At 57.6% G+C, this 46,098-nt stretch carries 44 protein-coding genes and 1 rRNA gene; 10 read left to right on the top strand and 35 right to left on the bottom strand.

All coding sequences use genetic code 11. The features are described from left to right. The 5 genes from ACK5JN_RS01205 to pepQ form a co-directional block, all read right to left on the bottom strand. Nucleotides 1-201: ribosomal RNA gene (locus ACK5JN_RS01205) — 16S ribosomal RNA — on the bottom strand; the annotation flags it as partial. A gap of 386 nt (nucleotides 202-587) precedes the next feature. Beyond that, nucleotides 588-1,121: a menaquinone-dependent protoporphyrinogen IX dehydrogenase gene (gene hemG / locus ACK5JN_RS01210; protein WP_416868475.1), complete on the bottom strand. Its 534-nt coding sequence runs from the start codon at nucleotides 1,119-1,121 to the stop codon at nucleotides 588-590. A gap of 12 nt (nucleotides 1,122-1,133) precedes the next feature. Beyond that, a complete protein-coding gene (gene trkH / locus ACK5JN_RS01215) occupies nucleotides 1,134-2,585 on the bottom strand; it encodes a Trk system potassium transporter TrkH (protein ID WP_416868476.1) in 1,452 nt (483 codons plus the stop codon). Nucleotides 2,586-2,627: 42 nt separating this feature from the next. After that, nucleotides 2,628-3,242 (bottom strand): IMPACT family protein, encoded by a 615-nt coding sequence (locus tag ACK5JN_RS01220; protein WP_416868477.1) that lies wholly within the window; start codon nucleotides 3,240-3,242, stop codon nucleotides 2,628-2,630. Beyond that, a complete protein-coding gene (gene pepQ / locus ACK5JN_RS01225; RefSeq protein WP_416868478.1) occupies nucleotides 3,242-4,573 on the bottom strand; it encodes a Xaa-Pro dipeptidase in 1,332 nt (443 codons plus the stop codon). The genes ACK5JN_RS01220 and pepQ overlap by 1 nt, the downstream gene beginning before the upstream one ends. 191 nt (nucleotides 4,574-4,764) lie before the next feature. On the opposite strand from pepQ, the gene fadB reads away from it, so the two are divergent. Then, nucleotides 4,765-6,954: a fatty acid oxidation complex subunit alpha FadB gene (fadB, locus tag ACK5JN_RS01230; protein ID WP_416868479.1), complete on the top strand. Its 2,190-nt coding sequence runs from the start codon at nucleotides 4,765-4,767 to the stop codon at nucleotides 6,952-6,954. Between the two features lie 9 nt (nucleotides 6,955-6,963). Next, nucleotides 6,964-8,127 (top strand): acetyl-CoA C-acyltransferase FadA, encoded by a 1,164-nt coding sequence (gene fadA / locus ACK5JN_RS01235; protein WP_416868480.1) that lies wholly within the window; start codon nucleotides 6,964-6,966, stop codon nucleotides 8,125-8,127. Between the two features lie 174 nt (nucleotides 8,128-8,301). On the opposite strand, the gene fre is transcribed toward fadA, so the two are convergent. Both fre and ubiD read right to left on the bottom strand, forming a co-directional pair. Beyond that, nucleotides 8,302-9,003, bottom strand: coding sequence for an NAD(P)H-flavin reductase (gene fre, locus ACK5JN_RS01240; RefSeq protein ID WP_064546498.1), 702 nt, complete (start codon nucleotides 9,001-9,003; stop codon nucleotides 8,302-8,304). 86 nt (nucleotides 9,004-9,089) lie between these two features. After that, on the bottom strand, nucleotides 9,090-10,568 hold the full coding sequence (gene ubiD, locus ACK5JN_RS01245; protein WP_416868481.1) for a 4-hydroxy-3-polyprenylbenzoate decarboxylase: 1,479 nt from the start codon (nucleotides 10,566-10,568) through the stop codon (nucleotides 9,090-9,092). 162 nt (nucleotides 10,569-10,730) lie between these two features. On the opposite strand from ubiD, the gene rfaH reads away from it, so the two are divergent. Continuing rightward, nucleotides 10,731-11,219 carry a transcription/translation regulatory transformer protein RfaH gene (rfaH, locus tag ACK5JN_RS01250; RefSeq protein WP_416868482.1) on the top strand — a complete coding sequence of 163 codons (489 nt, stop codon included), beginning with the start codon at nucleotides 10,731-10,733 and terminating at the stop codon, nucleotides 11,217-11,219. Here the strand turns inward: rfaH and tatD are convergent, their stop codons facing one another. From tatD to udp, 9 genes are all read right to left on the bottom strand, one after another. After that, a complete protein-coding gene (gene tatD / locus ACK5JN_RS01255) occupies nucleotides 11,220-12,014 on the bottom strand; it encodes a 3'-5' ssDNA/RNA exonuclease TatD (protein ID WP_416868483.1) in 795 nt (264 codons plus the stop codon). 27 nt (nucleotides 12,015-12,041) lie between these two features. Then, on the bottom strand, nucleotides 12,042-12,806 hold the full coding sequence (gene tatC, locus ACK5JN_RS01260) for a Sec-independent protein translocase subunit TatC (protein ID WP_416868484.1): 765 nt from the start codon (nucleotides 12,804-12,806) through the stop codon (nucleotides 12,042-12,044). Between the two features lie 2 nt (nucleotides 12,807-12,808). Beyond that, complete coding sequence (gene tatB / locus ACK5JN_RS01265) at nucleotides 12,809-13,333, bottom strand: Sec-independent protein translocase protein TatB (RefSeq protein ID WP_416868485.1); 525 nt, start codon at nucleotides 13,331-13,333, stop codon at nucleotides 12,809-12,811. A 3-nt stretch (nucleotides 13,334-13,336) separates the two neighbouring features. Beyond that, nucleotides 13,337-13,591, bottom strand: a complete 255-nt coding sequence (gene tatA / locus ACK5JN_RS01270) for a Sec-independent protein translocase subunit TatA (protein WP_416868486.1) — start codon at nucleotides 13,589-13,591, stop codon at nucleotides 13,337-13,339. A 76-nt stretch (nucleotides 13,592-13,667) separates the two neighbouring features. Beyond that, complete coding sequence (gene ubiB, locus ACK5JN_RS01275; RefSeq protein ID WP_416868487.1) at nucleotides 13,668-15,308, bottom strand: ubiquinone biosynthesis regulatory protein kinase UbiB; 1,641 nt, start codon at nucleotides 15,306-15,308, stop codon at nucleotides 13,668-13,670. Beyond that, nucleotides 15,305-15,910: a ubiquinone biosynthesis protein UbiJ gene (ubiJ, locus tag ACK5JN_RS01280; protein ID WP_416868488.1), complete on the bottom strand. Its 606-nt coding sequence runs from the start codon at nucleotides 15,908-15,910 to the stop codon at nucleotides 15,305-15,307. The genes ubiB and ubiJ overlap by 4 nt, the downstream gene beginning before the upstream one ends. Nucleotides 15,911-15,924: 14 nt before the next feature. Next, a complete protein-coding gene (gene ubiE / locus ACK5JN_RS01285) occupies nucleotides 15,925-16,680 on the bottom strand; it encodes a bifunctional demethylmenaquinone methyltransferase/2-methoxy-6-polyprenyl-1,4-benzoquinol methylase UbiE (RefSeq protein ID WP_416868489.1) in 756 nt (251 codons plus the stop codon). 101 nt (nucleotides 16,681-16,781) lie between these two features. Continuing rightward, nucleotides 16,782-18,191 carry a DNA recombination protein RmuC gene (gene rmuC / locus ACK5JN_RS01290; RefSeq protein ID WP_416868490.1) on the bottom strand — a complete coding sequence of 470 codons (1,410 nt, stop codon included), beginning with the start codon at nucleotides 18,189-18,191 and terminating at the stop codon, nucleotides 16,782-16,784. A 140-nt stretch (nucleotides 18,192-18,331) separates the two neighbouring features. Further along, entirely contained in the window at nucleotides 18,332-19,093 is a 762-nt protein-coding gene (gene udp / locus ACK5JN_RS01295; RefSeq protein ID WP_416868491.1) for a uridine phosphorylase, read from the bottom strand. Nucleotides 19,094-19,329: 236 nt separating this feature from the next. On the opposite strand from udp, the gene ACK5JN_RS01300 reads away from it, so the two are divergent. Next, nucleotides 19,330-20,142, top strand: coding sequence for a dienelactone hydrolase family protein (locus tag ACK5JN_RS01300; RefSeq protein WP_416868492.1), 813 nt, complete (start codon nucleotides 19,330-19,332; stop codon nucleotides 20,140-20,142). Nucleotides 20,143-20,178: 36 nt separating this feature from the next. Here ACK5JN_RS01300 and ACK5JN_RS01305 read toward each other — a convergent pair whose 3' ends face one another. The 5 genes from ACK5JN_RS01305 to metE form a co-directional block, all read right to left on the bottom strand. After that, entirely contained in the window at nucleotides 20,179-21,471 is a 1,293-nt protein-coding gene (locus ACK5JN_RS01305) for an anaerobic sulfatase maturase (protein WP_416868493.1), read from the bottom strand. A gap of 26 nt (nucleotides 21,472-21,497) precedes the next feature. Further along, entirely contained in the window at nucleotides 21,498-22,223 is a 726-nt protein-coding gene (locus ACK5JN_RS01310; protein WP_416868494.1) for a GntR family transcriptional regulator, read from the bottom strand. 43 nt (nucleotides 22,224-22,266) lie between these two features. Further along, nucleotides 22,267-24,012, bottom strand: a complete 1,746-nt coding sequence (locus ACK5JN_RS01315) for a sulfatase (RefSeq protein WP_416868495.1) — start codon at nucleotides 24,010-24,012, stop codon at nucleotides 22,267-22,269. A gap of 16 nt (nucleotides 24,013-24,028) precedes the next feature. After that, nucleotides 24,029-25,438 carry a PTS transporter subunit EIIC gene (locus ACK5JN_RS01320; protein ID WP_416868496.1) on the bottom strand — a complete coding sequence of 470 codons (1,410 nt, stop codon included), beginning with the start codon at nucleotides 25,436-25,438 and terminating at the stop codon, nucleotides 24,029-24,031. 154 nt (nucleotides 25,439-25,592) lie between these two features. Then, nucleotides 25,593-27,854 (bottom strand): 5-methyltetrahydropteroyltriglutamate--homocysteine S-methyltransferase, encoded by a 2,262-nt coding sequence (gene metE, locus ACK5JN_RS01325; protein ID WP_416868514.1) that lies wholly within the window; start codon nucleotides 27,852-27,854, stop codon nucleotides 25,593-25,595. A 117-nt stretch (nucleotides 27,855-27,971) separates the two neighbouring features. Here metE and metR point away from each other — a divergent pair, with 117 nt between their 5' ends. Further along, entirely contained in the window at nucleotides 27,972-28,925 is a 954-nt protein-coding gene (gene metR, locus ACK5JN_RS01330) for an HTH-type transcriptional regulator MetR (RefSeq protein ID WP_416868497.1), read from the top strand. On the opposite strand, the gene ACK5JN_RS01335 is transcribed toward metR, so the two are convergent. The 3 genes from ACK5JN_RS01335 to pldB all read right to left on the bottom strand — a co-directional run bounded on the left by ACK5JN_RS01335 (nucleotide 28,813) and on the right by pldB (nucleotide 31,631). Further along, complete coding sequence (locus ACK5JN_RS01335) at nucleotides 28,813-29,712, bottom strand: carboxylate/amino acid/amine transporter (protein ID WP_416868498.1); 900 nt, start codon at nucleotides 29,710-29,712, stop codon at nucleotides 28,813-28,815. The genes metR and ACK5JN_RS01335 overlap by 113 nt on opposite strands. Before the next feature lie 85 nt (nucleotides 29,713-29,797). Continuing rightward, complete coding sequence (gene yigL / locus ACK5JN_RS01340) at nucleotides 29,798-30,598, bottom strand: sugar/pyridoxal phosphate phosphatase YigL (protein WP_416868499.1); 801 nt, start codon at nucleotides 30,596-30,598, stop codon at nucleotides 29,798-29,800. A 40-nt stretch (nucleotides 30,599-30,638) separates the two neighbouring features. Beyond that, entirely contained in the window at nucleotides 30,639-31,631 is a 993-nt protein-coding gene (gene pldB / locus ACK5JN_RS01345) for a lysophospholipase L2 (protein WP_416868500.1), read from the bottom strand. A 109-nt stretch (nucleotides 31,632-31,740) separates the two neighbouring features. Between pldB and rhtB the strand changes: the two genes are divergently transcribed. Together rhtB and ACK5JN_RS01355 are read left to right on the top strand one after the other, a co-directional pair. After that, on the top strand, nucleotides 31,741-32,361 hold the full coding sequence (rhtB, locus tag ACK5JN_RS01350; RefSeq protein ID WP_416868501.1) for a homoserine/homoserine lactone efflux protein: 621 nt from the start codon (nucleotides 31,741-31,743) through the stop codon (nucleotides 32,359-32,361). Between the two features lie 154 nt (nucleotides 32,362-32,515). Continuing rightward, the gene (locus ACK5JN_RS01355) at nucleotides 32,516-33,400 is read left to right on the top strand and encodes an Rpn family recombination-promoting nuclease/putative transposase (protein ID WP_416868502.1); all 885 of its coding nucleotides are present in this window, start codon (nucleotides 32,516-32,518) and stop codon (nucleotides 33,398-33,400) included. Nucleotides 33,401-33,447: 47 nt separating this feature from the next. On the opposite strand, the gene rhtC is transcribed toward ACK5JN_RS01355, so the two are convergent. From rhtC to pldA, 3 genes are all read right to left on the bottom strand, one after another. Next, nucleotides 33,448-34,071, bottom strand: a complete 624-nt coding sequence (rhtC, locus tag ACK5JN_RS01360) for a threonine export protein RhtC (RefSeq protein WP_416868503.1) — start codon at nucleotides 34,069-34,071, stop codon at nucleotides 33,448-33,450. 81 nt (nucleotides 34,072-34,152) lie between these two features. Continuing rightward, entirely contained in the window at nucleotides 34,153-35,982 is a 1,830-nt protein-coding gene (gene recQ / locus ACK5JN_RS01365) for an ATP-dependent DNA helicase RecQ (RefSeq protein WP_416868504.1), read from the bottom strand. 118 nt (nucleotides 35,983-36,100) lie between these two features. Continuing rightward, nucleotides 36,101-36,967 carry a phospholipase A gene (gene pldA, locus ACK5JN_RS01370; RefSeq protein ID WP_416868505.1) on the bottom strand — a complete coding sequence of 289 codons (867 nt, stop codon included), beginning with the start codon at nucleotides 36,965-36,967 and terminating at the stop codon, nucleotides 36,101-36,103. A 160-nt stretch (nucleotides 36,968-37,127) separates the two neighbouring features. On the opposite strand from pldA, the gene yigI reads away from it, so the two are divergent. Next, nucleotides 37,128-37,595 carry an acyl-CoA thioesterase YigI gene (yigI, locus tag ACK5JN_RS01375; protein ID WP_106929870.1) on the top strand — a complete coding sequence of 156 codons (468 nt, stop codon included), beginning with the start codon at nucleotides 37,128-37,130 and terminating at the stop codon, nucleotides 37,593-37,595. A 50-nt stretch (nucleotides 37,596-37,645) separates the two neighbouring features. Then, nucleotides 37,646-38,539, top strand: coding sequence for an EamA family transporter RarD (gene rarD, locus ACK5JN_RS01380; RefSeq protein ID WP_416868506.1), 894 nt, complete (start codon nucleotides 37,646-37,648; stop codon nucleotides 38,537-38,539). Between the two features lie 90 nt (nucleotides 38,540-38,629). Here the strand turns inward: rarD and corA are convergent, their stop codons facing one another. The 8 genes from corA to lptM all read right to left on the bottom strand — a co-directional run bounded on the left by corA (nucleotide 38,630) and on the right by lptM (nucleotide 45,583). Further along, nucleotides 38,630-39,580: a magnesium/cobalt transporter CorA gene (gene corA, locus ACK5JN_RS01385; RefSeq protein ID WP_416868507.1), complete on the bottom strand. Its 951-nt coding sequence runs from the start codon at nucleotides 39,578-39,580 to the stop codon at nucleotides 38,630-38,632. Between the two features lie 152 nt (nucleotides 39,581-39,732). After that, nucleotides 39,733-39,789 (bottom strand): YsgD/CorL family protein, encoded by a 57-nt coding sequence (ysgD, locus tag ACK5JN_RS01390; protein WP_416868515.1) that lies wholly within the window; start codon nucleotides 39,787-39,789, stop codon nucleotides 39,733-39,735. 147 nt (nucleotides 39,790-39,936) lie between these two features. Then, the gene (gene uvrD / locus ACK5JN_RS01395) at nucleotides 39,937-42,099 is read right to left on the bottom strand and encodes a DNA helicase II (protein WP_416868508.1); all 2,163 of its coding nucleotides are present in this window, start codon (nucleotides 42,097-42,099) and stop codon (nucleotides 39,937-39,939) included. Nucleotides 42,100-42,198: 99 nt separating this feature from the next. Next, nucleotides 42,199-42,915 (bottom strand): 5-amino-6-(5-phospho-D-ribitylamino)uracil phosphatase YigB, encoded by a 717-nt coding sequence (yigB, locus tag ACK5JN_RS01400; RefSeq protein ID WP_416868509.1) that lies wholly within the window; start codon nucleotides 42,913-42,915, stop codon nucleotides 42,199-42,201. After that, on the bottom strand, nucleotides 42,915-43,820 hold the full coding sequence (gene xerC / locus ACK5JN_RS01405) for a tyrosine recombinase XerC (protein ID WP_416868510.1): 906 nt from the start codon (nucleotides 43,818-43,820) through the stop codon (nucleotides 42,915-42,917). The genes yigB and xerC overlap by 1 nt, the downstream gene beginning before the upstream one ends. Then, nucleotides 43,817-44,524 carry a DUF484 domain-containing protein gene (locus ACK5JN_RS01410; protein WP_416868511.1) on the bottom strand — a complete coding sequence of 236 codons (708 nt, stop codon included), beginning with the start codon at nucleotides 44,522-44,524 and terminating at the stop codon, nucleotides 43,817-43,819. The genes xerC and ACK5JN_RS01410 overlap by 4 nt, the downstream gene beginning before the upstream one ends. After that, on the bottom strand, nucleotides 44,521-45,345 hold the full coding sequence (gene dapF, locus ACK5JN_RS01415) for a diaminopimelate epimerase (RefSeq protein WP_064546442.1): 825 nt from the start codon (nucleotides 45,343-45,345) through the stop codon (nucleotides 44,521-44,523). The genes ACK5JN_RS01410 and dapF overlap by 4 nt, the downstream gene beginning before the upstream one ends. A gap of 34 nt (nucleotides 45,346-45,379) precedes the next feature. After that, nucleotides 45,380-45,583: an LPS translocon maturation chaperone LptM gene (gene lptM, locus ACK5JN_RS01420; protein ID WP_416868512.1), complete on the bottom strand. Its 204-nt coding sequence runs from the start codon at nucleotides 45,581-45,583 to the stop codon at nucleotides 45,380-45,382. A 139-nt stretch (nucleotides 45,584-45,722) separates the two neighbouring features. Between lptM and cyaY the strand changes: the two genes are divergently transcribed. Next, complete coding sequence (cyaY, locus tag ACK5JN_RS01425; RefSeq protein WP_416868513.1) at nucleotides 45,723-46,043, top strand: iron donor protein CyaY; 321 nt, start codon at nucleotides 45,723-45,725, stop codon at nucleotides 46,041-46,043. The last annotated feature ends 55 nt before the right edge of the window (nucleotides 46,044-46,098 follow it).

Below are 46,098 nucleotides of genomic sequence, written 5' to 3' on the forward strand. Positions count from 1 at the left end.
CCCCACTTTGGTCTTGCGACGTTATGCGGTATTAGCTACCGTTTCCAGTAGTTATCCCCCTCCATCGGGCAGTTTCCCAGACATTACTCACCCGTCCGCCACTCGTCACCAAAGAGCAAGCTCTCTGTGCTACCGTTCGACTTGCATGTGTTAGTCCTGCCGCCAGCGTTCAATCTGAGCCATGATCAAACTCTTCAATTTAAGTTTGATGATCGAGAATTAAACTTCGTAATGAATTACGTGTTCACTCAGAGACTTGGTATTCATTTTTCGTCTTGCGACGTTAAGAATCCGTATCTTCGAGTGCCCACACAGATTGTCTGATAAATTGTTAAAGAGCAGTGCAACGCGGCTTTCGCTCACCGTTGCGAGGTCCCGTATAATACGTTTTCCTCTTTCAGAGTCAAGCGTTTAATTTCGCTTTTCTCCGTCGAGATTCTCAAAAGAACCTCTCTGAACCGGCGGCTTGTTTGCCGTTGTCCGTCTCAGTGGGGCCGCATTATAGGGAGAAATTGAGAACCCGCAAGCATAAATATAAAAAAACTTTTCGTTCGCTCATTTTCCAGGCAATACGCCGTATTCGCGCCCTATTTGCGCGAAAGTTGCGCGATTTCTTTGGCGAAATCGGCCACCTGCCCCCAATCGGTATAAACCACTTCTTTACTGGTATCCGTTTCCCCGCCGGTCATCTTCATAATGAGACGAATCATAAAGCGATCAAACCAGCCGTAGCGTGGATAACGCAGTGCGCCGGCGAAGACCGCGCAGGCATCCGGCTGCCACGGTGAACGCAGCAGAAACTTACGCGTATAGCTGTTGGTCTGTGGAGAACGCTTCTCCGGCTTGCGTGCCACCAGGTTGACCGAAAAGAACGCGCTCGGGATGGCCTGCAGCGCCGCCGTATGTTTTTTCACGAAGCGGTCAAGCGCGGGATGGAAATGCCCATAGCGGATAGACGCGCCAACGATCACGCGATCGTACTGGGTCCAGTCCACGTCATCGGTGCGATTCAAATCCACCATCGCCGTCTCAACGTCCAGCTCGCTGAGCTGCGAACAAAGGTAGGCGGCAATTTCACGCGTCTGCCCATCACGGGTAGAAAAGAGCATTAATGTTTTCAACGCTGACTCCTGTTATTCGCGCCAGAATGTTGGGGTAAACAGCACCAGCAGCGTAAAGACTTCCAGACGACCGAACAGCATGTTCGCGATCAGGATCCACTTCGCCACCGGGTTCATGCTGGCGAAGTTATCCGCCACCACGCCCAGCCCTGGCCCCAGGTTATTGAGCGTCGCCACCACGGAAGCAAACGCCGAGAAGTCGTCCACGCCGGTGGCGATGATCGCCAGCATGCTAATAATGAAGACCAGCGCGTAGGCAGAGAAGAATCCCCATACGGCCTCAAGAATACGTTCCGGCAGCGCACGGTTGCCGAGCTTAATGCTGTAAACCGCATTAGGGTGGACGAGGCGCTTCAGTTCGCGGTTCCCCTGCTTAAACAACAGCAGAATACGAATCACCTTCAGGCCACCGCCGGTTGAACCGGCACAGCCGCCGATGAAGGCGGAGCATAAAAGAAGCACCGGCAGGAACAGCGGCCAGCGCGCAATACTGTCGGTCGTAAAGCCGGCGGTGGTCGCCATCGACACCACCTGGAAGAAGGCCTGATTCAGCGTCGTCACCGCCGAGGCGTAGATATCATGGAACCACAGCACCAGCGTACAGATCACCACCAGCGTCAGCTGCACGCCGATAAACATGCGGAACTCGGGATCGCGCCAGTACACCTTCAGGCTTCGTCCGCTTAATAAAGAAAAGTGCAGACCGTAGTTACAGCCAGAGATCAACAGAAAGATAGCAATAATGGTGTTAATCGTCGGGCTATCAAAGAAGCCCACGCTGGCATCATGCGTAGAGAAGCCGCCGATAGCGATAGTCGCAAAACTGTGGCCAATGGCGTCAAAGGCTGGCATCCCGGCAAACCACAGCGCCAGCGCGCAGGCCACCGTCAGCAGGACATAGATAAGCCATAGGGTTTTCGCCGTTTCGGCAATACGCGGGCGCATCTTGTTGTCTTTCAGCGGCCCGGGCATTTCTGCTCGATAGAGCTGCATGCCACCGACGCCGAGGATAGGCAGAATCGCCACCGCCAGCACGATGATCCCCATACCGCCAAACCATTGCAGCATTTGCCGATAGAAGAGTATTGCGTGAGGTAATGAATCCAGCCCCACCAGCGTGGTGGCCCCGGTGGTGGTTAAGCCCGAGAACGATTCAAAGAATGCGTCGGTCACCGTCAGATTTGGCTGCTCGGAGAAGATAAACGGCAGCGCACCCACGCTGCCCAGCACCGTCCAGAACAGGACGACAATCAGGAACCCTTCACGGGATTTTAGCTCGCGTTTTTCACGCCGGTTCGGCCACCACAGCAGGGAACCAATCGCCAGTGCGACAAAAAAGGTTTGGGTAAATGCGCGCCCGGCGCCATCGCGGTAAATCAAAGCCACTAATCCCGGCAGGATCATTGTCCCCGAGAATAAGATGACCAGAAGTCCAACAATTCGAGTAATGGCACGAAACTGCATGTCCGGCGCGTCCTTTGATAATCAATAAAGTCAGGAGGGGGATTATTCGTCAATCGCTAACAAATGCAATGAACCACGGCTAAAATCCGCCAGCTTTGCGGAAAAATCAGCCACTTTTGCCTGCGGAAGCGCCACCCGAAGCTGTACCGAGGCCTGATAGTCGCTGTCGACAATCTGCCCCGCATATTGCCCCACCAGCGCCTCGACGCCCGCCAGCTGTCCGTATTCACATAACAGAGTATATTCGGTTAGCGGCGTCTTGATCTCTGTCGCCAGCAGATTCAGCGCCTGCTGTACCCCGCCGCCGTAGGCTTTTACCAACCCACCGGTGCCCAATAAGATACCGCCGTAGTAGCGAACCACTACGGCGGTAATTTCACCGATGCCGCTGCCCATCAACTGAGCCAGCATCGGCTTACCGGCCGTGCCCGCCGGTTCACCGTCATCAGAGAAACCCAGCTGCTGCGAGTCGTCCGGCCTGCCCGCGACCCACGCCACGCAGTGGTGGCGGGCATCCGGGTGTTCAGCGCGAACCGACTCGACGAACGCTTTGGCCGCCTCCACCCCGTCGGTATGGGCCAACAGGGTGATAAAACGGCTTTTCTTGATCTCTTCAACGAAGGTGACCGCCTCCGCCGGTATTCGCCAGCTTTCCATTACGCCAGTTTCAGGTCGCGCGTCATATTTTCGATGTTGTTCTCGTGGATCACCACGTTATCTTCAATACGAATACCGCCAAACGGCTTCAGCGCATCAATTTTCTGCCAGTTGAAGTGCTTGCTGAACTGGCCTTCGCGCCACGGCGCAAGCAGCGACTCAATGAAGTAGATACCCGGTTCGATGGTCAACACCATGCGCGGCTCCAGCACGCGCGTGCAGCGCAGGTACGGGTATTTAGACGGCGCCGCCAGGTGCGTACCGTTATCGTCCTGCATAAAGCCGGCGACATCATGCACCTGCAGCCCCAGCGGGTGACCAATACCGTGCGGCATAAACGGCCCGGTCAGGTCATTTTCGACCATTGCCTCTTCGCTCATGTCGGTGACGATCTGGTGCTTACGCAGCAGTTTGGCAATGCGCTGATGGAACTGGATGTGGTAATCCACATAGCTGGTTCCCGCCTTCATGGTGGCAATCAGCGCCAGCTGCTCGGCGTTCACGTCTTTCACCAGCTGCGCATAGTCGTTATCGCTGTTGGCAGACCAGGTGCGGGTCAGGTCAGCGGCATAGCCGTTGTATTCCGCGCCCGCGTCCAGCAGGAAGCTGCGCATTTCCGACGGCGCGCGGTGATCCAGCTTAGTGTAGTGCAGCACGGCCGCGTGTTCGTTCAGCGCCACGATGTTGCCGTACGGTACGTCGGTATCGCGGTGGCCGGTCGCCGTCAGGTATGCCAGGTTGATGTCGAACTCGCTCATGCCGGAACGGAACGCTTCTTCCGCCGCGCGGTGGCCATTGACCGCCATCTTCTGCGCTTCGCGCATGCACGCCAGCTCGTAATCGGTTTTATATGAGCGATAGTAGTGCAGGTAATCAATCACCCCTTTCGGGTTGATGTTGTTCGCCGCGATGCCAAGGCCCAGCGCACGCTCCGGAACCGGACCAATATAGCCGATATTGCCGCGCGCAGCAGGCAGCAGGCTGCCGATGCCGTCCGCTTTCGGCAACGCGATAACCTCAACATCTTCTGTCCAGAACGAGGTCGGCAGCGGTTCGACGTTATGCCAGTAGTCTACCGGCAGGTAGAACCACAGCTTGGGTTTGTTAACGCCGTCCACCAGCAGCCAGCAGTTAGGTACCTGAGTCACCGGCACCCACGCTTTAAACTGCGGGTTGACCTTAAACGGGTACGCATGGTCATCCAGAAAAACATTCATCAGCTCGCCAGAGTGGATAAGCAGCGCATCAAGCTTAAAGCGCTCGAGAGCGTCACGCGCCCGCTCTTGTAAGGTAACAATATGATTTTTATAAAGTGCGGCCAGTGATTCCATTATTTACCCTTCTGAATTTATTGCCCTTTAGTCCCCGCATAGTAGCACACCTCATTGATCCTGCGTGATTTCCCCCGGACGTGATCCGACCAGCAAATATTTAAAGTCTTATTTGCATTTATTTAACACAAAATACACACTCGAGTTTATCTGGTATGACCAGATCACTTTGCTGGATTCAGGAGACTGACATGCTCTACAAAGGCGACACCCTGTACCTCAACTGGCTGGAAGATGGCATTGCCGAACTGGTGTTCGATGCCCCCGGCTCAGTTAACAAGTTAGATACCGCAACCGTAGCCAGCCTCGGCCAGGCGCTCGACGTCCTCGAAAAACAAAAAGAGCTGAAGGGGCTGCTGCTGCGCTCTGAAAAGGCGGCCTTTATTGTCGGCGCGGATATCACCGAATTCCTCTCGCTGTTTCTGGTGCCAGAAGAACAGTTCAGCCAGTGGCTGCATTTCGCCAATAGCGTGTTTAACCGTCTGGAAGACCTGCCGGTGCCGACGGTTTCCGCCGTTAACGGCTACGCGCTGGGCGGCGGCTGTGAATGCGTACTGGCGACCGATTATCGTCTGGCCACGCCGGACCTGCGCATCGGCCTGCCGGAAACTAAGCTGGGCATTATGCCGGGCTTTGGCGGCTCCGTGCGTCTGCCGCGCCTGCTGGGCGCCGACAGCGCGCTGGAAATCATCGCCGCCGGTAAAGACGTCGGCGCGGAACAGGCGCTTAAAATCGGCCTGGTCGACGGCGTGGTGAAGCAGGAGAAGCTGTTCGACGGCGCGCTGGCGGTTCTGCGTCAGGCGATTAACGGCGACCTCGACTGGAAAGCCAAACGTCAGCCGAAGCTCGAACCGCTCAAACTCAGCAAGATTGAGGCCACCATGAGCTTCACCATTGCCAAAGGCATGGTGATGCAGACCGCGGGCAAACACTATCCCGCGCCGATCACGGCGGTGAAAACTATCGAAGCGGCCGCCCGCTTTGGCCGCGAAGAAGCGCTGAATCTGGAAAACAAAAGTTTTGTTCCACTGGCCCATTCTAATGAAGCCCGTGCGCTGGTCGGTATTTTCCTCAACGACCAATACGTAAAAGGTCAGGCAAAGAAACTGACCAAAAACACCGAACCGCCGAAACATGCCGCCGTGCTTGGCGCGGGCATCATGGGTGGCGGGATCGCTTACCAGTCCGCCTGGAAGGGCGTACCGGTGATCATGAAGGATATCAGTGAAAAATCGCTGACTCTCGGAATGACGGAAGCCAGCAAGCTGCTCAACAAACAGCTGGAGCGCGGCAAAATCGACGGTCTGAAGCTGGCCGGAGTGATCTCCACCATTCAGCCGACGCTGGATTACGCCGGTTTTGATCGCGTTGACGTGGTTGTTGAAGCCGTCGTGGAAAACCCGAAGGTCAAGAAAGCGGTGCTGGCGGAAACCGAGCAGAAGGTGCGCCCGGATACCGTGCTAGCTTCTAACACCTCGACCATTCCCATCGGTGAGCTGGCCGATGCGCTGGAACGCCCGGAAAACTTCTGCGGCATGCACTTCTTTAACCCGGTCCACCGTATGCCGCTGGTTGAGATCATCCGTGGCCAGAAAACCTCAGAAAGCACCATTGCCAAAGTCGTCGCCTGGGCGAGCAAGATGGGCAAAACGCCGATCGTGGTCAACGACTGCCCCGGTTTCTTCGTCAACCGCGTGCTGTTCCCGTACTTTGCTGGCTTCAGCCAGCTGCTGCGCGACGGCGCGGACTTCCGCAAGGTTGATAAAGTGATGGAGAAACAGTTCGGTTGGCCGATGGGTCCGGCTTATCTGCTCGACGTGGTGGGTATTGATACCGCCCACCATGCACAGGCAGTCATGGCAGCCGGTTTCCCGCAGCGTATGCAGAAAGATTACCGCGACGCTATCGACGCGCTGTTTGAAGCAAGCCGCTACGGCCAGAAAAATGGTCTGGGCTTCTGGCGCTATAAAGAAGACAGCAAAGGCAAGCCGAAGAAAGAAGAAGATGCTGCAGTGGACGGCCTGCTGGCCGACGTTAGCCAGCCGAAGCGCGACTTCAGCGACGACGAGATTATTGCTCGTATGATGATCCCGATGGTCAATGAAGTGGTGCGTTGCCTGGAAGAAGGCATCATCGCCAGCCCGGCGGAAGCCGATATGGCGCTGGTCTACGGCCTGGGCTTCCCTCCGTTCCACGGTGGCGCGTTCCGCTGGCTGGATACGCTTGGCAGCGCGAAGTATCTCGATATGGCTCAGCAGTATCAGCACCTTGGCCCGCTGTACGAAGTACCGGCCGGTCTGCGAGACAAGGCGCGCCATAACGAAGCGTATTATCCCCCGGTTGAGCCAGCCCGCCCGGTTGGCGAGCTGAAAACGGCTTAAGGAGTCACGATGGAACAGGTTGTTATTGTTGATGCAATTCGTACCCCGATGGGCCGCTCAAAAGGGGGCGCGTTCCGCAACGTGCGCGCCGAGGATCTCTCCGCGCACCTGATGCGTAGCCTGCTGGCGCGTAACCCGGCGCTGGAAGCCGCGGCTCTCGACGACATTTACTGGGGCTGCGTGCAGCAAACGCTGGAACAAGGCTTCAATATCGCCCGTAACGCGTCGCTGCTGGCGGAAATCCCGCATTCGGTACCGGCCGTGACCGTTAACCGTCTGTGTGGTTCCTCGATGCAGGCGCTGCACGACGCGGCGCGCATGATCATAACCGGCGACGCGCAGGTCTGCATGGTCGGCGGCGTAGAGCACATGGGCCACGTGCCGATGAGCCACGGCGTCGATTTCCACCCGGGGATGAGCCGCAACGTGGCGAAAGCCGCGGGCATGATGGGCCTGACGGCGGAGATGCTTTCCCGTATGCACGGCATCAGCCGTGAAATGCAGGATGCCTTCGCCGCCCGCTCCCACGCGCGCGCCTGGGCCGCGACCCAGTCCGGCGCCTTTAAGAATGAAATCATTCCAACCGGCGGCCACGACGCGGACGGCGTATTGAAACAGTTTAACTACGACGAAGTCATCCGTCCGGAAACCACCGTTGAAGCGTTATCCACCCTGCGCCCGGCGTTCGATCCGGTGACCGGTACAGTGACCGCAGGTACGTCTTCCGCACTCTCCGACGGCGCGTCCGCCATGCTGGTAATGAGCGAGAGCCGTGCCCGCGAGCTGGGGTTAACCCCGCGCGCGCGCATCCGCTCAATGGCGGTGGTCGGCTGCGATCCGTCGATCATGGGCTACGGTCCGGTTCCAGCCTCGAAGCTGGCGTTGAAAAAAGCGGGTCTGAGCACAAGTGATATCGATCTGTTTGAGATGAACGAAGCGTTTGCCGCGCAGATCCTGCCGTGTATTAAGGATCTGGGGCTGATGGAGCAGATCGACGAGAAGATCAACCTCAACGGCGGCGCAATCGCCCTGGGTCACCCGTTAGGCTGCTCCGGTACGCGTATCACCACCACCCTGCTTAACCTGATGGAACGCAAAGACGCTCAGTTTGGTCTGGCGACGATGTGTATCGGTTTAGGTCAGGGGATCGCGACGGTTATCGAGCGGGTATAAAAAACGCGCCCCGGAGATCGGGGCGCGCAGTATATCGCTATTGTAGGCCGGGCAAGCGCAGCGCCCCCGGCAAATAATGCCGGATGGCGACGCAAAACGTCTTATCCGGCCTACAACACAACGCAGTTTAGTTGCCGTTCTTCCCGCCTGTCAGGGGCGGGTTTTTTATATCTATCAGATAAACGCAAACGCGTCGCCAAACAGGCGGTCTTCACGCGCCTGGCGTTCATTGCAGAACAGGTCACGCGCGATTTTTGCCATTTCGAAACGGCCCGCAATATAAATATCGTGCTCCGCCAGCGTGCCGTAATCCTGCAGCACCGCCGTCAGCACGGTACCAGAACGCCCGCGCCATTCCTCTTCCGGCTGCTCCACGACCGGCACCACCCGCAGGTTCGGGTGATTCACCGACAGCGCTTCCAGCTCGGAAAGGTCGTAGAGATGCTTCTCTTCACGGCCACCCCAGTAGATCGCCACGTCGCGATTCGGGTTACGCGCCAGCGCGGTCAGCAGGATGGAGCGCACGTAGGAGAAGCCCGTACCGCCGGCAATCAGCACCAGCGGGCGATCGTCTTCATCACGTAACCAGGCCTCGCCGTGCGGGATATCCACCACCACTTCACGGTCTTTCAGGATGCGGTCCATCACGGCCATGGCATACAGGTTCAGCTCGGAAGCCCCGATGTGCAGCTCGATAAACGCCTTTTCATCCGGCGTTGACGCCATGGAGAACGGGCGCTTATCGCGCTCGTCCATCACCACCATCAGATACTGCCCGGCACGGAATGAGAAGGCAGCTTCAGGTACTAAACGAACGCGATATACCGTATCGGTAATGGCATCCACCGAGGTCACTTTACAGCTTAAGGTTGTCATGCGCTCCCTCTGTCGGGTCTTTTTCCCCATCCTCATTCACGCGGTCGGCGCGAAGGCCACAGCGTGAAATCTTCCGGGGTGGGTTATCATTTATTGTCAGAAAATATGGCCAGCTCGTCCCAGATCTCATCAATACGCGCCGTAACGGCGGGATCTTTCTTAATCGGACGGCCCCATTCGCGCTGGGTTTCCCCAGGCCATTTGTTGGTGGCGTCCAGCCCCATTTTCGACCCCAGGCCGGAAACCGGCGAGGCGAAATCCAGATAATCGATCGGCGTGTTCTCTACCAGCACCGTATCCCGCGCGGGATCCATGCGGGTGGTGATCGCCCATATCACATCGTTCCAGTCGCGTGCGTTGACGTCATCATCGCAGACAATCACGAATTTTGTGTACATAAACTGGCGTAAAAACGACCATACTCCCATCATTACGCGTTTTGCGTGCCCCGCATACTGTTTTTTCATCGTCACGACGGCAAGGCGGTATGAGCACCCTTCCGGCGGCAGATAGAAATCGACAATTTCCGGGAACTGCTTTTGCAGGATAGGCACAAACACTTCGTTCAGCGCCACGCCCAGCACCGCCGGTTCATCCGGCGGACGCCCGGTGTAGGTCGAGTGGTAAATCGCGTCTTCACGTTGAGTAATGTGGGTGACGGTAAACACCGGGAAGCTGTCCACTTCGTTGTAGTAACCGGTGTGATCGCCATACGGGCCTTCCGGCGCCATCTCGCCCGGCTCAATGTAGCCTTCGAGGACAATCTCGGCGCTGGCGGGCACTTCCAGATCGTTTGAAAGGCACTTCACCACTTCCGTTTTCGTCCCGCGCAGCAGCCCGGCGAAGGCATACTCAGAGAGCGTGTCCGGCACCGGCGTCACCGCGCCCAGAATGGTCGCCGGGTCAGCGCCCAGCGCGACCGACACCGGGAAACGTTCGCCCGGATGCGCAGCACACCACTCCTGGAAATCCAGCGCGCCGCCGCGGTGCGACAGCCAGCGCATAATCAGTTTGTTTTTGCCAATCACCTGCTGGCGATAGATGCCCAGGTTTTGTCGCTCTTTATGCGGGCCACGGGTCACCGTCAGGCCCCAGGTAATCAGCGGTGCCGCGTCTTCCGGCCAGCAGGTCATCACCGGAATGCGCGAGAGATCGACATCGTCACCGGAGATAATTTTTTGCTGGCAGGGCGCGCCGCGCAGGCGTTTGGTCGGCATGTTCAGCACCTGCTTGAACTGCGGCAGTTTGTCGAACAGATCGCGGAAGCCTTTTGGCGGCTCCGGCTCCTTCAGGAAGGCTAAGAGTTTACCCACTTCACGCAGCGCGCTGACATCCTCCTGCCCCATCCCCATTGCCACGCGCTTGGGCGTGCCGAACAGGTTGCACAGCACCGGCATGTCATAGCCTTTCGGATTTTCAAACAGCAGCGCTGGCCCACCGGCACGCAGGGTGCGATCGGCAATTTCGGTAATTTCCAGATGGGGATCAACCGGGAGGCTAATACGTTTTAGTTCACCCTGCTGTTCGAGTATGGTCAGAAAGTCGCGTAGGTCATGGTATTTCATGGGGTAATTCTTGGCCTCCTGGTAAGCGCCCTAGTATACGGCGAATGGTCCTGTGATGCTGTATTTTTGTTAAATTAGGGTGAATTAAAGCTGTAATAATCAACATCGCGATCTGGCTGCACTTTTGTTATGCTTCCGCGTTAAAGAGTGGAAAGAGTCATTATGCAAGCCTGGTATTTACTGTACTGCAAACGCGGGCAACTTCAGCGTGCCCAGGAACATCTTGAGAAACAGGCGGTAAACTGCCTGACGCCGATGATCACCCTGGAAAAGATGGTACGCGGTAAGCGCACGTCCGTCAGTGAGCCGCTGTTCCCGAACTATCTGTTCGTGGAGTTTGACCCTGAGGTCATCCACACCACCACCATCAACGCCACCCGCGGCGTCAGCCATTTTGTCCGTTTTGGGATGAGCCCGGCAACCGTACCGTCGTCGGTCATCCATCAGCTGTCTATTTATCAGCCGGATGATATCACCGACCCGGAAACGCCGTACCCCGGCGATAGCGTGGTGATCACCGAAGGCGCGTTCGAGGGGCTGAAGGCCATCTTTGCCGAGCCTGACGGCGAAGCGCGCTCTATGCTGCTGCTTAACCTGCTGAACAAGCAAATTAAGCAGAGCGTCAAAAACACCGATTTCCGTAAAGCCTGACTAAAAGTCGATCTTAAACAGCCGTTTGGCATTACTGTCCGTAACGGCTTCCAGCCACTGCGCGTCTTCACCGCGCCATTCGGCCACCCGCGACAGAATGTGCCGGACGTAGGCCGGTTCATTTCGACGCGATGCCGGTTTCGGCATCATATCGCGCGGCAGCAAATACGGTGCGTCGGTCTCCAGCAGCAGACGGTCCGCTGGGATCGTCGGCAGCAGCTCACGCAACTCCAGCCCGCGACGCTCGTCGCAAACCCAGCCGGTAATGCCCATCATCAGTCCCCGGTCCAGGCACTGCTGCGCTTCTTCACGGGTGCCGGTAAAGCAGTGCAGCACCGCGCCCGGTAGATGGTCAAGCCACGGCTCCAGCAGCGCGAGAAAGCGTTCATGGGCATCACGACAGTGCAGAAATACCGGCATCCCCAGCTCGGCGGCCATCGCCAGCTGAGCGCTAAAGGCAATTTCCTGCTCGGCTGGCGTCGAGAAATTGCGGTTAAAGTCGAGACCGCATTCGCCCACCGCCACCACTTCCGGCTTGTTCAACAGCGTATAGATAGCGTCGGCCACCTCGGACGACCAGCTGCTGCTGTCGTGCGGATGCACGCCTGCCGTTGACCAGCAGCCTTCAAAGCGCTCGGCCAGCCGCTGCGCCTCTTCGCTCTCATGGCGGTTGGTTCCGGTCAACAGCATGCCGTGTACGCCAGCGGCGCGGGCGCGGGATACCACCTCATCACGGTCGCGAGCGAACTGTGAGCTGGTCAGGTTAACACCGATATCAAACATCCTTGCCCCCATATGACAACCGCCCTTACGGGCGGTTGGTTATTCTTCAGTTTGTTCCGCTTCCGCGTCTTCATCACGCGAGAGTCGCTTACCCGCGTAGAAGCGGGAGAAGAAGACCCCCACCTCAAACAGGCAGTACATCGGGATAGCCAGCAGCGTCTGTGAGAACACGTCCGGAGGCGTCAGCAGCATACCGACCACAAACGCGCCGACCAGCACGTACGGGCGCTTCTTACGCAGATCGTCCGGCGTCGTCACCCCCACCCAGCAGAGCAGGACAATCGCGACCGGCACCTCAAACGACACGCCGAAGGCAATAAACAGCGACATGACGAAATCGAGGTAGCTCTTAATATCCGTTGAGACCAACACCCCAGCCGGCGCGGTATGCGTCAGGAAACCAAAGGCCAACGGGAACACCACAAAGTACGCAAACGCCATGCCGATATAAAACAGCAGGGTGCTGGACACCAGCAGCGGCACCACCAGACGACGTTCATGCTTATACAGCGCGGGGGCAACAAACGCCCACACCTGGTACAGAATGACCGGCGCGGAGAGGATCAGCGAAACCATAAAGGTCAGCTTGATCGGCGTGAAAAACGGTGACGCGACGTCGGTGGCGATCATCGTCGCACCGACCGGCATTTGTTTAATCAGCGGCGCGGAGACCAGCTGATAGATATCGTTGGCGAAGTAAACCAACGCCAGGAAAATGACGATAACCGCGATGATGCAGTTGAGCAGGCGCTTGCGCAGCTCAATCAAATGAGCGATCAGCGGTTGAGTATCTTCTACGCTCATGTTTACGATTTATCACTCGATGCGGGGGTGGATTCAGGAACAGCGGCCGCAGAGGCTTTCTCTTTCTCTGCTGGTTTCACCACCTCGGCTTCCGGCGTTTCGGCAGGCTTAGCCACCGGCGCTTCGGCGGGCGTCGCCTGGGGTTCAGCCGCCTGCGGCGGCTCAACGTCTTTGTCCTTCGCCACCGGATTATGGATGGTATTGGCCTCGTCGCTCGCCTTTTCAGGATCATGCATCGAGTAGGACCGTTTCATCGACTCTGCCGCTTCACGCAGTTCGTCCATGGAAGCCTTTAGCTCAGGCGTCAGGGTATCCAGACTCGCTTTCTCCACTTTTTTCAGGCTGTCCTGAAGCTCCTGGAGTTTAAGCTCCTGCGTCAGCTCGTTTTGCACTGTAGTGGCCAGCGAGCGCAGCGCCCGAATCCAGCCCACCACCGTTTTCACCGCCACCGGCAAACGTTTTGGCCCCAGAACAACAAGACCAATCACGAACACCAGCAGCAGCTCACTGAAACCAATATCAAACACGAATTACACCTGCTCGTTGTCGTGGCGTTTCGCTTCGTCTTTCTTTGCACTTTCCTGCTTATCAGAAATTGATTTTGCAGTGAAATCCGCATCCTGGTCCGCTTTCGGTTTGGTGTCGTCTTCATCGCTCATGGCTTTCTTAAAGCCTTTGATGGACGAGCCTAAATCGGAACCCAGCGAGCTCAGCTTTTTAGTCCCAAAAAGCAGAACCACGATAACGACGATAATCAGCAACTGCCAAATACTAATACCACCCATACATGTTCCTCTGATAGATGATGAAATAATCAACGCGCATTATACGTTATGCAGCGCCCTGTTAGCGACGCATAATTCAGCGCGTCTTCCGCCACCCCGCGAGCCATACCACCAACCCTCCGGCCATAAGCCACGCGGGCGCCAGCCCCCATTCAGGGCGCTGAATCAGTAATAGGGTACCGCTCAGGAGTAAAACCGCGCCTATACCAAAGAGATAGCGCGACTGCCCCTGACGGGTACGGTGTGTGGACATCTCCTGAGAAAGCTTCTCAAGACTGGCCTGAACCTGTTTGCTCTGACGCAGGCTGTCGTACACCAGCTCAGGCAATTCCGGCATTTTTTCAATCCAGAACGGCGCTTTATCCTTCAGCGCACGGAACAGCGCCGGAATACCGACCTGATCCTTAATCCACGATTCGAGGAACGGTTTTGCCGTCTTCCATAAATCTAACTGAGGATAGAGCTGACGTCCTACCCCTTCTACGTAAAGTAATGTTTTTTGCAGTAACACAAGTTGTGGCTGCACTTCCATATTGAAGCGTCGGGCGGTGTTAAACAGGTTCAGCAGCACGTGACCGAAGGAGATTTCCGCCAGCGGCTTTTCAAAAATAGGCTCGCAGACGGTACGAATCGCAAACTCAAACTCTTCAACGTTGGTATCCGGCGGCACCCAGCCGGAATCAACGTGCAGCTCGGCCACCTTGCGGTAGTCGCGGTTGAAGAAGGCGATAAAGTTCTCCGCCAGATAGCGCTTGTCGTCTTTATTCAGCGAACCGACGATACCGCAGTCGATACCGATATACTGCGGATCTTCCGGGTGCTCGTAGCTCACAAAAATGTTACCCGGGTGCATGTCCGCATGGAAGAAGCTATCGCGGAATACCTGGGTAAAGAACACCTGCACGCCGCGCTCGGCCAGCAGTTTCATGTTGGTATTCTGCTTCTCGAGCGTTTCGACATCCGAGACCGGAATGCCGTAAATGCGCTCCATCACCAGCATGTCGACGCGGCAGTAGTCGGAGTAAACCTCCGGCACGTACAGCATCGGGCTGTCTTCAAAGTTACGCCGCAGCTGAATGGCGTTTGCCGCTTCGCGCAGCAGGTTCAGCTCGTCGATCAGCGTTTTTTCATAGTCGCGCACCACTTCTAGCGGGCGCAGACGGCGGCCGTCAGGCAACAGGCGGGGAACCCAGCGCGCCAGGCGGTAAATCAGCTTCATATCCGCTTTGATAATCGGCAGGATATCCGGGCGAATCACCTTGATGACCACCTCTTTGCCGTTCTCTTTCAGCCGCGCGGTGTGCACCTGGGCAATAGACGCGGAGGCCAGCGGTTCGATGTCAAAATCGTCAAACCAGCTCTCGACGGGAATATCACCCATTGATTTTTCGATCTGCTGCTTCGCCAGCCTGCCGTCAAACGGCGCGACGCGATCCTGCAGCATGATGAGCTGATCGGCAATCTGCGGGGGGAAAAGGTCGCGGCGGGTAGACAGCATCTGCCCGAATTTAATCCATACCGGGCCAAGCTCCTGTAGCGCCAGGCGCAGACGCTCGCCCAGCGGCTTATCCTTGTGGCGGTTCGGCATCCAGAACAGCAGCCGACGCCCCATGCGCAGCGGCAGCGTGATGCGCATTTTGGGAATGAGCTCATCAAGCCCGTAACTCAAAAAGGTGCGGATGATAAAGTACAGGCGCCGTAATTCTCCTGGCGTCATTTCCCCTCCAGTTTTTCCAACCGTTTGGTCAGCGCCGCAAGCTCGCGCTCCACCGCCGTCGTCTCTTCCGCAAACCAGGCCACTTCCAGCGCGCCCGGCGCCAGACGCCATTCTTCCGTCACGGCTTCAGCGACATAGCGCTGCTGGCGCGCCAGGCCGTGCTGTAAGAATTTAGCCCCGCCGCGCAGCAGTTTGCTGACACCTTCGGCGGCAATATCGCCGGTATACGGCGCCAGCAGCTCAGCCGGATCGAACTCGGCGAGATCGGCCAGCGATACCAGGTTTTGCACCACCTGGAGATCGCCCTGTACTTCAAGGTCGTTATTGCGGATGAGTGCGGTCAGCTGCTGGCGGTTGCGCAGCTGCGGCAGCACGCTGAGGCGGGTGATGACGGTGCAGTCAGCCTCGCCTTCCCACGCGCCCAGCACGTCAACCTGTCGTTCGCTGAAAACCAGCACCAGCGGTGAGGAAAACTCTTTTAGCTCAACGCGTAGCACTTTTCCGATAAGGCGCTGACGGGCAGGTTTCAACGCTTTTTCGCGCCACAGCAGCGCGTTAATGGCGGTTTCAATACTGCCGGTCATTAAGGGTTTTAACGGCATAGCGCCCCCGTTTATCAGAATTTGTAGCCGCGGTGCAGCGCAACGATCCCGGCCGTCAGGTTGTAGTAGTCGACGTTTTCTAGCCCGGCGTTCTGCATCATCTCTTTCAGGGTGTCCTGATTCGGATGCATACGAATCGACTCCGCCAGATAGCGATAGCTGTCGGCGTCATTGGCCACCGCTTCGCCAATACGCGGCAGGATGTGGAACGAGTAGGCATCGTAGGCCTTGCTCAGCGGGTCGAACACCGGCTTAGAGAACTCAAGCACCAGCAGACGCCCGCCCGGCTTCAGCACGCGGTACATAGAGCGCAGCGCTTTATCTTTGTCGGTGACGTTACGCAGGCCGAAAGAGATGGTGATCAGGTCAAAGGTGTTGTCCGGGAATGGCAGCGCTTCCGCGTTGGCCTGCACGTATTCCACGTTGCCCACCACGCCGATATTGCGCAGCTTTTCACGCCCCATTTTCAGCATGGAGTCGTTAATGTCCGCCAGCACTACGCGGCCGGTTTCGCCGACCATGCGCGAGAATTTCGCCGTCAGGTCGCCGGTGCCGCCCGCCAGATCGAGGACCGTCTGTCCACGGCGCACGCCGCTGCAATCAATGGTAAAACGCTTCCATAGACGATGAATCCCGAATGACATCAAATCATTCATCACATCGTATTTTGCGGCGACAGAATGGAATACATGCGCCACCATGTCTTCTTTCTGTGATTTGGCGATTGTCTGAAAGCCAAAGTGCGTCGTTTCTTGTGAATCCTCAACCATCTCTATGCCTGCTTATCAAGAAAATGTTCATGGAGTGTAACAGATTGGGCGCAATTGCCCTACGATTCCACCCCGTTACGAAATCCATTCCGACGCCCGGATTAGCGGCGATCTGCGGCTAACGGATTGTCATCATTCGCGTCTGTGTCGTCGCGCAGACGAAAATCATCGTCCTGCGCCGTCGCCTGTTCCACTAAATCCGGATTAATCTCGCGCTTCACCTCCACGCCAAGATGGCGGAAGGCTTCGGCCTGCGTCAGCAGGTTACCGCGCCCGGTAGTAAGCTTTTTCATCGCCTGACGGTAGTTATCCTGCGCTTTGTCGAGGCTCTGGCCGATGGCCGACATGTCATCCACGAACAGGCGCATTTTGTCATATAAGCGGCTGGCGCGTTCAGCAATATGTTGCGCATTACGGCTTTGATGCTCATAGCGCCACAGGTTGGCGATGGTGCGCAGCGCCACCAGCAGCGTGGTGGGGCTCACCAGCATAATGTTGTTTTTCAGCGCTTCGCTGATCAGCTCAGGCTGCCTGTCCAGCGCCAGCAGGAACGCCGGCTCCACGGGGATAAACATCAGCACGTAGTCCAGCGAGCGCAGGCCCGGCAGCTGCTGGTAGTCTTTGCGCCCCAGCAGGCGAATATGGTTACGCACCGCCGCAATGTGCTCCTGCAACGCCGCTTCACGGGTGTAATCATCTTCCGCGTTAAAGTAGCGCTCGTAGGCTACCAGCGTCATTTTGGCATCGACCACCACATCTTTACGATGCGGCAGGCGGACGATCACATCGGGCTGCATGCGCGAATTGCCCTCGGTATTGATGCTCACCTGGGTTTCGTATTCGTGCCCTTCCCGCAGCCCGGAGGCCTCCAGTACGCGGGTCAGCACCACTTCGCCCCAGTTGCCCTGGGTTTTGTTATCGCCCTTCAGCGCCCGGGTCAGGTTGACCGCCTCCTGCGCCATCTGAGCATTCAGCTGCTGGAGGTTACGAATTTCATGCGCCAGGGTATGCCGCTCGCGCGCCTCCTGCCCAAAGCTCTCCTGCACCTGGCGGCGAAAGCCGTCGAGCTGCTCGCGCAGGGGCGTAAGCAGGCCATGCAGGCTCTGCCGATTCTGCTCATCAACCCGGCGGTTGCTCTGTTCAAAGATACGGTTAGCGAGGTTTTCAAACTGTTCGCTCAGGCGCTGCTCGCTGTTGAGCATCATGCGATATTTTTCATCGCCGTGCTGGCGGGTGGTTTCCAGCAGCGTGGTGACTTCGCGGAGATCGACCTCCAGCGACGAGTTGATCTCCCGCAGGTTGCGCAGCTCGTTATTGAGCAGCTCGCACTCTTCACGCCAGTGGGCATTCTGGGCCAGCTGCTGTTTCGCCGCGCTCAGCTCACCGTACACGTCGCGCTCTTCCGCCAGCTGCTCGGCGCGCTGCTGCGCCACGCGGTAGCTCGCCGCCAGCCAGCCAATCGCAATGCCAGCCAGCGCCACCAGCGCATAAATCACCACGGCAATATCCACAATGCCCCCTGCCTAAACCGGTTATCTGCAAAAAATAGAATTGTGCTGTATAAACGTCCAGTTTTAAAGCAGTTTCCTGCGAGCGTCTACGCAAAAAGAAAAAGGCCGAACAAGTCGGCCTTTAGCAAAGTGAGGGGAAATTACAGCAGGCGGCGCGCCGCTTCCACCACGATTTTCACCGCGTGGCTTTCGGTCTGCTTCATGGTTTCTGCGTTTGGAATTTCCTGCTGGGTACGGTTAACGATAACGCCCGCGACCATCCCGGCGCGCAGACCCTGGCTGGAACACATGGTCAGCAGCGTTGCCGATTCCATTTCGTAGTTCATCACGCCCATGGACTGCCACTCTTCCATCGAGCCTTTGAAGGCTTTCACGACGCGGCCAGAGAAGGTGTCGTAACGCTCCTGGCCCGGATAGAAGGTGTCGGAAGAGGCGGTCACGCCCACGTGGGTGGTCGCGCCAATCGCTTTCGCTGCTTCAACCAGCGCGGTCGTACAGGCGAAGTCAGCAACGGCCGGGTATTCCATCGGCGCAAAGTGCAGGCTCGCACCGTCCAGACGGACCGAAGCGGTCGTCACCAGCACGTCGCCGACGTTAATGTTCGGCTGAATCGCCCCGGTGGTGCCCACGCGCAGGAAGGTACGAATCCCCAGCTGCGCCAGCTCTTCCACGGCGATAGAAGTAGATGGGCCACCGATACCGGTTGAGCACACGATCACCGGCTTGCCGTCGAGTTCGGCACGCCAGGAGGTAAATTCACGGTGAGATGCCAGTTTGACCGGCTTTTCCATCAGCGCGGCGATCTTTTCCACACGCTCCGGGTCACCAGGGACGATAGCCAGCGTGGCCCCTTGAAGGTCGTTTTTGGTGAGACCGAGATGAAAAACATCAGACTTGGACATAAAGAACTCCTCTGTGGTTCAGTTTTGTCAGAAGAAGCAAAAATGTACTTTATAGAAGACCACAACTCTTTTTCGTGATTACCATCACTAAGAATTAAAAATATTACATTAAATTCCACGCAATTAGTGATTCACATCACATTAACAAGTTATTGTTAATTCCTGCTGCACAAAAATACGCCGCGTTGAGGCACTGTAATTCGGCTATGCGTTCATTAAAGGGTACGGAGAATGCCATGACAACCAACAAACAACCTGGATTTGCCCCTGCAGCTTCACCTCATGCCTCTACCGCCGTTCATACGCCCGCAGAGGCGATAACGGTGGGAGAAACCTCCATTCCTTCACAGGGCGATATGCTGCCCGCGTACTACGCACGACCTAAGCACAGCGATACGCCGCTACCGGTAATCATCGTAGTGCAGGAGATTTTTGGCGTCCACGAGCACATCCGTGATATCTGCCGACGGCTGGCGCTGGAGGGCTATCTGGCCGTCGCGCCGGAGCTTTATTTCCGCCAGGGCGACCCGAACGATTATGACGACATTCCGTCATTATTCAGCGGTCTGGTGACCAAAGTACCCGACGCGCAGGTGCTGGCCGACCTCGACCATGTCGCCAGCTGGGCCGCTCGCAACGGCGGCGATGCCAACCGGCTGGCGATTACCGGCTTCTGCTGGGGCGGCCGCATTGCGTGGCTGTACGCCGCGCATAATCCGCAGCTGAAGGCCGCCGTCGCCTGGTATGGCCGTCTGGTGGGGGATAAAACGCTGAACAGCCCGAAACACCCGGTAGACGTGGCGGTCGATCTCAGCGCGCCGGTACTCGGCCTGTACGGCGGTGAAGATACCGGCATCCCGCTTGATACCGTGGAAACGATGCGCCATGCGCTGCGGGCGGCGAATGCCAAAGCGGAAATCGTGGTGTATCCCGATGCGGGACACGCGTTTAACGCGGATTACCGCCCCAGCTATCATGAAGAGTCGGCAAAAGACGGCTGGCAGCGGATGCTGGCGTGGTTTGCGCAGTACGCAGAGAAGAAACGCTAAGCCGAATAGCGCCGCCTGAAGGGCGGCGTTATTATTTCAGGCGCCGCAGCACTTCTTATATTTTTTGCCGCTGCCGCAGGGACAAGGGCCGTTGCGGGAGTGGTTAACGGGCTTCTTCCGTTCTTCTTCCGCCAGCCACGACATCATCGCCGTTAACGGGTAGCCCTGTTCCAGCAGCTGCTGCCAGACGTTCATATACGGCGTTACGTGCTGGAAAAAGTGTTTATAGCCCGCACACAGATAGTTGTGCCCCGGATAGCCGGATGGCGATACGGCAAAGCGGTGCTTCGGACAGCCGCCGTGGCAGGCAAAACGGAATTCACAGCGGCGACAGTCGGCGGTCAGGCTCTCTTTTTTGGCCTGTCCAAAGGCGATAGCCTGCTCGCTATTGTTAAGGGTCGTGATGCTGGTCTGGTGAATATTGCCCAGCTTGTGTTCCGGGTAGACGTAGTGGTCGCAGTTGTAGAGATCGCCGTTCGACTCCAGCGCAAAAGCGTGGCCGCAGGTTTCGGAATGGACGCACAGCACCGGCGGCTGGCCGGTCCAGGCCGCCAGCGCGACGTCAAACATCTGCACATACACGTCGGCGACGTCGCGACGCACCCACACGTCGAAAATCTGGCTCAGGAAGTCGCCAAACTGCCAGGACGGCACCGTCCACGGCGCCAGTTTTGCCGCGCTCTCCCCCGGCATCACCAGCTGCAACAGCGAAGATTCATCGCTGCTGAAGCGCTCGACCAGCGGGATAAACTGCATGTAACGCGAGCCCGCCGCCAGCAGGAAATCATACACTTCGCGGGCGTGCCCCACGTTGTGCTTGCCGACGACGGTCAGCGTATTGAACTCGACGCGGTGCGCCTTCAGCAGCGCAATCGCCGCCATCACTTTCTCATGCGTGCCTTTACCGGCGCGGTTGACGCGATACTGGTTATGCAGATGGGCGGGGCCGTCAATCGAGACGCCAATCAGAAAGCGGTGCTCGGCAAAAAAGCGCGCCCACTCTTCGTCAATCAGGATGCCGTTGGTCTGTAGGGCATGGTCGATTTTCTTGCCCTGGGCGTATTTGGCGCATAATTCAACGACGCGGCGGAAAAAAGGCAGCCCCATCATCGTTGGCTCGCCGCCCTGCCAGGCAAAGGTCACTGTATCCCCGGCCTGCGCCGCGATATGCTGGCGAATATACGTTTCCAGCGTCTCATCCGACATGCGCCAGTTTTTATTACGCTCGGGATAGAGCGCCTCTTTTTCCAGATAAAAGCAGTAGGAACAGTCGATATTGCATACCGAACCGGTCGGTTTTGCCATCACGTGACAGCCGGCTAATGCCATTTAAATGACTCCTTCGAACAACAGGCTCAGCGGCTGTTCTCAACAATGTACTGATAGCAGCTGGCGAGATGTTTGGCGATGCTGAACTCAACCAGCTCGCCGCGATCGTTATAGCCCTTACGCGTTTTCACCAGCAGCGGTTCGGCGGGCGAAATAGCCAAAATCTGGCAATCTTCTTCCGTCGGCAGCTCGGCGGTAATCACATCCTGGAAGCTGTCGATGTTTTCGTCCTTCTCTTCCAGCATGCTGTACAGGCCGCCGCTCAGCGCATCGAGTGTCAGCGGCTGCAAGCGCTGCGTCAGCCAGATGTAGTTCACCTGCGCGGGCTGCTCATTCTGGCGATAGATAGTGCGCGTCAGCAGCGTGAGCGGGCACGACTCATCTACGCCAAACGCCTCGGACACGGTCTGCGGCGGCGACAGTTGTTCAAGCTTGAGGTTGTTACGTTCAATGGGGTGCTGCTGCTGCCCATCCACCAGCCGTACGCGAGTTTTCACTTCCTGCTTCTCGGAAGTGCTGATCACCATCGTGCCGATCCCCGCCTGGCGCTTTACCAGCCCTTTCGCGGCCAGTTCCGCCAGCGCGCGACGCGCGGTGATGCGGCTGACGCCGAAGATCTCTTCAAACTCCGCTTCGGTAGGCAGTACGTCATTTTTCTTGTATTGGCCGGTTTTCAGCTTCTCCAGCAGGATATCGTACAGCTGCGCATACAGCGGTTTGGCGCCGCGCGAATAATCCAGTTCTTCTTTCATTAACTCCAGACTCCTTTTCCCCGGCCGCAGCCGGGGGGACTGCTTAATCAAGTCGCATTTCTAACGCCATCTTATAGTACACGCTTTGATGCTGCTCTTCGGGAACCTCATTCTGTACGAATGCCCACAAATTTTCTGTCGTCCAGTCCGCGCGGCTGACGGACAGTAACCGCGCCGCCAGCGCGTTCTGCCCGCTGCCTTCCAGATGCTGCAAGAGCGCAAAAAGTCCGTAGCGCACCTGCGGCGCAAAGCCCGCCAGTTCCGGCAGCAGGTGCGGATCCAGGCCCAGCAGCGGCGCATGGACGTCGTTCAGGCCATAGCGCGGATAGAGCTCGGCGGGCGCGTCGCTTTGCGCCATCATCACCGTCATGCGCTCGCACAGCTTCCGCGCCACGCTTTCATCATGACACTGCGTTTGCTGCGTCGGGTCGTCGGCCAGATCGTACAGACGATGGCCGAAACGGTCGGCATCGCGCGTCATCACCGACTCGGCGGGCACCTTCAGCAGCTGGCAGCCTTTCGTAAAGCTAAACGGCGGATGCAGCGTCATGCCCTGCAGCTCCTGCGGCGTGAAGCGGCGATTAATCCGGGTCGGCATCAGCGTGTATTCATACAGGCCTTCAACGCCCTGCTCGACCGGCGCGCGCATGTAAACATAGCAGCCATCGGTAATGTTGATATGGCAGCCGTGATAGCCAAACAGCGCGTAGTCACGCACCGGGGTATCATCACGCAGCACCGGCAGCAGCGAAACGCCCTGCATATCCGCAGGCTTATCGAGACCAAAGCTGTCGAGCAAGGTCGCCGGGATATCAATGGTCTGCGCCAGCGCCTGCCGTGATTCGCCCGCGCAGCCGTACTGCGGGTGCCAGATAAAGCAGGGGGTATTCGCCACTTCGTTATACAGCGGCATAATATTTTTGCCCCACCATTCGTGCTCGCCGAGTAGAAAACCGTGATCGGTATTGACGATAAGCATCGTGTCGCGCCACAGATTGTAGCGATCCATATAGTCGAGCACCTTGCCCACATAGGCATCCACCATGGTTAGCAGCGCCATGTAGTACTTTTGAATCACGCTCTTGCGTTCGGTGCTTTCGGTCACGAAATAGTAAGGCGGCCAGCCGTCAAACTGCGACGGGTCGTCGATGCCGTACATTTTCAGGTACTTTTCCGGCACGAAAAACGGTTCATGCGGATCAAAGCACTCCAACTGCAGGAACCAGTTATCGCTGGCGTGGTTGGTATCAATAAATTCCAGACCTTTGTTGATGGTCCGCGCCAGGTGGTGATCGTCCTCATTCTGCATAAACTGCACGTTGATCTGGTGCTGCACCCGGCTGGCGATCCGCCGCTGTTTGATCTCTTCCGGTTCGCCGGATTCATAGCGGTATTCCGGCTTATCGACCACCCCTTTCCACGCGTCGCCTTCCTGCCCACGGATAAACTCATAGGTGCTGTAACGCGAATGGTAGGTGGCGCCACCGTCGCGCCAGTAATGTTTGTGGTCGGTCACCAGATGCGTATGAATGCCGTTTTTCTTGAGGATTTCTGGTACGGAGTCATCGAACGGTTCCAGCGGCGACCAGCCGCGATGGAGAAAGTTATAGCGCCCGGTATGCAGCTCGCGGCGGGCCGGCATGCAGGGCATGCTGCCGACATAAAAATTATCGAACCGTACGCTGCGCTCTTTTAAGCGCTGGAAATTCGGCGTAATGGCGCGATCGCTCCCGTAAGCTGACAACAGACGTTTGTTGAGCGAATCAAACATCAACATAATTGCTTTCATGTGCTATTCCTTTTGTTCACGCCATTTCTTTATCGTAACCACGGACCTTGCCGACCACATACGTCAGCGTAAAGGCCGCCGCACAGCCCACCAGCCATGCCATGATGTATTGCAGATATTTGCCGTCGGCAATCAGCGGTAGTGCGGAAAGCCCCGCCGCGCCGACACCGTTGGTGGAGACCCCCAGCAGCACCACCATCACGCCGCCAAACCCCGCGCCGATCGAGCCGGTGATAAAGGCAAAGCCCACCGGGATATTGACGCCGAAAATCGTCGGCTCGCCCACCGCCAGAATGGAGGTAGGAATCGCGCCGCGGGCGATTTTTTTCATCACCGGGTCGCGGGTCAGCAGCAGAACCGCAGTCGCTGCCCCTACCATGCCGGCGTTAGACATAATCTGGATGGCGAACAGCGGCGCGTGGCCGGTGGCGTTGATCATCTCAAGGTGAATGGGGAACAGGCCGTGGTGCAGGCCCAGTGAAATCAGGAACGGGAACAGCGCCGACAGCACAAAGCCCGCCGCAATACCGCCGTGCTCCAGCAGGCCGTTGAGGGCATGCAGAATGCCGTCGGAAACCACGCCCGCCGCGGGCATGATGATAAACAGCTGCGCGGCGGCCATCACCAGCAGCACCACCGTTGGCGTCACCACCACGTCGACGATATCCGGCACGAACCGGCGTACCTGTTTTTCCAGCAGGCACATCAGCCAGACCGCGAAAATCACGCCAATCAGCCCGCCCTGGCCTGGGATCAGCCCCAGCGTCGTCACCTGCGGCATAATGGTAATCGCACCGAGCAAACCGCCCAGAATCAGATTGCCTTCAAATTCACGCGCCGAGGTGATGCCCGCATAAATTGCCAGAAAGCCAAACAGCGCTTTCGAGACGATATCCAGGAACTGGCTAACGCCGAGCAGATGCCGCTGGTCGAGCACCACCTGGGTGGGAGAAAGGTCGCCGACGGCGCTAACCGCATGGCTTGCTGCCCAGGAAGCCGCCGAGTTCACCACCACGTTGTTCAGCCCCATCAGGATACCGGCGGCGATCAGCGCGGGCAGAATAGGGACAAAGATGTTTGCAATGTGTTTGAGAATAACTTTGGTACGCGTCTGCTTTTTGGCTTTTTCACGCGCCAGCGTCGCCTTTTGCTCCACGTCGCTTAACGTGCTAGCGGGCGCGCCTTTCAGCCGTTCGTTGATAATCGTCGCCACCTTCGATGATTTGCCCGGCCCGACAATCACCTGCAGCGTGTCATCTTCCACCACGCCCAGTACGCCTTCGATACCTTTGAGCGCGGGCATATCGACCAACGACGGGTCGGCGATCGTCATCCGCACGCGGGTCATACAGTTGGTCACATGAATAAAATTTGCCAGCCCGCCACAATGCTTAACGATGGCGTCACCCACCATGTTGTAGTTCATACAGAGGTCCTTTTTTTTGTTTTCATCTCCATTTGTTATAACAATATAATGTTATCATGTTTGTGATAATCATCATAAAGATCGTTTTTCAACCAGCCGGGCGCGAGCGCATAAAAAAGGGAGGCCGAAGCCTCCCCCTGATGCCTGCTCTTTCTTACGCCTGACGCAGATTCCGCGCGGCTTGCACCATATTCGCCAGCGCGGCGCGAGTCTCCGGCCAGCCGCGGGTTTTCAGACCGCAGTCCGGGTTCACCCACAGACGCTCCGCCGGAATACGCTGCTCGGCCTTCTTCAGCAGGGCCTCAATCCACTCCACGCTCGGGACGTTCGGCGAGTGAATGTCGTACACGCCCGGCCCGATTTCGTTGGGATAGTCGAACGCTTCAAACGACTCCAGCAGCTCCATATCCGAGCGCGAAGTCTCAATGGTGATCACATCCGCGTCCAGCGCGGCGATCGAATCCATGATGTCGTTGAACTCGCAGTAACACATGTGGGTGTGGATCTGGGTTTCATCCTTCGCCACCGCCGCGTTAATGCGGAAGGCTTCCACGCCCCATGCCAGATACGCGGCCCAGTCGCTGCGACGCAGCGGCAGACCTTCACGCAGCGCCGGTTCATCAATCTGAATAATACCGATACCCGCCGCTTCCAGATCCGCCACTTCATCACGCAGCGCCAGCGCAATCTGCTTCGCGATGGTTTCCCGCGTCACGTCTTCACGCGGGAACGACCAGCAGAGAATGGTCACCGGACCGGTCAACATGCCTTTTACCGGCTTGTCGGTCAGCGACTGCGCGTACTTCGCCCACTCCACGGTGATCGCTTCCGGGCGGCTGACGTCGCCAATCACCACCGGCGGCTTCACGCAGCGGGAACCATAGCTCTGTACCCAACCATTCTGAGTAAAGACGAAGCCATCCAGATGCTCGCCAAAATATTCCACCATGTCATTGCGTTCGGCTTCACCGTGCACCAGCACATCGAGACCCAGACGTTCCTGCTCGACGATCGCCTGCTTAATATGTTCGGCGATACCGGTGCGGTAGTGACCGGCATCCAGGTTGCCCTTTTTGAAGTCCAGCCGCAGGCCGCGAATTTCGGTGGTTTGCGGGAATGAGCCAATCGTGGTGGTGGGCCACGCCGGCAGATTAAAGCGGGCACGCTGTGCTTGGGCACGAACCGGGTAAGCACTGGCGCGCTGGCTGTCCTGCGCGGTGATGCCCGCCAGACGTTTTTCCACCGCCGCGTTATGGACGCGGGTAGAGTGGCGACGCGCCTGAATTGGTGCGCTCCACGCCGTAATTGCCGCCGTATCACCGCTGTTCAGCGCATCGCGCAGCAGCGCCAGCTCTTCACATTTTTGCAGCGCGAAGGCGAACCAGCTCTTCACTTCCGCGTCCAGGCGAGTTTCCACGCTTAAATCAATCGGGCTGTGCAGCAGGGAACAGGATGAAGCCACCCACAGATCACGTTTGCCGACGATATTTTTAATTTGTGCATATTTTTCGCTGAGATCGGCGCGCCAGACGTTACGACCGTTTACCAGACCGGCTGACAGCAACCAGTCGGCAGGCAGGCGCTGGTGCAGCTCGGCAACGTCATCTTTGCCGTATACCAGGTCGACGTGCAGACCCTGCACCGGCAGCGCGGTAAGGGTATCCAGGTTTGGCGTGACGCCCTCGAAATAGGTGGTCAGCAGTAATTTGACCTGCTCTGCCAGCGCGTCATACGCGGGTTTGAAGGCGTTCAGCCAAACCTGCGGCAACTCCAGCACCAGCGCCGGTTCATCAATCTGTACCCATTCAATATCGCGTTTCGCCAGTTCGCCCAGCACCTGCTGGTACACCGGCAGAATGTCGTTGAGCAGGGTCAGGCGGTCAAACGGTTCGCCCTTCACTTTTCCCAGCCACAGGTAGGTTACCGGCCCCAGCAGCACAGGCTTCACCTTGTGGCCGAGCGCCAGCGCTTCGTCCACTTCCTCCAGCAGTTGGGTCCAGGTCAGATTGAACTGCTGACCTTTGGTGAACTCCGGCACCATGTAGTGATAGTTGGTATTAAACCATTTGGTCATTTCTGCGGCCGCCGCGGGCTCACCCGTCGGGGCGCGGCCACGGCCAATGCGGAATAAGGTATCGATATCCACCGAGCCGTCTTTATTTTGATGACGCGCCGGAACGTTGCCGAGCAGCAGGCTGGTGGTTAGCACGTGATCGTACCAGGCGAAATCGCCCACCGGCAGCAGGTCCACGCCCGCTTGCTTCTGCTGATCCCAGTGGCGGGCGCGCAGTTCGCGGCCTACGGACAGCAGTTCTTCACGGGAGGCGTTACCCGCCCAGTAGCTTTCTTGCGCTTTTTTCAGCTCGCGACGCAGGCCTACGCGAGGAAAACCGAGGGTGTGGTTCAGGATAGTCATCATTTGCCTCTCATGGATTTTTCAGTATTTAGCCGTCCAGATGTTTACACATCCATAATTGGCAGTTACTGTATATTCCTCAAGCGCAAATTGTTCATGCCGAAGTGAAGGACTTTCATGATTGAAATAAAACATCTGAAAACGCTCCAGGCGTTGCGGAACTGCGGGTCACTCGCAGCGGCGGCGGCAACGCTGCATCAGACGCAATCCGCCCTTTCCCACCAGTTCAGCGATCTGGAGCAGCGCCTCGGCTTTCGACTCTTTGTCCGTAAAAGCCAGCCGCTGCGCTTTACGCCGCAGGGAGAGATCCTGCTGCAGCTGGCCAATCAGGTGTTGCCGCAAATCAGCCAGGCGCTGCAGGCCTGTAACGAGCCGCAGCAGGCGACGCTGCGTATCGCTATCGAATGCCATAGCTGCATTCAATGGCTGACGCCCGCGCTGGAAAACTTCCACAAGCAGTGGCCGCAGGTGGAGATGGACTTTAAGTCCGGCGTCACCTTCGACCCGCAGCCGGCGCTACAGCAGAGCGAGCTGGATATCGTCCTGACCTCCGACATCCTGCCGCGCAGCGGTCTGCACTATTCACCGATGTTTGATTATGAAGTGCGCCTGATTCTGGCGCCGGATCACCCGCTGGCGGCCAAAGCGCGAATTACGCCGGAAGACCTGGCGACGGAAACGCTGTTGATTTATCCGGTGCAGCGCCAGCGCCTGGATATCTGGCGGCACTTCCTGCAACCGGCGGGCATCAGCCCGCAGCTGAAAAGCGTGGATAACACGCTGCTGCTGATTCAGATGGTCGCCGCGCGGATGGGCATTGCCGCCCTGCCGCACTGGGTGGTGGAGAGTTTTGAGCGCCAGGGTCTGGTGGTGACCAAAACCCTGGGCGAAGGGCTGTGGAGCCGGCTGTACGCCGCCGTGCGCGATGGCGAGCAGCGTCAGCCGGTGATGGAGGCGTTTATTCGCTCAGCGCGGAACCACGCTTGCGATCATCTGCCGTTTGTGAAGAACGCGGAGCGACCCAATGCCGATGCACCCACAGCGAGGCCAGGATCACAGCCGCGCCTGTAAGGAAGCTCGGCCAGTGCGGCTGCTGGTGCCAGATAGCCAGGTTAACCAGCAGCCCCGCCGGCACATGCATATTGTTCATGATACCTAAGGTGCCCGCATCCACCTGCGTGGCGCCGTAGTTCCACATAAAGTAGCCAATCCCCGACGCCACCACGCCCAGGAATACCAGAATCCCCCACTGCGGCAGGGTTTGCGGCATTTTCTGCGCGTTGCCGAGCAGCATCCACGCCACCGACGCCACCAGAAACGCCCCGAGGTAGAACCACGCAAAAGCGTTATGCTGCGGCATCGGGCGAGTCTCCATCAGGCGCTTATAGCCCACCATGCCAATGGCAAAGACGATATTGGAGAGCTGCACCAGGATAAGGCCAGTCCAGAAGTGGTTGGTAATATGGTCGTAACGGATAATCCCCGCGCCAATCACCGCCAGCAGCGCGCTGAAGGCGTAGCTCCAGCGCAGGCGGCGCCCGCTCATCAGGTCATAAATCAGCGTGATATAGAGCGGCGTCAGCACGGTAAACAGTAGCAGCTCGGACACCGTCAGGTACAGATAGGCGTGGAAGCTCAGCATGTACATGATACCCAGCTGCATCGCCCCCACCAGCATATACAGCCCGACGGTTTTCAGGCTGTGACCTCGGGTACGCAGAAATGGCAGGAACACCAGCGCCGCCAGGCCCACGCGCACCAGCACCGCAAAGTAGCTGTCAACGTGTCCGGCGAGGTATTCGCCGTAAAAACTAAATGAGAAAGCCCACAGAATCGTGGTAATAATCAGCAGCGCCACAATGAATGTCCCATAGGAAGAGGAACACGCATTGTAGCGGAGATGGAAGTTGACAACTGACCAATAAATAGCCAGTCGTCATTCTTTAATCAAGGTACAGCTTGCGCAGGTAGTGTGGCACCGCGTCATCGGCGTTCGAGCCGATCACTTCGAGGTCCGGATGCAGATCTTTCAGACGCTGGTGCGCCCCTTCCATAATGCAGCCTTTACCCGCCATCGACAGCATTTCCGCATCGTTCATGCCGTCGCCAAAGGCGATACAGTCTTTCAGCGTATAGCCCATCGCCTTCGCCACCGCTTCCAGCGCGTGACCTTTCGACACGCCGCCCGCCATCACTTCCAGACAGGTTAAGGTCGAGAAGCTGACGTTGACGCGATCGCCCCAGCGCGCGTTAATCGCCTGCTCCAGCGGCAGCAACGTTTGGTGGTCGTTACAGGTAAAGAACACCTTGCTGACGCCTTCCGGCTCCAGCAGACCCGGCTCGTACAGGGTGTAGTTGAACACCGCTTCTTTAAAGAAACGCATCTCTTCCGGGCGGTGACGGTTCATAAACCATTCGTCGTCGCGATAGACGTTGGTTACGATATCCGGATTGGTATTGACGATACCAAACAGATCGGCGGCGATATCGCGATCGAGGTTATGGGCGAACACCTGCTTGCCGTCGGCGTCGTGCACGCGCGCGCCGTTGGAGGTGATCATGTAGGCTTTGATCCCCAGATTATCGCGGATCTGGCCAACGTCAATGTAGTGACGACCGGTGGCGAACACGAAGTTCAGCCCGCGCTCGGTCAGCAGCTGCAACGTCTCTTTGGCGTACGGCGTTAAGTGGTGGTCAGGAGAGAGTAAGGTGCCATCTAAATCAGACGCGACGACCTGGTACATAAACGAATTTAACCTCTAAAAGTGCGGCGCTGGCGCCGAATTAACGGTGTCGATTGAAAAAATCGACGATGGCATTGAGTGCTACTGAGCGCATAGCGTCCTTTTCAAAAAGGATCTCATGATAGGCGCCTTCGATGACAAACGGTTTACCGCCCTCGCAAGGGTGGCCCGCTTCGGCGCGAAGAGCGCAGTAACGATCGTGCATGCGGTTATCCACCACGCGTTCTTCTTCCGCCTGGATCAGCAGCAACGGGAAGGTGTGGTTTGGGGCATCGGCAAGAATCTGTTCTCCCGCCAGGATACCTTCTCTGACCCAATGGTACGTAGGCCCGCCTACGCGCAGCCTGGGTTCATCGGCGTAAAAACGCACGTTGCGCCGATAGCGTTCACGGCTATGGGTCAGTACGTTAAGGCTAAACGGCAGCGCGTGCCATCGGCCTGTTCCCATTGCATACCCTTCACGAAGACGCTGATGGCCCTCAGCCCAATCGAGAAGCGGCCGCACAACCCATTCCGGCAGGCGCATGATAATACCGAACATGGGCGCACAAAGCGCGATGGCATCACAGCCCTGCGGATTACGCTGCAAAAACTGCGTCGCAATCGCCCCGCCCATCGAGTGGGCGAGAATAAACCGCTGACGCCAGCGCCCCGGCAGCACCTCTTGCTGCCAGAAGGCGGCCAGATCGTCGACGTAGTCGCTAAATTTCGCCACATGGCCGCGATGGGTATCCGTTAACATCCGCCCGGAACGCCCCTGACCGCGGTGGTCGATAATCAGGACATCAAAACCGCTGTGGAAAAGATCGTAGGCCAGTTCGGCATACTTCACATAGCTTTCAATACGCCCCGGACAGACCACAATCACCCGGTCGTGCGCGGGCGAGCTGAAACGGACAAAGCGTACCGGAACGCAATCCACGCCGATAAACTCCGCCTCTTCCCGCCCGCGCCAGAAATCCATTAGCGGGCCAGTGGTAAACGCAGCAAACGCGTTTTCTCTGGTATTCCAATCCTTTTGCTGTTGAAACATCGGGCTTCCACCCCTGTTAACCGCTGAATATTGTTTTTTCGTGACGCATCACACAACGTCTGGACAATAGCGTATTGTGGCATAAAAACAGACAATCAGGGAGTTTCTCATGACCTTCGAATGGTGGTTCGCCTACCTGCTGACATCCATAATTCTTAGCCTCTCGCCGGGCTCAGGGGCGATCAATACCATGACCACCTCCATCAACCACGGCTATCGCGGCGCGGCGGCCTCAATTGCCGGGCTGCAAACGGGGCTGGCGATTCATATCGTACTGGTGGGCATCGGTCTTGGCACCCTATTCTCCCGCTCGGTGCTGGCCTTCGAAGTGCTGAAGTGGGCGGGCGCGGCGTATCTGATCTGGCTGGGTATCCAGCAGTGGCGCGCGGCAGGCTCTATTGACCTGAAAACGCTGGCCAAGACGCAATCACGCGGCAAACTTTTCCAGCGCGCGGTGTTCGTTAACCTGACCAACCCAAAGAGCATTGTGTTTCTTGCCGCGCTGTTCCCCCAGTTCATCGTACCGCACCAGCCTCAGGTGATGCAGTACCTGGTGCTTGGCGTCACCACCATTGTGGTCGATATCATCGTGATGATTGGCTACGCCACGCTGGCGCAGCGCATCTCGGCGTGGATTAAAGGGCCGAAGCAGATGAAAGCATTGAATAAGGTGTTTGGTTCTCTGTTTATGCTGGTAGGCGCGCTTCTCGCGTCGGCAAGGCATGCGTGAACGCGGCTCGCAGTTTTTTGTCACCAGCGTAGCCAGCCGACAAATTGACACGAGGCCGCACGCATAGCCGAAAACGGTTTTAAATCTCCGCTACTGGCGCGGACGCGCCGGTGCCAGAATGCCGCCAGACCTTCTTATTCAAGGATGACGGACGATGGCGGAAGCTGCCTCACCGCATGACGCGGTCTTCAAAACGTTTCTGTCCCGCGTGGAAACCGCGCGGGATTTTATCGAGATTCATCTACCGCCAGCGCTGATAAAACTGTGCAAACTGGAGACACTGCGCTTAGAGTCAGGGAGTTTTGTTGAAGACGACCTGCGTCCTTACTACAACGATATTATCTATTCCCTGCAAACCACGACCGGGCGCGGCTATATCCATGTTCTTATCGAGCACCAGAGCTCGCCGGACAAACATATGGCCTTTCGCTTGCTACGCTACGCTGTAGCGGCGATGCAGCAGCATCTCAATGCGGGTCATAAGAAACTGCCGCTAGTCATCCCTATTCTGTTCTATCACGGCAAGCGCAGCCCCTATCCCTGGACGCTGAACTGGCTAGATGAATTTCACGATCCGAATGCGGCGCGCCAGCTTTACAGCCAGGCTTTTCCGCTCGTCGATATCACCACTATTCCTGACGAAGAAATTATGCAACATCGCAGTATGGCGGCGCTTACGCTAGTACAAAAGCATATCCGCCTCCGTGATATGGCGCAGTTGGAGGATAAACTCGCCAATCTGTTCGTATCAGGACTGTTGAGCGGACAACAAATAACCGTCCTGGTAAACTACATGGTGCGGGCGGGACAAGCTCGAAACGTTCAGAAACTATTGTATGGGCTGGCACAGCGCGTGCCGGAGCATGGAGATAAATTCATGACCATGGCAGAAGAGTTGAAGATGATTGGACGAAAGGAAGGAAAACACAGCGCAATGCAGGATGTGGCAAAAGCCATGCTGGCGCGGGGGTTTGAACATGGTGTAATCATGGAAATCACCGGCCTTTCAGCCAATGAACTACAGCAGCTCAAGCGCTGAAATAACGCAGCCCACCCGGGAACACGTCGTCGAGTGGGTCAGCGCGGTTAACGCGAAATAATCAGGTGGATCCCGAAGCCCGCGAACAGCGTTCCGGCGACGCCGTCAATCCACTTCGCCGCGCGCTGATAGCCGCGACGCATCGCCGGTAGCGCAAACAGGCTGGCGACCACAGTGAACCACGCCAGCGTTTCAAGCACGATCAGCAGGAAAATACCCCAGCGCGCGCCTGCGCCAACGTTGTCGCCGACGAAAAGTGAGAACACCGAGCCAAAATAGATAATCGCTTTCGGATTCGCGAGGTTGGTCAGCAGCCCCTTCATAAAGCTGCGCCCGCCCTGCGCCAGCTCCACCTTCGGCTCGGCGGTGGCGGCCGTTTTCTCTTTCTTCAGCGCCCCGCGCAGCATCTGGTAGCCCATCCAGCACAGGTACAGGCCGCCGCCGACCATAATGATGGTGTGCAGCCACGCCATTTTTTCGATAATCAGATGCAGGCCAAGCAGCGCCACGCCCGCCCAGACCATGACGCCGCAGGTAATCCCCAGAACGCCCATCATCGCTTCTTTACGCGAACGACTTACGGCAGTCTGGGAGACAAAAAAGAAGTCTGGGCCGGGGCTCATCAACGCAATGATGTGCACCAGCGCCACGGTAAGAAATAGCGTTAACATGATAGACCTACCAAACGAGACGATAAATTCGCGGAAAATAGTTCAGTGAGTCACTATCCTGACACTTTTTTCGCCAGCTGACTACTCTTCATCATCGCCGTCGACATGCGCACGAATCAGCGCCAGAAACTCGCGGCCAAAGCGCTCGAGTTTCCGCGTGCCGACGCCGTTGACGCTAAGCATATCGCTCGGCGAGATCGGCATCTGCTCGGCCATTTCAATCAGGGTCGCGTCGTTAAAGACGACGTACGGCGGGATATTTTCTTCATCGGCGATGGCTTTACGCAGCTTGCGCAGCTTGGCGAACAGCTGTTTGTCGTAGTTGCCGACCGCCGCTTTCTGCATCACGCGCGGCTTCAGCGCCACAATACGCGGCACGGCGAGCTGTAGCGGCGCCTCGCCGCGCAGCACCGGTCGCGAGGCGTCGGTGAGCTGCAGGGCCGAATGCTGGGCGATATTTTGCGTAACAAAGCCCAGATGGATCAGCTGGCGGATCACGCTAACCCAGTGCTCATGGCTTTTATCACGCCCCATTCCGTAGACTTTCAGCTTATCGTGGCCGAACTCGCGGATACGTTGGCTATTCGCGCCGCGGATCACTTCCACCACGTAGCCCATCCCAAAGCGCTGGTTAACCCGGCCAATGGTGGAAAGGGCAATCTGCGCATCCTGCACGCCATCGTACTGTTTTGGCGGGTCGAGGCAGATATCGCAGTTGCCGCACGGCTCCTGACGCCCTTCGCCAAAGTAGTTCAGCAGCACCAGGCGACGACAGGTTTGCGCTTCGGCAAAGGCCCCCATCGCGTTGAGCTTATGCCGCTCGATGTCCTGCAGCACGCCCTCTGGCTTTTCTTCCAGGCAGCGGCGCAGCCACGCCATATCCGCCGGGTCGTAAAACAGCATCGCCTCCGCAGGCAGGCCGTCACGCCCGGCGCGGCCGGTCTCCTGATAGTAGGATTCGATGTTGCGAGGAATATCAAAGTGCACCACAAAGCGCACGTTCGGCTTGTTGATGCCCATGCCGAACGCCACGGTGGCGACCACAATTTGCAGATCGTCGCGCTGGAATTTCTCCTGCACGTCGGCGCGCACGTCGTTTTCCAGTCCGGCATGGTAAGCCCCGGCGCTAATCCCCCGGCTTTGCAGACGCGCGGCGGTGTCTTCCACTTTCGAACGGCTGTTGCAGTAGATAATGCCGGATTTGCCGCGCTGCTCCTGCACGTAGCGCATCAGCTGGTCGAGCGGCTTGAACTTCTCCATCAGCATATAGCGAATATTGGGCCGGTCGAAGCTGCTGATTTGAATCAGCGGGTCGTTCAGCCCCAGCAGGCGCACGATGTCGTTGCGGGTGGTGTCATCGGCGGTGGCGGTCAGCGCCATAAACGGCAGCGCCGGGAAGCGCTGGCGCAGATGGCCCAGCGCGGCGTATTCCGGACGGAAGTCGTGGCCCCACTGCGAGATACAGTGCGCTTCATCCACCGCCAGCATCACCGGGTTCCAGTGCGCCAGATGCTCAAGGAAGTTATCCAGCATCAGGCGTTCGGGGGCGATATAGAGCAGGCGAATCTGCCCGCTTCGGCAGCCGGCCATCACCTCTTGCTGCTGTTCGCGGGTCTGGGTGGAGTTGATACACGCCGCCGCCACACCGTTGGCCAGCAGTTGGTCAACCTGGTCTTTCATCAGCGAGATCAGCGGTGAAACCACCACCGTCAGGCCGTCCATCACCAGCGCAGGGATCTGATAACACAGGGATTTACCGCCGCCGGTCGGCATCACGACCAGACAGTCGCGACCGCTCAGTACGGTATCGATGATGGTCTCCTGGCCCGGGCGGAATTGCTGATAGCCAAAGGTCTCCTGCAAAACCTGTTTAGCCAGCGATTCCTGATTGATAACTTCCGCCTGTGCCACGTTGACCCCATTCACCTGAAAATAAAAACAGGCGCTATTTTCAGCGCCTGCGTGCCAAACTGCAATGTTTTAGACAAATTCCTTCGGCCATGCTCGCAACAAACCGTCGGATACCCTGTTAAAACAGGTCGTTAAGCATCACACCGACCCCAACGCGGGTTTGGTTGAAGTTGTAGTCGATAAGCGACTCGCCGTAACCGCTGTAAACCTGAGTATAGACGCGCACGTGCTTGCTAATTGGGTAGCTGACGCCCAGCTCCGCGCCGCCGTAGCCGGTGTTCCAGTTGTACTGCCCCTGCGCGCTCAGTACCGCGTCGCCCAGCTGATAGCCAATTTTCAGGCGGTAGTAGCCCATGTATTTGGTGATATCCGGGTTATCGTCGGTGTCACCCACCACATACCAGGGTTTCACCTCTACCAGCCAGTTGCCGTTTTGCGCCATCAGGCGCGTGTACAGGCGGTTCCAGCTGCGTGAAGTCGGGTCGGAGCGGCCGTTAGAGTCATGGTTGAAGCCCACTTCCACATCGCGCAGCGTCCAGCCCGCAAAGCGGTAGTCGGTGGCGAAGCCCAGGAACATCTGCGGCTCGTAGTTGGTTTCACGGAACGGTGCGGATTCGCCGCTGTTGGAAAGCTGCCACCAGGAGCGCTGGGTATAGGAGGCCGCCAATACCGAGTTATCCCCCAGGATGCCGCGCCACAGCGGGAAAGCCAGACTGAGCTGGAACTTCACCTCGTCCTTACGCGCGTTTTCGGCCCAGTCGTAGGTACGAATCGCCTCTTTATTAAGGTCGCTGGTCCAGGTGTACAGCAGGTAGTTACTTTCATAGGGGTAGAGCGTGAACGGATTGTCATGCTCCTGCAGCAGGTTTGCGATAATACTGCCGCGTACCGCCGGTACATCATGGACTTCCTTAATCGTCGCTTCCTGCGCCAACGCCGAAACAGGCAGCAGCAGCGCCAATAACCCACTCCTTGAGAGTCGCATCGGTGACTTTCCCCTATGTTATATAAAAACAATGAATAACAAAATGACACTCATTCTACCTTTTTACCCTGTTCTTGCTCATCAAACCTTTCCGAAAGTAGAAATCAACATCCAATCGGCATAAAATCAACATTTTATTAACATGCAAAATAAGGTCATTATGTCTGCCGAACTCACCGCCGCCGACGCACTCAAGCTGGTTGGGGAAATCTTTGTCTACCACATGCCGTTTAATCGCGCCCTGAATCTGGAGCTGGAGGTTTATGAAAAAGCCTTCGCGCAGCTGAGCTTTAACAACCAGCCGATGATGGTGGGGAACTGGGCGCAAAGCATTCTGCACGGTGGGGTGATTGCCTCGGCGCTGGACGTGGCCGCCGGATTGGTATGCGTGGGCAGCACGCTGACGCGCCACGACACCATTAATGAAGACGAGCTGCGCCAACGGCTGTCGAAGATGGGCACCATCGATCTGCGCGTGGACTACCTGCGCCCGGGCCGGGGCACGCGCTTTACCGCCAGCAGCACGCTGCTGCGCGCCGGTAATAAGGTTGCGGTGGCGCGCGTCGAGCTGCACAACGAAGAGAAAACGCATATCGCCAGCGCGACGGCGACTTATATGGTGGGATAACCGCCAGAATCGCGTAACATTGCATGACTTTTTCGTAATGGATGTTTCACATGGATCCCAAGCAAACGCGTCAGGGCGTACTGCTCGCTCTTGCCGCCTATTTTATCTGGGGCATCGCTCCAGCCTATTTCAAGCTGATCTACTACGTTCCTGCCGATGAAATCCTGACCCACCGCGTTATCTGGTCGTTTTTCTTTATGGTGGCGTTGATCAGCATCAGCCGCCAATGGCCGCAGGTACGCACGCTGCTGAAAACCCCGAAAAAGGTCTTTCTGCTGGCGTTGTCGGCGGTGCTGATCGGTGGTAACTGGCTGCTGTTCATCTGGTCGGTCAACAACCATCATATGCTGGAAGCCAGCCTCGGGTATTTCATTAACCCGCTGGTGAATATTTTGCTGGGGATGATTTTCCTCGGCGAACGCTTCCGCCGGATGCAGTGGCTGGCGGTGATTCTGGCGATCTGCGGCGTGCTGGTACAGCTGTGGACCTTTGGCTCACTGCCGATTATCGCGCTGGGGCTGGCGTTCAGCTTTGCCTTCTACGGCCTGGTGCGTAAGAAAATTGCCGTCGATGCGCAGACGGGAATGCTGTTTGAAACGCTGTGGCTGCTGCCGGTGGCGGCGATTTATCTGTTCGGCATCGCCGACAGCGCCACCAGCCATATGGGACAAAACGCCTGGTCGCTGAACCTGCTGCTGATCGCCGCCGGCGTCGTGACCACCATTCCGCTGCTGTGCTTTACCGGCGCGGCAACGCGTCTGCGCCTCTCGACGCTGGGCTTTTTCCAGTACATCGGGCCAACGCTGATGTTCCTGCTGGCGGTAACCTTCTACGGAGAAGTGCCGGGGGCGGACAAGATGGTAACGTTCGCGTTTATCTGGGTGGCGCTGGCGATTTTCGTGATGGATGCGATCTATACGCAAAGACGGGGACGTCGCGGATAAATCCTTGCCGGATGGCGCTTCGCTTATCCGGCCTACGATTAGTAATGACTTGTCGGCCGGATAAGGCATCGCCGCCATCCGGCACACGCGTTACAGCCAGTTCTTGCGCTTAAAGTACAGGTACGGCGCCAGCCCGGCAAGAATCATAAAGATAATCGCCCCTGGGTAACCAAAGCTCCAGCGCAGCTCTGGCATAAACTCGAAGTTCATCCCATAGCTTGAGGCCACCAGCGTCGGCGGCAGGAACACCACGGAGACCACCGAGAAGATCTTGATGATGCGGTTCTGCTCGATGTTGATAAAGCCCATCGCCGCCTGCATCAGGAAGTTCACCTTCTGGAACAGCGATTCGTTATGCGGCAGCAGAGATTCGATATCGCGCAGGATTTCACGCGCCTGCTCCAACTGGACGGCCGGTAGACGCGCCTTGCGTACCAGGAAGTTCAGCGCGCGCTGGGTATCCATCAGACACAGGCGTACCTTCCAGCCGATATCTTCCAGCTCCGCCAGCGTTGACAGCGCTTCGTCGTACTCGTCGCCCTGGTGCCCTTCCATAATCACGCGGCTCAGCTTTTCCAGGTCGCTGTAGATGTTTTCAATTTCATCCGCCAGCTGTTCGATTTTGGTTTCGAACAGATCAAGAAGCAGCTCATAGGCGTTGCCATCGACCATGGCCTGATTACGCGCGCGCATACGATACAGGCGGAAGGCCGGCAGTTCGCGCTCGCGCAGGGTGAACAGTCGCCCTTCGCGGATGGTGAATGCGACGGTGGAGTTGCCGGCGTGATCGTCCGCATCTTCATAGAAGAAGAAGGAGTGAATATGCAGGCCGTCTTCGTCTTCAAAAAAACGTGCGGATGCTTCGATGTCTTCCAGTTCGGGGCGCGTGGCCAGGTTCTGGCCCAAATCCTTTTGCACACGGCTACGTTCTTCGTCATCCGGCTCGACTAAATCGACCCACACCGAGCTGGCGAGATGATCGATTTCGTCTGCTTCCAGACGCGTTAAACGATTGTTTTCCAGTTGAAATGCGCTCAGCATGACCGGGACTCCCAATGCAAAAAATTATCGGACAGCCGGTGGGCACACAGAAACTACAGGGGTTTCAGACCATTAAACAGCCTGACTCAATGCGACGGGATACAATACGGGTCGCTGACAACCGCTAAGGATATCAGCAAAAGAGGATAGCCTTAGGAGTTGCTCCTGAATGACAGGAAGGTGAGCCAGCATCTACTGGGTGTGTCCAAGGCTTTGTCCTCTTAGCGTAATCGTGCGCGCATGTTACGCCAGCAAAAAAACGGCGTCAACACGCAACGAAACGCTAACCGGGATTAATTACCTTCTGTTCCCTAAGGCTAGCAGATCGTTACAAAATAGTGATATTTTTCTGAAAGTTATACTGTTTCTAGTCTGGCGTAGGCCGCCACCAGCCATTTAATTCCCTGCCCCTGGAACGCCACCTGCAGACGGCTGTGTTCACCGCTGCCTTCCAGGTTGACGATGGTCCCCTCGCCAAACTTGGCGTGGCGAACCCGCTGGCCAAGTTTGTAGCCGGTATCGTTCTCCGCCATCGGCGTGCCCATCCGCTGATGGCTCACCGGGCGGCTGACGGTGGCGCGCAGGCGCACCTCTTCGACACAGGCTTCCGGCAGCTCGCCGATAAAGCGCGACGGGCGGTGATACACCTCTTTACCGTACAGGCGGCGCGTTTCGGCGTAGGTCAGCGTCAGCTTCTGCATCGCACGGGTGACCCCAACGTAGGCCAGGCGACGCTCTTCTTCCAGGCGCCCGCCTTCATCCAGCGACATCTGGCTCGGGAACATGCCCTCTTCCATGCCGACGATAAACACCTGCGGGAACTCCAGGCCTTTCGCCGAGTGCAGCGTCATCAGCTGCACCGCGTCCTGCCAGGTGTCGGCCTGACCTTCCCCGGCTTCCAGCGCCGCGTGGGAGAGGAAGGCCTGTAGCGGCATCAGATCTTCGTCTTCTTCGTTGTAGCTGAACTGGCGCGTTGCCGTCACCAGTTCGTCTAAGTTTTCGATTCGTGTCTGGCCTTTTTCGCCCTTTTCCTGCTCGTACATCATGCGCAGGCCCGAATCTTTGACCACCCGGTCGGTCTGCACGTGCAGCGGCATATCGGCTGTTTCCTGCGCCAGCGCGTCAATCAGCTCCATAAAGCGCTGCAGGGCGCTGGCGGCGCGACCGGCCAGCGCTTTCTCTTGCAGCAGCTCGCGGCAGGCCTGCCACAGCGTCAGTTGGCGATCGCGCGAGGTCTGGCGCACCACGTCCAGGGTACGATCGCCAATGCCGCGAGTAGGCGTATTCACCACCCGCTCAAACGCCGCGTCGTCGTTACGGTTAGCAATCAGGCGCAGGTACGAGAGCGCGTCTTTAATTTCCTGACGTTCGAAGAAGCGCATCCCGCCATAGATACGGTACGGCATACTGGCCTGTAACAGCGCCTCTTCCAGCACGCGAGATTGGGCGTTGCTGCGATAGAGGATGGCGCACTGGTCCAGCGCGCCGCCGTTGTCCTGCCAGGTTTTAATACGGTTGACCACGAAGCGGGCTTCGTCGAGTTCGTTAAACGCGCAGTAGAGCGAGATCGGCTCGCCGTCGGCGCCGTCGGTCCACAGCTTTTTGCCCAGACGCCCGTTGTTGTTCTCAATCAGGGCGTTGGCGGCGCTCAGAATGTTGCTGGTCGAACGGTAGTTCTGTTCCAGGCGGATGGTTTCCGCGCCGGGGAAATCGTTGAGGAAGCGCTGGATGTTCTCCACCTGCGCCCCGCGCCAGCCGTAGATCGACTGGTCATCGTCGCCGACGATCATCACCTTGCCGGTGTCGCCCGCCAGCAGACGGATCCACGCGTACTGGATGTTGTTGGTATCCTGGAATTCGTCCACCAGGATATTGGTAAAGCGTTCGCGGTAGTGCTGAAGAATGTGCGGCTTGTTGAGCCACAGCTCGTGGGCGCGCAGCAGCAGTTCGGCGAAGTCCACCAGCCCCGCGCGATCGCACGCTTCCTGATAGGCCTGATACACCTTCTGCCAGGTCTGCTCGACCGGGTTGCCGTAGCTTTGCAGGTGGTGCGGGCGCAGCCCTTCGTCTTTCTGGCTGTTGATAAACCACATCGCCTGACGCGGCGGCCACTGCTTCTCATCGAGGTTCATCGCCTTGATCAGACGCTTGAGCAGACGCAGCTGATCTTCGCTGTCGAGGATCTGGAAATCCTGCGGCAGGTTGGCGTCGAGGTGGTGAGCGCGCAGCAGACGGTGCGCCAGCCCGTGGAAGGTGCCGACCCACATGCCGCCCTGGGAGGTGCCCATCAGTTCGGCAATACGGTGGCGCATTTCCGCCGCCGCTTTATTGGTGAAGGTCACCGCCATAATGGAATACGGCGAGCAGTTCTCGACGCTTTGCAGCCAGGCAATGCGGTGCACCAGCACCCGCGTCTTACCGCTGCCTGCCCCGGCGAGCACCAGCATGTTAGTTCGCTCCGCCGCGACGGCTTCGCGCTGTTTATCGTTGAGGCTGTCGAGCAGGTAAGAAACGTCCATTGGCGGCACCGTCGGTCAATAAAAAGAGAACCGCTACGCTAAATCATTCGTACAGCGTCGAAGGACTTAGCGTAGCGAACACTGGGAATTTATACAGAATTATATCAGCGAGGTCAGAGATGCCAACCGGGAAATCTCAACATGCGGCAACAAACGGCTATCCGCGGTCTGCATCAGGTCGGCATTTTGCGGCTTAATCCAGCAGGCCTGCATTCCGCAGCGCACCGCGCCCGCCACATCGGTGGTCAGGTCATCGCCCACGTGCAGGATCTCAGCGAGCGGTACGTTGAGCTTCTCCGCCGCCAGATGATACATATCGGCAAACGGCTTCGAGCGCCCGTCCGGGCCAGCGCGCAGCACAAATTCAAAGTAGTCGCTCAAGCCAAACAGCTCCGGCTGCGCGTTGCCGTTGGTGATGGCGACCAGCGGCCACTTTTGGCCCAGCTTTTTCAGGGTGTCATGGGTTTCCTGCGGCACGTCGATCCGGCTGCGCCACCGGGCAAAGTTGTTCATTGCCGCATCGGCACCGGCTTTCGCCTCCTCAACCGTTAGCCCCAGCTGTTGCATCCCGAAGGCCAGCGCACGCCAGCGCCATTCGGTGACGTCGTGGTAAATCTCCGGCTCGGTCTGCAGCAGCGCATCGCGCCACTGCTGGAGCGTACGGGCGTCAAAGCTGGCCAGCGCCGGGTGGTAACCGCGCACAAAGTTCAGCGACTCCTGCATCGTGCGGTCTATCACCGGGCGGTTATCGTAAAGGGTGTCGTCAAGGTCAAACGTCAACGCGGCAATCCTGCCCAGCGGTCGATAAAAACGCATTATTTCTCCCGTTTGGCGCGCGGATGCGCCGCATCGTACACCGTAGCAAGGTGTTGAAAATCAAGATGGGTATAGATTTGGGTGGTCGAGAGGTTGGCGTGACCCAGCAGTTCCTGCACCCCGCGTAGATCGCCGCTCGACTCAAGCATATGGGTGGCGAACGAGTGGCGCAGCTTGTGCGGATGCACGTGGCTGTTCAGCCCCTGCTTAATGCCCCACTCGGCAAACCGTTTTTGCACGTTACGCGCCGAAATCCGCTTGCCGAGCTTTGAGAGGAACAGCGCGTCATCGTCACCGCCGAACAGCCCGCGCAGATCGAGCCAGTGTTCAATCCACGCTACGGCGTTGCGGCCAATCGGCAGACGGCGCTCTTTGCTGCCTTTGCCCATCACCCACACTTCGCCGGTGTCGAGATCCAGATGTTTAATATCCAGATTGACCAGCTCCGAAAGACGCAGGCCCGCGCCGTACATCACCTCCAGCATCGCGCGGTCGCGCACCGCCAGCGGGTCGTTAAGATCGATATCCAGCAGGCGGTTTACATCATCGACGTCGATGTTTTTCGGCAGGTGGCGCGGCGCTTTCGGCGCGGCGATGCCTTTTGCCGGGTTGGCGGGCAGCACGCCCTGGCTAACCATCCAGTCAAAGAAGCTGCGTAAAGCCGACAGGCGCAGCGCCAGGCTTGCCGCCCCCAGCCCTTTACGGCGGCTACGGGTGGCGAAGCTGCGTACCATCGCAGCATCACATTGTTGCCAATTCTGCAGGCCCATTCCTTCGGCCAGTTCAATAATGGCATCAAGCTGACGCTGATAGTTCAGAAGCGTGATTGGGCTTAGCTGACGCTCAACGCCCAGGTAGCGGAGAAAACGGCTAACGGCTTGCCCCAGCACGGTATCGGTGGTCATTGACGTTCAATCCATCGTTCCAGCAGGCCAGGCAGCATCAACGCGATTTCCTGCAATAGCTGCGTTCCCTGCCCCGGCTGATAGTGGTGCGGGTCGCGGCTGCTGAACAGGATGACACCAAGATCGCCCTCGCTGCCCATCATCGACATCGCCACCGAACCAACCGCTTTGGCCTCCGGCAACACTAGCAGCAGTTCCGGGCCGTTAAGGGTGCCCAGATAGTGGTTCGACTGGCCTAAGCGTTGGATGCGCAGCGGCTCGAACGCCTGGCGAGAAAGCACCAGATCGGTGTGTTTCGACGGCGCGCCCAGACGCCAGCGATCGGAGAACAATCGTATTGACGCCCCCGCCAACCCCAGCTCGCGCGCCCAGCGATGCAAGCGCAGCAGCAGATCGTCGAGGCTTTCCGCGCACGCCAGCCGGTTTTGCAGATGCAGCAGGCGGTAGAACAGCCCTTCGTTGGCCGTCGCCTGTTCCATAAGCTGACCCATGCTCTCTTCGAGCGTCGCGATATAGTTGCGCGAGCGCGCCATATGCCACTCGACCAGCGAGACCATGCCCCGCACCGGGTGCGGAACGCGCATCTGTTCAACGGCAGCGGCATTACGAATAAAGAATTCAGGATGTTGCAACAGATAGTCCACCACCGCGCTGTCGTTTAGCGTGGCGATGACGTCCTGCTGTTCTTCCCCGACTGATTTCATAAGTGAATAAATCCGTCATAGACATGTGCCGCCGGGCCAGTCATAAACAACGGTTGGCCCGGTCCTTTCCAGGCGATATCAAGACGCCCGCCCGGCAATTCCACGCGCACTTCTTCCGCCAGCAGCCCCTGCTGAATGCCGACGGCGACCGCCGCACACGCACCGCTACCGCAGGCCTGAGTTTCACCCGCGCCGCGTTCATACACGCGCAGGCGGATGTGATCGCGTTTCACGACCTGCATAAAACCAATGTTAGCCCGTTCTGGAAAACGTTCATGGCTTTCCATCACCGGGCCCAGCGTCTCGACCGCCGCGGTATCCACGTCGTCGACCTGAATCACGCAGTGCGGGTTGCCCATAGAAACCACGCCGCACAATACTGTCTGTTCGGCCGCACGCATAATATAGGTCTTTTCCGCTTTGTTGGCGCGGAACGGCACCTGCGAGGGTTCAAAGTTCGGCTCGCCCATATTGACGCGCACCAGGTCATCTTCCGTGACGCTTAATACCATACGGCCATTGGCCGTGCTGACGCGGATGTCACGTTTATTGGTCAGGCCTTTCAGGCGCACGAAGCGGGCAAAGCAGCGCGCGCCGTTGCCGCACTGAGAAACTTCGCTGCCGTCAGCGTTGAAAATGCGGTAGTGAAAATCGAGGTCCGGATCGTACGGCGGCTCAACCACCAGCAGCTGATCGAACCCCACGCCCAGATGCCGGTCCGCCAGGCGGCGGATCAGCTCAGGCGAGAAAAACACATTCTGCGTTACCGCGTCGACGACCATAAAATCGTTGCCGAGGCCATGCATTTTAGAGAACTGCATTATCTACTCCAGTTGCGCGGTACAGAACGGGATATTAGTAGTTAACCTGCGTCGGGCCACCGTTATCGCCACGATCGTTACGATCCGGCGAGGCGCTCTGCACGGGCGGCGTCACGGGTTTGGTCGGTGGTGCCGCCGTCTTGTCAGCCGGAGGAAAATAGAGCGGGCCTTTCAGGCCGCAGCCTGCAAGGCTGAACAGTGCAAGTAACAATGCCAGCGGTCGAAAAATCTTATTCATTCTTAAGATGCCTGTAGTTCAATGCTTTCTATTTTCTATCATCGCAGGAGAAGGCGCAAAAGCAAGCGTTAAGCGCCCGACTGCAACGTGATTTGTTTCACGCTATACTGCCGCCATCACTTAATAACGGAAAACGACAATGAACGACAGTGAATTTCATCGCCTGGCCGACACCCTCTGGCTGACCATCGAAGAACGTCTGGACGACTGGGACGGCGACAGCGATATCGACTGTGAAATCAACGGCGGCGTGCTGACCATCAGCTTCGAAAACGGCAGCAAAATCATCATTAACCGTCAGGAGCCGCTGCACCAGGTGTGGCTGGCGACCAAACAGGGCGGCTATCACTTTGACCTGAAAGGCGACGAGTGGGTCTGCGATCGCAGCGGCGAAACGTTCTGGAATCTGCTGGAGCAGGCGGCAACGCAGCAGGCGGGTGAAGAGGTTAGCTTCCGCTAAGCGCTTTGTGCAATCCCGGCGTCGCTTAGCTCGGCCGGGCTACAACGTTGCCCAA

Origin of the sequence: Kluyvera sp., assembly GCF_047971185.1 — a bacterium.
Lineage (GTDB): Bacteria > Pseudomonadota > Gammaproteobacteria > Enterobacterales > Enterobacteriaceae > Kluyvera.

Excerpts from the sequence above, each read along its gene's own strand:
- ACK5JN_RS01315 (WP_416868495.1), bottom strand. The coding sequence starts at position 24,012 with ATGAAAGCAATTATGTTGATGTTTGATTCGCTCAACAAACGTCTGTTG.
- ubiE (WP_416868489.1), bottom strand. The coding sequence starts at position 16,680 with ATGGTTGAGGATTCACAAGAAACGACGCACTTTGGCTTTCAGACAATC.
- ubiJ (WP_416868488.1), bottom strand. The coding sequence starts at position 15,910 with ATGCCGTTAAAACCCTTAATGACCGGCAGTATTGAAACCGCCATTAAC.
- udp (WP_416868491.1), bottom strand. The coding sequence starts at position 19,093 with ATGTCCAAGTCTGATGTTTTTCATCTCGGTCTCACCAAAAACGACCTT.
- fre (WP_064546498.1), bottom strand. The coding sequence starts at position 9,003 with ATGACAACCTTAAGCTGTAAAGTGACCTCGGTGGATGCCATTACCGAT.
- tatA (WP_416868486.1), bottom strand. The coding sequence starts at position 13,591 with ATGGGTGGTATTAGTATTTGGCAGTTGCTGATTATCGTCGTTATCGTG.
- ACK5JN_RS01300 (WP_416868492.1), top strand. The coding sequence starts at position 19,330 with ATGACAACCAACAAACAACCTGGATTTGCCCCTGCAGCTTCACCTCAT.
- pldA (WP_416868505.1), bottom strand. The coding sequence starts at position 36,967 with ATGCGACTCTCAAGGAGTGGGTTATTGGCGCTGCTGCTGCCTGTTTCG.
- xerC (WP_416868510.1), bottom strand. The coding sequence starts at position 43,820 with ATGACCACCGATACCGTGCTGGGGCAAGCCGTTAGCCGTTTTCTCCGC.
- tatC (WP_416868484.1), bottom strand. The coding sequence starts at position 12,806 with ATGAGCGTAGAAGATACTCAACCGCTGATCGCTCATTTGATTGAGCTG.
- pldB (WP_416868500.1), bottom strand. The coding sequence starts at position 31,631 with ATGTTTCAACAGCAAAAGGATTGGAATACCAGAGAAAACGCGTTTGCT.
- trkH (WP_416868476.1), bottom strand. The coding sequence starts at position 2,585 with ATGCAGTTTCGTGCCATTACTCGAATTGTTGGACTTCTGGTCATCTTA.
- ACK5JN_RS01410 (WP_416868511.1), bottom strand. The coding sequence starts at position 44,524 with ATGAAATCAGTCGGGGAAGAACAGCAGGACGTCATCGCCACGCTAAAC.
- fadA (WP_416868480.1), top strand. The coding sequence starts at position 6,964 with ATGGAACAGGTTGTTATTGTTGATGCAATTCGTACCCCGATGGGCCGC.
- ACK5JN_RS01305 (WP_416868493.1), bottom strand. The coding sequence starts at position 21,471 with ATGGCATTAGCCGGCTGTCACGTGATGGCAAAACCGACCGGTTCGGTA.
- lptM (WP_416868512.1), bottom strand. The coding sequence starts at position 45,583 with ATGAATAAGATTTTTCGACCGCTGGCATTGTTACTTGCACTGTTCAGC.
- rhtB (WP_416868501.1), top strand. The coding sequence starts at position 31,741 with ATGACCTTCGAATGGTGGTTCGCCTACCTGCTGACATCCATAATTCTT.
- yigL (WP_416868499.1), bottom strand. The coding sequence starts at position 30,598 with ATGTACCAGGTCGTCGCGTCTGATTTAGATGGCACCTTACTCTCTCCT.
- tatD (WP_416868483.1), bottom strand. The coding sequence starts at position 12,014 with ATGGGGGCAAGGATGTTTGATATCGGTGTTAACCTGACCAGCTCACAG.
- rfaH (WP_416868482.1), top strand. The coding sequence starts at position 10,731 with ATGCAAGCCTGGTATTTACTGTACTGCAAACGCGGGCAACTTCAGCGT.
- cyaY (WP_416868513.1), top strand. The coding sequence starts at position 45,723 with ATGAACGACAGTGAATTTCATCGCCTGGCCGACACCCTCTGGCTGACC.
- corA (WP_416868507.1), bottom strand. The coding sequence starts at position 39,580 with ATGCTGAGCGCATTTCAACTGGAAAACAATCGTTTAACGCGTCTGGAA.
- pepQ (WP_416868478.1), bottom strand. The coding sequence starts at position 4,573 with ATGGAATCACTGGCCGCACTTTATAAAAATCATATTGTTACCTTACAA.
- rhtC (WP_416868503.1), bottom strand. The coding sequence starts at position 34,071 with ATGTTAACGCTATTTCTTACCGTGGCGCTGGTGCACATCATTGCGTTG.
- ACK5JN_RS01320 (WP_416868496.1), bottom strand. The coding sequence starts at position 25,438 with ATGAACTACAACATGGTGGGTGACGCCATCGTTAAGCATTGTGGCGGG.
- uvrD (WP_416868508.1), bottom strand. The coding sequence starts at position 42,099 with ATGGACGTTTCTTACCTGCTCGACAGCCTCAACGATAAACAGCGCGAA.
- dapF (WP_064546442.1), bottom strand. The coding sequence starts at position 45,345 with ATGCAGTTCTCTAAAATGCATGGCCTCGGCAACGATTTTATGGTCGTC.
- ACK5JN_RS01355 (WP_416868502.1), top strand. The coding sequence starts at position 32,516 with ATGGCGGAAGCTGCCTCACCGCATGACGCGGTCTTCAAAACGTTTCTG.
- ubiB (WP_416868487.1), bottom strand. The coding sequence starts at position 15,308 with ATGACGCCAGGAGAATTACGGCGCCTGTACTTTATCATCCGCACCTTT.
- ACK5JN_RS01220 (WP_416868477.1), bottom strand. The coding sequence starts at position 3,242 with ATGGAAAGCTGGCGAATACCGGCGGAGGCGGTCACCTTCGTTGAAGAG.
- yigB (WP_416868509.1), bottom strand. The coding sequence starts at position 42,915 with ATGCGTTTTTATCGACCGCTGGGCAGGATTGCCGCGTTGACGTTTGAC.
- ubiD (WP_416868481.1), bottom strand. The coding sequence starts at position 10,568 with ATGAAATACCATGACCTACGCGACTTTCTGACCATACTCGAACAGCAG.
- yigI (WP_106929870.1), top strand. The coding sequence starts at position 37,128 with ATGTCTGCCGAACTCACCGCCGCCGACGCACTCAAGCTGGTTGGGGAA.
- rarD (WP_416868506.1), top strand. The coding sequence starts at position 37,646 with ATGGATCCCAAGCAAACGCGTCAGGGCGTACTGCTCGCTCTTGCCGCC.
- metR (WP_416868497.1), top strand. The coding sequence starts at position 27,972 with ATGATTGAAATAAAACATCTGAAAACGCTCCAGGCGTTGCGGAACTGC.
- fadB (WP_416868479.1), top strand. The coding sequence starts at position 4,765 with ATGCTCTACAAAGGCGACACCCTGTACCTCAACTGGCTGGAAGATGGC.
- ACK5JN_RS01310 (WP_416868494.1), bottom strand. The coding sequence starts at position 22,223 with ATGAAAGAAGAACTGGATTATTCGCGCGGCGCCAAACCGCTGTATGCG.
- metE (WP_416868514.1), bottom strand. The coding sequence starts at position 27,854 with ATGACTATCCTGAACCACACCCTCGGTTTTCCTCGCGTAGGCCTGCGT.